53 protein-coding genes (2 of these 53 cut by a window edge) are annotated in these 57498 nt (G+C 63.5%); 12 read left to right on the forward strand and 41 right to left on the reverse strand.

The features are described from left to right. The 3 genes in view from DKB74_RS01245 to DKB74_RS01255 are tightly spaced (at most 52 nt apart) and all read left to right on the forward strand, a layout consistent with a single transcriptional unit that may run on beyond the window. Nucleotides 1-1597, forward strand: the 3' portion of a protein-coding gene (locus DKB74_RS01245; protein ID WP_205007829.1) for a DUF3604 domain-containing protein. Its footprint begins 323 nt before the window's first position; 1597 of the gene's 1920 nt are visible here — the last part of the coding sequence; its start codon lies beyond the left edge, outside the window; the stop codon is at nucleotides 1595-1597. 52 nt (nucleotides 1598-1649) lie between these two features. After that, complete coding sequence (locus DKB74_RS01250; protein WP_109806300.1) at nucleotides 1650-2591, forward strand: peptidyl-prolyl cis-trans isomerase; 942 nt, start codon at nucleotides 1650-1652, stop codon at nucleotides 2589-2591. A 2-nt stretch (nucleotides 2592-2593) separates the two neighbouring features. Then, nucleotides 2594-3592, forward strand: a complete 999-nt coding sequence (locus DKB74_RS01255; RefSeq protein WP_109806301.1) for a HupE/UreJ family protein — start codon at nucleotides 2594-2596, stop codon at nucleotides 3590-3592. A 46-nt stretch (nucleotides 3593-3638) separates the two neighbouring features. Here the strand turns inward: DKB74_RS01255 and DKB74_RS01260 are convergent, their stop codons facing one another. The 5 genes from DKB74_RS01260 to DKB74_RS01280 all read right to left on the reverse strand — a co-directional run bounded on the left by DKB74_RS01260 (nucleotide 3639) and on the right by DKB74_RS01280 (nucleotide 8648). Then, nucleotides 3639-4508, reverse strand: a complete 870-nt coding sequence (locus tag DKB74_RS01260; protein WP_109806302.1) for an SDR family NAD(P)-dependent oxidoreductase — start codon at nucleotides 4506-4508, stop codon at nucleotides 3639-3641. Further along, nucleotides 4508-5311, reverse strand: coding sequence for an acetoacetate decarboxylase family protein (locus DKB74_RS01265; RefSeq protein WP_109806303.1), 804 nt, complete (start codon nucleotides 5309-5311; stop codon nucleotides 4508-4510). The genes DKB74_RS01260 and DKB74_RS01265 overlap by 1 nt, the downstream gene beginning before the upstream one ends. Before the next feature lie 64 nt (nucleotides 5312-5375). Continuing rightward, nucleotides 5376-6383 carry a Rieske 2Fe-2S domain-containing protein gene (locus DKB74_RS01270; protein ID WP_161956765.1) on the reverse strand — a complete coding sequence of 336 codons (1008 nt, stop codon included), beginning with the start codon at nucleotides 6381-6383 and terminating at the stop codon, nucleotides 5376-5378. A gap of 103 nt (nucleotides 6384-6486) precedes the next feature. Beyond that, the gene (locus tag DKB74_RS01275) at nucleotides 6487-7392 is read right to left on the reverse strand and encodes a LysR family transcriptional regulator (RefSeq protein WP_109806304.1); all 906 of its coding nucleotides are present in this window, start codon (nucleotides 7390-7392) and stop codon (nucleotides 6487-6489) included. Nucleotides 7393-7454: 62 nt separating this feature from the next. Further along, nucleotides 7455-8648, reverse strand: a complete 1194-nt coding sequence (locus DKB74_RS01280) for an amidohydrolase family protein (protein WP_109806305.1) — start codon at nucleotides 8646-8648, stop codon at nucleotides 7455-7457. 516 nt (nucleotides 8649-9164) lie between these two features. Between DKB74_RS01280 and DKB74_RS01285 the strand changes: the two genes are divergently transcribed. Then, nucleotides 9165-9470, forward strand: coding sequence for a lipocalin/fatty acid-binding family protein (locus DKB74_RS01285; RefSeq protein ID WP_109806306.1), 306 nt, complete (start codon nucleotides 9165-9167; stop codon nucleotides 9468-9470). An 81-nt stretch (nucleotides 9471-9551) separates the two neighbouring features. On the opposite strand, the gene DKB74_RS01290 is transcribed toward DKB74_RS01285, so the two are convergent. From DKB74_RS01290 to DKB74_RS01405, 24 genes are all read right to left on the reverse strand, one after another. Beyond that, nucleotides 9552-10973, reverse strand: coding sequence for an aldehyde dehydrogenase family protein (locus DKB74_RS01290; protein WP_109806307.1), 1422 nt, complete (start codon nucleotides 10971-10973; stop codon nucleotides 9552-9554). Nucleotides 10974-11007: 34 nt separating this feature from the next. Beyond that, nucleotides 11008-12348, reverse strand: a complete 1341-nt coding sequence (locus DKB74_RS01295) for an MFS transporter (RefSeq protein WP_109806308.1) — start codon at nucleotides 12346-12348, stop codon at nucleotides 11008-11010. Then, a complete protein-coding gene (locus DKB74_RS01300; RefSeq protein ID WP_109806309.1) occupies nucleotides 12342-13211 on the reverse strand; it encodes an SDR family NAD(P)-dependent oxidoreductase in 870 nt (289 codons plus the stop codon). Before DKB74_RS01300 ends, DKB74_RS01295 begins: the two co-directional genes overlap by 7 nt. Then, nucleotides 13211-14014 (reverse strand): acetoacetate decarboxylase family protein, encoded by an 804-nt coding sequence (locus tag DKB74_RS01305; protein WP_109806310.1) that lies wholly within the window; start codon nucleotides 14012-14014, stop codon nucleotides 13211-13213. Before DKB74_RS01305 ends, DKB74_RS01300 begins: the two co-directional genes overlap by 1 nt. 77 nt (nucleotides 14015-14091) lie before the next feature. Then, on the reverse strand, nucleotides 14092-15078 hold the full coding sequence (locus DKB74_RS01310; RefSeq protein WP_109806311.1) for a Rieske 2Fe-2S domain-containing protein: 987 nt from the start codon (nucleotides 15076-15078) through the stop codon (nucleotides 14092-14094). A gap of 151 nt (nucleotides 15079-15229) precedes the next feature. Next, a complete protein-coding gene (locus tag DKB74_RS01315) occupies nucleotides 15230-16135 on the reverse strand; it encodes a LysR family transcriptional regulator (protein WP_109806312.1) in 906 nt (301 codons plus the stop codon). 66 nt (nucleotides 16136-16201) lie between these two features. Next, nucleotides 16202-17395, reverse strand: a complete 1194-nt coding sequence (locus DKB74_RS01320; protein ID WP_109806313.1) for an amidohydrolase family protein — start codon at nucleotides 17393-17395, stop codon at nucleotides 16202-16204. Nucleotides 17396-17520: 125 nt separating this feature from the next. Then, nucleotides 17521-18786 carry an MFS transporter gene (locus DKB74_RS01325; protein ID WP_161956767.1) on the reverse strand — a complete coding sequence of 422 codons (1266 nt, stop codon included), beginning with the start codon at nucleotides 18784-18786 and terminating at the stop codon, nucleotides 17521-17523. A gap of 19 nt (nucleotides 18787-18805) precedes the next feature. Continuing rightward, nucleotides 18806-21121 carry a TonB-dependent receptor gene (locus tag DKB74_RS01330; protein WP_239987324.1) on the reverse strand — a complete coding sequence of 772 codons (2316 nt, stop codon included), beginning with the start codon at nucleotides 21119-21121 and terminating at the stop codon, nucleotides 18806-18808. A gap of 257 nt (nucleotides 21122-21378) precedes the next feature. Further along, nucleotides 21379-22917 (reverse strand): FadD3 family acyl-CoA ligase, encoded by a 1539-nt coding sequence (locus tag DKB74_RS01335; protein ID WP_109806315.1) that lies wholly within the window; start codon nucleotides 22915-22917, stop codon nucleotides 21379-21381. Nucleotide 22918: 1 nt separating this feature from the next. Beyond that, nucleotides 22919-24121, reverse strand: a complete 1203-nt coding sequence (locus DKB74_RS01340; RefSeq protein WP_109806316.1) for a thiolase family protein — start codon at nucleotides 24119-24121, stop codon at nucleotides 22919-22921. Nucleotide 24122: 1 nt separating this feature from the next. Beyond that, the gene (locus DKB74_RS01345) at nucleotides 24123-24587 is read right to left on the reverse strand and encodes a MaoC family dehydratase (RefSeq protein ID WP_109806317.1); all 465 of its coding nucleotides are present in this window, start codon (nucleotides 24585-24587) and stop codon (nucleotides 24123-24125) included. Nucleotides 24588-24589: 2 nt separating this feature from the next. Further along, entirely contained in the window at nucleotides 24590-25366 is a 777-nt protein-coding gene (locus tag DKB74_RS01350) for an SDR family oxidoreductase (RefSeq protein WP_109806318.1), read from the reverse strand. Then, the gene (locus DKB74_RS01355; RefSeq protein ID WP_109806319.1) at nucleotides 25363-26541 is read right to left on the reverse strand and encodes an acyl-CoA dehydrogenase family protein; all 1179 of its coding nucleotides are present in this window, start codon (nucleotides 26539-26541) and stop codon (nucleotides 25363-25365) included. Before DKB74_RS01355 ends, DKB74_RS01350 begins: the two co-directional genes overlap by 4 nt. Beyond that, entirely contained in the window at nucleotides 26538-27587 is a 1050-nt protein-coding gene (locus DKB74_RS01360) for an acyl-CoA dehydrogenase family protein (protein ID WP_109806320.1), read from the reverse strand. Before DKB74_RS01360 ends, DKB74_RS01355 begins: the two co-directional genes overlap by 4 nt. Beyond that, nucleotides 27587-28492, reverse strand: coding sequence for an SDR family oxidoreductase (locus tag DKB74_RS01365; protein WP_109806321.1), 906 nt, complete (start codon nucleotides 28490-28492; stop codon nucleotides 27587-27589). Before DKB74_RS01365 ends, DKB74_RS01360 begins: the two co-directional genes overlap by 1 nt. Then, on the reverse strand, nucleotides 28492-29643 hold the full coding sequence (locus tag DKB74_RS01370) for an acetyl-CoA C-acetyltransferase (protein ID WP_109806322.1): 1152 nt from the start codon (nucleotides 29641-29643) through the stop codon (nucleotides 28492-28494). The genes DKB74_RS01365 and DKB74_RS01370 overlap by 1 nt, the downstream gene beginning before the upstream one ends. Nucleotides 29644-29652: 9 nt before the next feature. After that, nucleotides 29653-30585 (reverse strand): acyl-CoA dehydrogenase family protein, encoded by a 933-nt coding sequence (locus tag DKB74_RS01375; RefSeq protein ID WP_109806323.1) that lies wholly within the window; start codon nucleotides 30583-30585, stop codon nucleotides 29653-29655. After that, entirely contained in the window at nucleotides 30585-31748 is a 1164-nt protein-coding gene (locus DKB74_RS01380) for an acyl-CoA dehydrogenase family protein (RefSeq protein WP_109806324.1), read from the reverse strand. The genes DKB74_RS01375 and DKB74_RS01380 overlap by 1 nt, the downstream gene beginning before the upstream one ends. Continuing rightward, nucleotides 31748-32497 carry an enoyl-CoA hydratase family protein gene (locus tag DKB74_RS01385; RefSeq protein WP_109806325.1) on the reverse strand — a complete coding sequence of 250 codons (750 nt, stop codon included), beginning with the start codon at nucleotides 32495-32497 and terminating at the stop codon, nucleotides 31748-31750. The genes DKB74_RS01380 and DKB74_RS01385 overlap by 1 nt, the downstream gene beginning before the upstream one ends. 3 nt (nucleotides 32498-32500) lie before the next feature. Continuing rightward, a complete protein-coding gene (locus DKB74_RS01390) occupies nucleotides 32501-33568 on the reverse strand; it encodes an NAD(P)H-dependent flavin oxidoreductase (RefSeq protein WP_109806326.1) in 1068 nt (355 codons plus the stop codon). Nucleotides 33569-33572: 4 nt separating this feature from the next. Continuing rightward, nucleotides 33573-34472: an enoyl-CoA hydratase gene (locus DKB74_RS01395; RefSeq protein WP_109806327.1), complete on the reverse strand. Its 900-nt coding sequence runs from the start codon at nucleotides 34470-34472 to the stop codon at nucleotides 33573-33575. Then, entirely contained in the window at nucleotides 34469-35263 is a 795-nt protein-coding gene (locus DKB74_RS01400) for a CoA-transferase subunit beta (protein ID WP_109806328.1), read from the reverse strand. The genes DKB74_RS01395 and DKB74_RS01400 overlap by 4 nt, the downstream gene beginning before the upstream one ends. Beyond that, nucleotides 35263-36126, reverse strand: coding sequence for a CoA transferase subunit A (locus DKB74_RS01405; protein WP_193504334.1), 864 nt, complete (start codon nucleotides 36124-36126; stop codon nucleotides 35263-35265). Before DKB74_RS01405 ends, DKB74_RS01400 begins: the two co-directional genes overlap by 1 nt. Nucleotides 36127-36276: 150 nt before the next feature. Here DKB74_RS01405 and DKB74_RS01410 point away from each other — a divergent pair, with 150 nt between their 5' ends. Beyond that, nucleotides 36277-37029, forward strand: coding sequence for an SDR family oxidoreductase (locus DKB74_RS01410; RefSeq protein WP_239987325.1), 753 nt, complete (start codon nucleotides 36277-36279; stop codon nucleotides 37027-37029). Next, nucleotides 37026-38201 (forward strand): helix-turn-helix transcriptional regulator, encoded by a 1176-nt coding sequence (locus tag DKB74_RS01415; RefSeq protein ID WP_109806330.1) that lies wholly within the window; start codon nucleotides 37026-37028, stop codon nucleotides 38199-38201. Before DKB74_RS01410 ends, DKB74_RS01415 begins: the two co-directional genes overlap by 4 nt. Before the next feature lie 9 nt (nucleotides 38202-38210). On the opposite strand, the gene DKB74_RS01420 is transcribed toward DKB74_RS01415, so the two are convergent. The 5 genes from DKB74_RS01420 to DKB74_RS01440 all read right to left on the reverse strand — a co-directional run bounded on the left by DKB74_RS01420 (nucleotide 38211) and on the right by DKB74_RS01440 (nucleotide 41941). Next, on the reverse strand, nucleotides 38211-38723 hold the full coding sequence (locus DKB74_RS01420; RefSeq protein ID WP_109806331.1) for a flavin reductase family protein: 513 nt from the start codon (nucleotides 38721-38723) through the stop codon (nucleotides 38211-38213). 66 nt (nucleotides 38724-38789) lie between these two features. Further along, on the reverse strand, nucleotides 38790-39797 hold the full coding sequence (locus tag DKB74_RS01425) for an MBL fold metallo-hydrolase (RefSeq protein ID WP_161956768.1): 1008 nt from the start codon (nucleotides 39795-39797) through the stop codon (nucleotides 38790-38792). Between the two features lie 67 nt (nucleotides 39798-39864). Then, nucleotides 39865-40602, reverse strand: coding sequence for an SDR family NAD(P)-dependent oxidoreductase (locus DKB74_RS01430; RefSeq protein WP_161956769.1), 738 nt, complete (start codon nucleotides 40600-40602; stop codon nucleotides 39865-39867). A gap of 244 nt (nucleotides 40603-40846) precedes the next feature. Continuing rightward, nucleotides 40847-41170 carry a hypothetical protein gene (locus tag DKB74_RS01435; protein WP_109806334.1) on the reverse strand — a complete coding sequence of 108 codons (324 nt, stop codon included), beginning with the start codon at nucleotides 41168-41170 and terminating at the stop codon, nucleotides 40847-40849. Between the two features lie 129 nt (nucleotides 41171-41299). Next, complete coding sequence (locus DKB74_RS01440; RefSeq protein WP_109806335.1) at nucleotides 41300-41941, reverse strand: TetR/AcrR family transcriptional regulator; 642 nt, start codon at nucleotides 41939-41941, stop codon at nucleotides 41300-41302. Nucleotides 41942-42077: 136 nt separating this feature from the next. Here DKB74_RS01440 and DKB74_RS01445 point away from each other — a divergent pair, with 136 nt between their 5' ends. The 6 genes from DKB74_RS01445 (at nucleotide 42078) to DKB74_RS01470 (ending at nucleotide 49582) form a co-directional block, all read left to right on the forward strand. After that, a complete protein-coding gene (locus DKB74_RS01445) occupies nucleotides 42078-42761 on the forward strand; it encodes a response regulator transcription factor (RefSeq protein WP_109807044.1) in 684 nt (227 codons plus the stop codon). Nucleotides 42762-42766: 5 nt separating this feature from the next. Beyond that, nucleotides 42767-44125, forward strand: a complete 1359-nt coding sequence (locus DKB74_RS01450) for a sensor histidine kinase (RefSeq protein WP_239987384.1) — start codon at nucleotides 42767-42769, stop codon at nucleotides 44123-44125. 86 nt (nucleotides 44126-44211) lie between these two features. Further along, nucleotides 44212-44709 carry a hypothetical protein gene (locus DKB74_RS01455; RefSeq protein WP_145960871.1) on the forward strand — a complete coding sequence of 166 codons (498 nt, stop codon included), beginning with the start codon at nucleotides 44212-44214 and terminating at the stop codon, nucleotides 44707-44709. A 221-nt stretch (nucleotides 44710-44930) separates the two neighbouring features. Then, complete coding sequence (locus DKB74_RS01460) at nucleotides 44931-47870, forward strand: CHAT domain-containing tetratricopeptide repeat protein (RefSeq protein ID WP_161956770.1); 2940 nt, start codon at nucleotides 44931-44933, stop codon at nucleotides 47868-47870. 81 nt (nucleotides 47871-47951) lie between these two features. Next, nucleotides 47952-48791 carry a diacylglycerol/lipid kinase family protein gene (locus tag DKB74_RS01465; protein ID WP_109806338.1) on the forward strand — a complete coding sequence of 280 codons (840 nt, stop codon included), beginning with the start codon at nucleotides 47952-47954 and terminating at the stop codon, nucleotides 48789-48791. Further along, nucleotides 48788-49582 (forward strand): metallophosphoesterase family protein, encoded by a 795-nt coding sequence (locus DKB74_RS01470; protein WP_109806339.1) that lies wholly within the window; start codon nucleotides 48788-48790, stop codon nucleotides 49580-49582. The genes DKB74_RS01465 and DKB74_RS01470 overlap by 4 nt, the downstream gene beginning before the upstream one ends. Before the next feature lie 262 nt (nucleotides 49583-49844). On the opposite strand, the gene DKB74_RS01475 is transcribed toward DKB74_RS01470, so the two are convergent. The 7 genes from DKB74_RS01475 to DKB74_RS01505 form a co-directional block, all read right to left on the reverse strand. Beyond that, entirely contained in the window at nucleotides 49845-50594 is a 750-nt protein-coding gene (locus DKB74_RS01475) for a class I SAM-dependent methyltransferase (RefSeq protein ID WP_109806340.1), read from the reverse strand. A gap of 149 nt (nucleotides 50595-50743) precedes the next feature. Beyond that, nucleotides 50744-54391: an autotransporter domain-containing protein gene (locus DKB74_RS01480; protein ID WP_239987326.1), complete on the reverse strand. Its 3648-nt coding sequence runs from the start codon at nucleotides 54389-54391 to the stop codon at nucleotides 50744-50746. Between the two features lie 345 nt (nucleotides 54392-54736). Beyond that, nucleotides 54737-55246 carry a 30S ribosomal protein S9 gene (gene rpsI, locus DKB74_RS01485; RefSeq protein ID WP_109806341.1) on the reverse strand — a complete coding sequence of 170 codons (510 nt, stop codon included), beginning with the start codon at nucleotides 55244-55246 and terminating at the stop codon, nucleotides 54737-54739. Then, complete coding sequence (rplM, locus tag DKB74_RS01490) at nucleotides 55246-55725, reverse strand: 50S ribosomal protein L13 (RefSeq protein ID WP_109806342.1); 480 nt, start codon at nucleotides 55723-55725, stop codon at nucleotides 55246-55248. Before rplM ends, rpsI begins: the two co-directional genes overlap by 1 nt. Before the next feature lie 133 nt (nucleotides 55726-55858). Further along, nucleotides 55859-56674, reverse strand: a complete 816-nt coding sequence (locus tag DKB74_RS01495) for a hypothetical protein (protein ID WP_109806343.1) — start codon at nucleotides 56672-56674, stop codon at nucleotides 55859-55861. 8 nt (nucleotides 56675-56682) lie between these two features. Further along, nucleotides 56683-57000, reverse strand: coding sequence for a divalent-cation tolerance protein CutA (gene cutA / locus DKB74_RS01500; protein WP_109806344.1), 318 nt, complete (start codon nucleotides 56998-57000; stop codon nucleotides 56683-56685). Then, nucleotides 56997-57498 carry the end of a COX15/CtaA family protein gene (locus DKB74_RS01505; protein WP_109806345.1) on the reverse strand. Its footprint extends 530 nt past the window's final position, so the window shows 502 of its 1032 coding nt (coding positions 531-1032); the start codon falls outside the window, past its right edge; the stop codon is at nucleotides 56997-56999. Before DKB74_RS01505 ends, cutA begins: the two co-directional genes overlap by 4 nt.

The following is a 57498-nucleotide window of genomic DNA, read 5'->3' on the forward strand; positions in this document are numbered from 1 at the left end:
GGTCAAGCTGGGGCGACCGCTGGATTTCCTCGCGGTTACCGATCACTCCGAATATATGGGCATCCATGTCCGGCTGGCGGAACATGATTCCGCACTCGCCGACTGGCCGGTGGGCAAACGCTGGGCGGAGCTGCTCGCGCAGGGCAATCGCGTTCTCTACCTGCTCGACATGCTCAAGACGTTGCAGGACAATCGTCCCGAAGACGCCTTGCCCGATGGCGTGCGCGAAAGCGTGTGGCACGATGCGATGGCGTCCGCCGAACGCTATAACGATCCGGGACATTTCACTGCGCTGATCGGCTATGAATGGAGCGCGACGATTTCGGGCGACAATCTGCACCGCAACGTCATCTTTCGCGGCAATGCCGCCGATCTTGCGGGCACCCGGCCCTTTACGGGGCAGGACAGTCGTCAGCCCGAGGATCTGTGGAACGCGCTGCAACGTTATGAGAATGTCAGCGGAACCAAGGTTCTGGCGATCCCGCATAACGGCAATCTGAGCAACGGGCGGATGTTCGCACCGACCATGTCGGACGGAAATCCCTTTACCGCCGATTATGCGCGCCGCCGTGCGCGCTGGGAGCCGCTGGTCGAAGCGACACAGATCAAGGGAGATGGCGAAGCGCATCCCTATCTGTCGCCCGAGGACGAATTCGCCGATTTCGAAACCTGGGACGACAGCAACCTGATGGGCACGGTGCCCAAAAAGCCCGAGATGCTGCAATATGAATATGTCCGCTCGGCGCTCAAGCTCGGGCTGCAGCACGATAGCCAATTGGGGGTAAACCCGTTCAAATTCGGTCTTGTCGGCGGCACCGATTCGCACACATCGCTGTCGGCGATCGAGGAAGATAATTTCGTCGGCAAATTCTCGAACGGCGAGCCGTCGCCGACGCGGGCGATGGAGCATATGGCCGGGATGGGGCCGATCAACTGGGGGTTGGTCGCATCGGGCATCACCGCCGTCTGGGCGCCGGAAAATACGCGCGAGGCGATTTTCGACGCGTTCGAACGTCGCGAAGTTTATGCCACCACCGGCCCGCGCATGCAGGTGCGCTTCTTCGGCGGGTGGGACTTTACCTCCGACGATGCCGTGCGCCCGGATTATGCGCAGATCGGCTATGCCAAGGGCGTACCGATGGGCGGCGATCTGCTGCGTCAGCGACAGGGCGGGGCGCCGCGTTTCATGGTTGCGGCATCGAAGGACCCGATCGGCGCAAATCTCGATCGGGTTCAGGTCGTGAAGGGCTGGCTGGGCAAGGACGGCCAGTTGCACGAGCGTGTCTATGACGTCGCCTGGTCGGGCGATCGCAAGCCGGATGCAGAGACCGGCAAGCTGCCCGCCGTCGGCAATACCGTCGACGTCGCCAATGCGACCTATCGCAACACGATCGGTTCGGCCGAGTTCGCAACCACCTGGACCGACCCCGATTTCGATCCCGATTGCCGGGCATTTTATTATGTCCGCGTGCTCGAAATCCCGACGCCGCGCTGGACCGCATACGAAGCAGCCTATTTCCATATCACCCTGCCGGACGAAGTGCCGATGGTGATCCAGGAACGCGCCTATACCTCGCCGATCTGGTACACCCCCTGATCCGCGTGGCGGAACGCCGGCGGACAGGGGAAGAAGGGCGATCGGGGGCGGCATGACCAGTTCGGAAAAGGGCGGTCGTATCCATCGGATTTTGCGCGGGATGCAGCGGGAACCGCTGGTCCATTTTCTGGCCGTCGGATTGGTGCTGTTCCTCCTCTATGCGCTCGCCAATCCGGTCGGGGCCGATGCCGGCGAGCATATCGCGGTCGATCGGCAGCGATTGCTCGATTTCGTCCAGTCGCGACAGGCGACGGTCGACGATAGTGCGGGCAAGCGGCTGGAAAAGCTGACCCCGGCCGAGGTTCGCGCGCTGGTCGACGAATATGTCCGCGAACAGGCGATGTACCGCGAGGCCGAGCGGCTGGGGCTGGCGGATGAGGATTATCTGATCCGTCGCCGGCTAGCGCAGTCGCTCGACTTTCTCTATCGCAATATGGAGGGCGTGCCCAAGCCGACCGAACAGCAGCTGCGCGATTATTATGCGGCGCATATCGGTCGCTATGCGGCGGCGCCCGCCATCACTTTCTCGCATATCTATTTCAGCGGCGACCTGCACGGCTGGGACGGCGCGGAGCGGCTCGCGCGCCAGACGCTGCGCGCGATTCAGACGCGAGGAGAGGATGCCGTCCTGGCGCAACGCTGGCCGGGCGACCGCTTCGTTTATCAGCTCAACTATGCCGAGCGCGACAAGTCGCTGATCGCCAGCCATTTCGGGGTGCCGATGGCCGATAGGCTGTTTTCGATCGCGCCGCATATCGGCGAATGGCAGGGCCCGTTCCGGTCGACCAGCGGCTGGCATCTGGTGCGTATCGAGGAGCGCGACAGCGCCGGGCAGATGCCGTTCGAAGCCGTCGTCGTACAAGTGCAGCGCGATTGGGTGGAGGCGCAGAAACAGGCGCGGGCCGATGCGGGCTATGCGCGGCTGCGCGAGCGATATGATATCGGCGTTTCCCCGGAAATTCGCGGGATGATGACCGACAAGGCTGCGCAATAGTCATGTTGCGCGCGATGCTGGCGCTGTTGATGCTGCTATGCGCATGGCCTGCCGCTGCACATGAAAGCCTGCCGCTGGTCGTCGTGATCGAGGAACAGGCGCCCGACATTTTCGCGCTGCGCCTGCAATTGCCGCCTGCGATCGAGCGAGGGCAGGGGCCGCACTTCACGCTGCCCGAAAGCTGCACCTTGATGCGCGGTTCCGATCGCGGCGCGGGCACCGGCCTCTATCGGTGCGCAGACGGGCTGAGCGGCGAACAGGTCCGCTGGGCCTTTCCGGGCAAGACGCCCGCCATTCCCACGCTGGTGCGCGTCAAACGACTGACCGGCGAGGAGCGGACGATCCTCGCCGGGCCCGGCGAAACGCAGATATTGGTGCCCGATCGCGAAAGCTGGTCGGCGGTTGCGTGGCAATATCTGACGATGGGCGTCCATCATCTCCTGTCGGGATATGACCATCTGCTCTTCGTCTTCTGCCTGATCTGGATCGCCGGGTCGCCGAAGCGGGTGCTGAAGGCCGTGACCGGCTTCACGCTTGCCCATTCGGTGACGCTGATCCTGTCGGCGCTGGGACTAGTGCGCGTGCCGGTGCCGCCGGTCGAGGCGGCGATCGCGCTGTCGATCATGTTCCTGGCGCGGGAAATCGCCGTGGGGCGCCGGGAATCGCTGACCTGGCGGCACCCGATGCTGGTTTCGAGCCTGTTCGGGCTGCTGCACGGGCTGGGTTTCGCCGCTGCGCTGCGCGAAACGGGCATGCCGCAACTACATCTGCTCACCGGGCTGGCGGCGTTCAATATCGGCGTGGAGATCGGGCAGGTGGCGGTGGTGCTGCTGATCTTCGCGGCGATCGCTGCCGGGCGGCGGCTGTGGCCGATACTGGCCGAGCGGTTTCACTTGCCGCATCCCGCCAGTCTTCTCGCGCGCGGAGAGCAGGTCCTGCTGCTGCTGATTGGCGGATTGAGCGGCTTCTGGGTGATCGAGCGGACGATCGGTTTTCTTTAGCGCAAAGAAAAGGGCGACGTTTCCGCCGCCCTTCCTTGTCGTTTCCTCACCAGGCCGAGGGTGGGTTTTCGCGCGCGAGTATCTGTTCGGTCCGTGCGCCGACGGCGCGATCGGTGTCCTCGCTTTCCGGCACCATCCAGAAGCGCCCCTCGGCAACGCAGGCAAGTGCGAATTCCGACACTTCCTCCGGCTGGGTTAGCTTCATTTTCAGGCCCGTCGCTTCGAGCAGATCGTCCATCGATCGATAGGCGACCTTCTTTTGCGCTTCATTCTCGACATAATCGTCGGGCCGGACTTCGCCCGAAGCGAGAATGCCGGTGTTGACGGTATGCGGTCCGGGGAAGAGCAGCCCGGCCTTGAGCGTGCCGCCTTCGCGCAGCAATTGCTGGTGGAGCACTTCGGTGATGCTGGTCACGGCCGCCTTGGTCGCCGCATAGATCGGCGTGTTGGGCAGCGAATGCAGCCCGCCATTGGCCGAGGAGGTGTTGATCACCATCCCTTCCTCGCCGGCTTCCAGCATCTTCGGCACGAACGCCTTGATGCCGTGCACGACGCCCAGGACATTTACGTCCAGTCCCCAGCGCCAGTCGCTGAGCGGCAGATCCCAGATCTTGCGCTGCGATTCGCCCAGGCCCACCCCGGCATTGTTGAACAGCAGATGGACCGTCGGAAATTCGGCAAACACCGTTTCCGCCAATGCCTGGACCGAGGATTCCTTGGTCACGTCGCAGGTCAGGGCCAGCACGCGACCGCTGCCGAGCGCATCGATTTCGCTGCGTACTGCCTCAAGCCTGGCGGGATCGATATCGGCGATCACCACATGCGCTCCGGCACGGGCAAGGTCCGAACACAGACACTTGCCCACGCCGCTCGCGCCGCCGGTGACGACGGCAATTTTTCCGGAAAAATCCTGCATCAGGCGTCCTGCAGCTGCTTGAGTTCGAGCCCGACATTGGTCGGATTGTCGAACCGGCCGATCCAATGTTCGGCAATCCATTCGCCCGGTACGGTGCGCAATATCTGACCGCCGGTGCGCGTGCCGCCTTCGACATAGTTCATCGAAGTGATCGCGCGGACCGGAATATCGGCCAGCGGATCGAACGGCGATTCGCGCAGCGTGATCTTGCCGCCGGTCATGTCGCGCCGATCGCTGTAATTGCGTTCCCAGTTGAGCCGCGTGAGATAGACATCGCCGTCAAACTCGCCGGGCGTTTCGATCGCCATCAGCGCCTTGTAGCAGAACAGATGCTCGTCGAATTTGAGCGGCGCATCGACCTTGTCGCCGATCGTGCCTTCGATTTCGAAATAGGGGATGCCATGCCGGGTGCAGCTGGCGCGGAGCGTATCGCCGTTCCGTTCGAAATGGGTCTGCGCGATCTTCTTGGGCTCGCCGAAACGCTCGCGGCCGGACGTGACGATGCTTTCGCCCTCCATCGCCATATGGAAGCAATAGCCGCCCGGAGCGCCTTCATAGGTGCAGGTCGCGGCCATGGTCAGCGCGCCGATCTCGATCGCCTGGGTCTCGCTGACATGCATGGTGACGTGCATCATCTGCAGCCAGATTTCGGGGTCTTCGACCGGCTCGAGCGGCTTGGGCAGCAGCGCGGCGATCACTTCGCGATCGGTGTTATAGGTGGCGCGGATTCCATATACGGAATTGCGCAGCATTTCCGGGCCGCCCGAGGGGGTCGGGCCCTGGCGATAGCGAAGGCGTGACATGGCATTCTCCTGACGTCGTTATGATTGGTGCTGGCCGCCGCAGCGGGCGCGCGTAGCGGCGTTGCTATTCGGCAGCTTCCACCAGCCGCTGGCCGTGCGGCCCGTCGGCGTAGAATTGCTCGAAATATTTGCGGAAGCGCAGGATCGGCCCGTCGCCGTCGCACAGATAGGGGCGGTCGAGATGGATCTTGTTTTGCCAGATCGGAATATCGCCTTCGACACCGGTCTGGCCGCAGACATGCGCGATGGCGGACATCGTCGCGAATTCCTGCATCGTGCCGGGTTCGACCTTGGGATGCGTGAAATAGAAGCGCAGCTCGACATCATCGGCTTCGATCGGCGTAGCGATGACGAGCAGGCTGAGATCGACGATTCCGCTGATGCGCGTATATTTCTGGCCGGCGCCATTCTGTACGGTGACGACGTTGCTCGGCACCTGTTTTTCCTCGCCATCGACCGTGACGGTGCGGTGCCCGCGCGCAATGCTCTGGCGCTGGACGCCGCTATAGCTGGTTTCGCCTTCGGGCACGGCGTCCATCGAATGGACATAGGCGAAATGGGCGACGTCAACGCCGTTTTCGGCGATTTCCTGCGGGTTGCTGGCGAAACGCCATTCGCGCTTGGTCGGCTCGGCCCATTCGGGATCGGTGAATTCGGGATACTCGATCACGTCGAACATCGGCGCGATATTGTCGGGATGATACCAGGCCCAGATCACGCCCGATTTTTCCTCGACCGGATAGGCATGGGTCAGCGGCTCGCGCTTGGCGCGCGGCGGGAATGCCTTGGCATAGGGAATGGCGCTGCAGAAACCATCGGGGCGATAGGACCAGGCGTGGAAGGGGCAGCGGATGCTGTCGCCCTCGACCTTGCCGCCATGGCCCAGATGCGCGCCCAGATGCGGGCAATAGGCATCGAGCAGCCCCGCCTCGCCATTTTCGTTGCGGAACAGCACCAGTTCGCGTCCGAAATAATGGACGGGGCGAACATCGCCGACTGCGAGTTCGGCGCTGTAGCCTACCCCGAACCACCCGAAGGGAATGGGCATCGGGAAACGTTCGACCTGTGGCAAGCGTGGCTCTCCTATCGATATTTATCGGAGCCATACTATCTAAATTCTACGCAAACGTAAGATAATTCCGGTGCACGCTTTGTGTTTCAGCGTGAACAATGAGTCACAAGCGACGCGCAATCGTTCCTGCCATCGACGGGCGCACCTTCACGCGGGGGATGCTTTCGACCAGATAGTCGATGAACGCGCGCGTGGCGGCGGGCATGATGCCCGGCGAATAGACCACCCAGCATTCGCGGTCGTAATAGGACCATTCGGCATCGAGCGCGACCAGCGACCCGTCGTTCAGCGAATCGATCAATATGCTGACCGGCAGGCTGGCGATGCCCAGCCCGCGCCGTGCGGCGCTGCGCAAAGCGATGCCGCTGTTGCTGCGCCAGCGCGGATCGACTTTCACTTCGACTCCGTCGTTGAAGACGAAGGCGGAGGAAAGATCGGTCAGGCAATCGAATTTCTTGAGCGCATGGGGCGTGTCGGGCCAGCCATGGCGATCGACATAATCGGGCGCGGCGCACAGGCAGTGCGAGAGATAGCCGAACATCCGCGCCTTGCGATTGGAATCGGGCAGGATGCCATAGCGGATCACCAGATCGAACCGTTCCTGCGCGACATCGCCTTCGTCGAGATAGGCGATCGGTTCGATCTTGATACCGGGATTGGCACGGCTGAAATCGGCGAGCAATGTCGACATATAGTCGGAGCCGAAAATGTCGCTGAGCCCGATCCGCAGCCTGCCCACCGGATCGGTGCTATAGCGGCTGACGGCATATTCGGCGTTGCGCAGCCGTTCCTGCAGCGCCGCGCATTCGGCGTGAAACATCTTGCCGGCATCGGTGAGCGAGAAGCGCCGCGTCGTGCGGATCAGCAACTGTGCGCCCAGCCGGTCCTCAAGTTCCTGAACGGTCTTGCTGATAAAGGATTTGGACACGCCCAGTTTGCGTCCGGCCGCAGTGAAGCTGCCATATCGCACGACTGCCAGAAACTCTTCGATACCACGCCACTCGGACATAGGATTACCCCCGCCCGACGGATAGCGCCGGACGGGGGAATGCGAAACCTGACCGGAAATGGTTATTCGGCCGCTTGCTTGATGAAGCCATCCCGCTTGGGACCGATTTCCTTCGCGATTTTCCAGAGCGCATCTTCGTCCAGGTCATAGACTTCGAGTGCGTTGGTGCCGAGCATTGCCTGAATATCATCCTCCGGCAGCCCGCCCAGGCTTTCGACCATCTTGTCGAGCGTGTGCGGCCAGGTCCCTTCGGGATGCGGATAATCGGTGCCCCACAGGATCCGGTCGATGCCGATATCATAATAGGACTGCGTGGTTTCCTCGTCGGGCAGCGCCGAACAGCCGACCCACACCTGCCGCGCGAAATATTCCGACGGCTTCATGCTCATATTGGCATAATAATCGCCGAGCTTGCCGCTGGTGTGTTTGGCCGATGCGCGGATATCCATCAGCTGGAGGATCCAGGGGAACCAGAATTCGCCGCCCGCTTCGGTGAAGCAGACCTTGAGCTCGGGATATTCCTCGAACACGCCGCCGAAGGTCATGCCCCACAGAGGACGCGTCATCCAGAAGGCATATTCGCACAGATAGGTGCCGATCCAGCCGGGCTGGCTGATGTCGTAATTGGGCGCGGCGCCGGAGTGGAAATGGAGCGGAAGCCGCATTTCCTGAAGCATCGCCCAGATGCGGTGATATTTGGTGTGGTTATAGAGGTCGTAATCCCCCGAGAAGGACGGGAAGAAGACGCCCTTGAGGCCGTTCTGGGCAGCCCATTCGATCTCCTTCGCCGTCTCGTCGAGATCGTAGAGCGCGGGAATGACGGCCAGGCCGATGCGGCGATGCGGATCATCCTGGCAGAATTCGGCGAGCCAGCGATTGTGCGCGCGCGCCCCCGCCCATTGCAGCTCGGCGCGCTCCGGCGACGGCTTGAGGCCGATATCCGCGCCAAAGGGCGGCGCGTTGCGTTCGGTGATGCCGTCGGGAAACAGGACTTCGGCGGCGACGCCGTCGCCGTCGAGCACGCGGTTGCGCGTTGCGCCGTCCCATGCGCCGGCCAGGCCGTCGCCGACCTTGGCGCGCCATTTGGTATTGAAATCGTCGATCAGGAACTGCTTCTCATGTTCCTCGCGCGCCTTGATCTCCAGCGGCACGGTCTCGTCGAAAATCTTGTGATATTTCGATTCGAGATAGTCGCGATAGCGTTCGGGGGGGAGGCCGGCGTGGCCGTCCGACGAGATTACGAGATAGCGGTCCATGATCCTTCTCCGAAGATATGATTCGTTTGTCGGCCCCCCGGATGCGCGGCGTATCGCGTGCGTCCGTGCTGGGCCGGCGAAGCTCGTGCACCTTAGCTTGCGACCCATTCCGATAAAGCCGCAGCCTGAGAACGGTTTGGAGCCTCATGTGAACAATCGCATGCCGCTGGGCGCGCCGCTGCCAATAGGGGCCGCGCCGGTTTTCCGCAGAGATGCGTGGTTTTGGTGAGATGGAGAGATGGGTGTTTCGCGTAAAAAATACGAAAATATCGGTGAAATAGCGAATTAATACGACAGGCTTGATAAACATGCGGCCTGTAGCTACGCATTTGTTTGAAGACATCAGGGTCGTTCGCGGCACCACCGCGTTCGCGCCTGCCGATTTGGGGAAGCGGTAGCGACAGTTCCATTTTCGCGGATTTTGTCGCTGAACAGCTACAATAACAGCTTTGGCAGATGCCCGGCACTCCCCGCCGGACGCTGCCGGAAACGCAAATTTTGAGGAAGGAGCAGAGAATGTCTGTTGGCGGAGTTTATGATTGCATCACCAAGACCCCGATGGGCGACCAGAAGGGCACATTGACCGTCAATCCCAGCGATGACGGCACCAGCTTCACCGGGACGATGATCAGCTCGATGGGCAGCACCGATGTCGAGGACGGCAAGATCGACGGCAACACGATCAGCTGGAAGAACAAGATCACGCTGCCGATGCCGATGACGCTCGATTGCGTTGCGACGATCGAAGGCGACAAGCTCGATGGTCATGTGAAGGCGGGCGGCTTCGGCACGATGCCGTTCTCGGGCCAGCGTCAGGGCTGAAACGCCTGACACGCCAAAAGCAAAGGCCGCCGGGTAGCGATACCCGGCGGCCTTTTCGTATCGGCGTATCGCTCGCCGCGCTCAGCCTCCGCCGAAAATCGATTTGACCTCGAGAAATTCCTCCAGGCCATAAACGCCCCATTCGCGGCCATTGCCCGACATCTTGTACCCGCCAAAGGGGGCGGCGACATCGGGGCCGGCATTGTTGACGTGCACCATCCCGGTGCGCAGCCGCCGCGCGATGTCGGTGGCGCTGCCCTGACTCCCCGCCCAGACATAGCCCGACAGGCCATAGTCGCTGTCATTGGCGATCGCGATCGCTTCGTCGATATCGTCATAGGCGATGATCGCCAGTACCGGGCCGAACACTTCCTCGCGCGCGATGGTCATGTCGGGAGTAACGTCGCAAAAGATTGTCGGCGCGACGAAATAGCCGTCGCCCGCTGCGGGCTGTTGCGCATCCGTGATCAGCGTGGCGCCTTCCGCCTGTCCCTTTTCGATCATCGAAAGCACGCGCCGATACTGGGTTTCGTTGGCGATCGGGCCAAGGTCGGGATCGCTTTCGGGCGCGCCGACGCGCAGCGCGGCGGCTGCGCTGCGTGCCAGCGCACTGACTTCGTCCAGCCGGTCGCGCGGTACCAGCAAGCGGGTCGGCGCGTTGCAGCTTTGCCCGCTGTTGCGCATGCATGCCGCGACGCTTTGCGGTATCGCAGTGGCCAGATCGGCGTCCGGCGCGATGATGTTGGCCGATTTGCCGCCCAGTTCGAGCGAGACGCGCTTGACCCGGTCGGCGCCGTTATGCCCGATCGCAATGCCCGCACGCGTCGATCCGGTAAAGGACACCATGTCGACATCGGGATGCGCGGTCAGCGCGTCGCCAATATCCGGCCCGCGACCGTGAACCATGTTGAACACGCCCGGCGGAACCCCTGCTTCGTCGAGGATTTCGGCCAGGATCACGGCGCTGAGCGGCGCCAACTCGCTGGGCTTGAGCACCATCGTACATCCGGCGGCGAGGGCAGGGGCGACCTTGGCCGCAACCTGGTTCATCGGCCAGTTCCACGGCGTGATCAGCACGCATACGCCGATCCCCTCCCGCTGGACGAGTGTCGTGCCGACCTGTTTTTCGAACGCGAAATCGCGCGCGACGCGGATCGTTTCGCCGAAATGCGCCGGCCCCATCGCGGCCTGCAATTGATGCGCGAGCGATTTGGGCGCGCCCATTTCGGTCATGATCGCGTCGCCGATATCGGCCTGACGCTGCATCAGGCCGGCAAGGATGCGCTCCAGCACCGCAATCCGCTCTTCGACCGGCGTGGCCGACCATGCCGGGAACGCCTTCCTTGCCGCAGCGATGGCCCGTTCAGCATCGGACGCCGATCCCAGCGCAATTTTCCCGATCGCCTTGCCGGTCGCGGGATTGACGATGTCCGCCTGGTCGCTGCCATGTGGCTCGCTCCAGCGCCCGTCGATGTAGAAGCGGGTTGCATCGGGATATGTCATGTCCTTCTCCTGAGCCCTGATGAACCGAGCGGGTTCAGTCGGCCAACTGGGCCACTGCCCGTCGATAATGGGGAAGCGCGGCAAGGATCATCAGCGCGATGATCGGCAGCGTCGCCGCGCCGGTGATCGCAATTGAATAGCGCAGCGCCGATTGATCGCCGAAGCCGAAATCGGTGATCGCGGCAATCACGCTGGCGCCAAGACCGGTGCCGACCAGATTGACGATCAGCAGCGCGACGGCAGTCACCTGCCCGCGCAACTGATTGGGCGTCACATCCTGAATTGCGGCGAGCATCACGCCCTGCGAAGCCTGGCCGATCAGCGTGCCGATCGCCATCAGCGTCAGTGCCAGCGTCGCATTGGGCATCAGCGGCGCGGCGACCAGCGGTATGCCCTTGAGCAGCGTTGCAAACAGCACGATCCGCATATTGGCGTCCGCGCTGCCCGCCTGCATCAGCTTGCCCGACAGCCAGCCGCCGGTGAGCGTGCCGACGGTGCCGCAGACCAGCATCACCATGCCATAGCTCAGCCCCACCTGACCCGGCGTCATGCCATAGGTGCGGATCAGGAAGGTGGGAAACCACAATGCCGTACCGATCGCGAGCAGCGCGAGCAGCCCGAGCGATCCGATCAGCGAACCGAACAATACCCAGCGTTCGGCGATATAGGCAAAGGCTTCGCGCAGGCTGACCTGCCGGGCCATGTTCGCGGCGACTTCGCGACGTTCGGGTTCGCGGATCGCCAGCATCAGCGCCGCGATCAGCACGCCCGGCGCGGCGACGCACAGGAACACCATTTGCCATGGCTGGAAATGTCCGAGCCCCGGCAGTGTGACGCCGCCGATCGCGCCGAAATAAGTGAGCAGGCCGCCGCCGATCAGCAGCGCCAGCCCGCCGCCGATCGGATAGCCGATGGCATAGAGGCTGATCGCTAGCGCGCGCCGCCGCCGTTCGAAATAATCGCTGATCAGCGAATAGGCGGTCGGACTGAGCGTCGCTTCACCCACGCCCACGCCGACGCGCGCCAGGAACAGGCCGATGAAGCTGCTGGTGAAGCCGCAGGCTGCGGTCATCACCGACCAGAACAGGATGCCCCAGACGATCAGCACCGAGCGCCTTTTGGTCCGATCGACGAAGCGACCGATCGGAATCGCGGCGATGCTGTAGAAGATCGAGAAGGCAAAGCCCTGAAGCAGGCTCATTTCGAAATCGGAAAGGCCCAGGTCGCGCTGGATCGGCTCGACCATCAGCGTCAATACGCGTGCGTCGATGGCGCTGAACGAATAGCCGACGAACAGGATGATGACGACCAGCCAGCGATAGCCGGTCCATTTGCCGCCCATCGTCGGGGCGGCGTCCACCGAAGGCGTCACCATGCCGATGGCGGGTTCTGGCGGGCCAGGATCTGCTCGGTACGCGCGGCGATCAGCGCATCATTGTCCGCACTTTCGGGAAGCAGCCAGAATTTGCCGGCGCGGATACCCGCGAGCGCGAAAGCGGATACTTCCTCGGGTTCGGTGAGCTTCATCTTGAGGCCGGTGGTCTTCAGCAGATCCTCCATGGTGCGATAGGCGACCTTGGTCTGGCCCTCATGCTCGACATAGTCGGTCGGGCGCACTTCGCCCGAGGCAAGAATGCCGGTGTTTACGGTGTGCGGCCCGGGAAAGAGTATCGCCGCGCGCAGCATGTCGCCTTCGCGCAGCAATTGCTGCTGCAACACTTCGGTGATGCTCGTCACGGCAGCCTTGGTCGCGGCATAGATCGGCGTGTTGGGCAACGAACGCAGACCGCCATTGGTCGAGGAAGTGTTGATCACCACGCCTTGCTCGCCGCCCGCGATCATGCGCGGCACGAATGCCTTGATACCGTGGACGACGCCGAGGATGTTGACGTCTATTCCCCAGCGCCAGTCGCTTGCCGGCAGGTCCCATATCTTGCGCTGCGCTTCGCCCAGACCGACGCCGGCATTGTTGAACAACAGGTGCACCGCACCGAATTCGGCGAAGACGGTATCGGCGCACGCGGTTACCGACGCTTCCTTGGTGACGTCGCAGGTCACTGCGATTACCCGGCCGGTGCCGATCGCGTCGACTTCGCGGCGTACCGATTCAAGCCGCTCGGGGTTGATGTCGACGATCGCGACATGCGCACCCGCAGCGGCGAGATCGGCGCAGAGACATTTCCCCACGCCGCTCGCGCCGCCGGTGACGACTGCGACCTTGCCCGCAAAATCCTGCATCAGGCGGCCACCCGCTCGCCGATGTCGACGCCGACGTTGCGCGGTTCATCGTGCCGGCCGACCCAATGCGGTGCGATCCATTCGCCGGGCACTTTCTGCAGGATGGTGCCGCCGGTGGCGGTGCCGCCTTCGACATATTGCATATCGGTGATCCGGCGGACGGGAATGTCGGCCAGCGGGTCATAGGGCGAATCCGCCAGCGTGATCTTGCCGCCGGTCATTGCGCGGCGCTCGCTATATTTGCGCTGCCAGTTGAGGCGGGTGAGGAACACGTCGCCATCGAATTCGCCCGGCCGGTCGATCGCGGGCATCCCCTTGTAGCAGAACAGATGTTCTTCGAATGTCAGCGGCGCGTCGACTTTGTCGCCGATCGTGCCTTCGATTTCGAAATAGGTGATGCCGTGCCGCGTGCAGGTTGCACGCAAATGATCGCCGTTCCGTTCGAAATGCGTCTCTGCGATCTTCTTGGGTTCCCCGAAGCGTTCGCGACCCGAGGTTACCACTGTTTCGCCTTCCATCGCCATATGGAAGCAATAGGCGCCCGGTGCGCCTTCATAGGTGCAGTTCACGCCCGCCGTCAGCGCACCGATCTCTACTGTATCGGTTTCGGTGACGTGCATCGCAACATGCACCATCTGCAGCCAGATTTCCGGCCGTTCGACCGCGACGAGCGGCCTGGGCAGCAGCGCGTCGATCACTTCGCGGTCGGTCTCATAGGTCGCGCGAATGCCATAGACCGAGTTGCGCAACATGCCCGGTGCACGCGTTTCGACCGGACCCTGGACATAGCGAAGTTTCGACATCGTGACTCTCCCTCAAGCGCAAATGCTGCGCTTCATTCTGTTCTGATTGATGCGCTGCGCCGCGTGCGGCGCGGTAATTATTCGGCGGCTTCCACCAGACGCGTGCCGTCCGGCCCGTCGGCATAGAATTGCTCGAAATATTTGCGGAAGCGCAGGATCGGACCGTCGCCGTCGCACAGATAGGGGCGGGCGAGGTGGATCTTGTTTTGCCAGATCGGAATATCGCCTTCGACGCCCTTCTGGCCGCAGGTATTGGCGATCGCTTCCTGGATGGCGCGCTCCTGCGGCGAGCCGGGTTCGACTTTGGGATGGGTGAAGCAGAAGCGAAGCTCTACGTCATCGGCCTCGACCGGCGTGGCGATGACGAGCAGCGACAATTCGACCACGCCCTTCAGGCGCGTGAATTTCTGTCCCGCGCCATTCTGCACCGTCTGGACCGAATAGGGGAATTGCTTTTCCTCGCCCGACGGCAGTTTGATCGTCCGGTGCCCGCGCGCCGCGCTGTGCCGCTGGACGCCGTCATAGCTGGTTTCGCCTTCGGGCACGGCGTCCATCATATGGACATAGGCGAAATGAGCGACGTCAACGCCGTTTTCGGCGATTTCCTGCGGGTTGCTGGCGAAACGCCATTCATGCTTGGTCGGCTCGGCCCATTCGGGATCGGTGAATTCGGGATACTCGATCACGTCGAACATCGGCGCGATATTGTCGGGATGATACCAGGCCCAGATCACGCCCGATTTTTCCTCGACCGGATAGGCATGGGTCAGCGGCTCGCGCTTGGCGCGCGGCGGGAATGCCTTGGCATAGGGAATGGCGCTGCAGAAACCATCGGGGCGATAGGACCAGGCGTGGAAGGGGCAGCGGATGCTGTCGCCCTCGACCTTGCCGCCATGGCCCAGATGCGCGCCCAGATGCGGGCAATAGGCATCGAGCAGCCCCGCCTCGCCATTTTCGTTGCGGAACAGCACCAGTTCGCGTCCGAAATAATGGACGGGGCGAACATCGCCGACTGCGAGTTCGGCGCTGTAGCCTACCCCGAACCACCCGAAGGGAATCGACATTGGAAAGCGCTCGACCTGGGGCACTGTCTCTCTCCTCGATTATATTTCGCGAACTTCCGCCGCGTTGTGGGAGGAGTGTATCGCCGCGATCCCCCCGCGTAAGTGCCGAATCGTGCACGCTTTGTGCGCAGGCGCGAACAATGCGCCGCGATCAGAAACGCTTGAGCAACTGGGGCGCCATCGCGGGCCTGATCTTGGTCCGGGTGGTCCTGCGGATCAGATAGTCGATAAAGGCACGCGTCGCCGCCGACATGATGCCGGGCGAATATACGACCCAGCACGGCTTGTCGTAAAAGGACCATTCCTCCTCAAGCGCGAGGATGGTTCCATCGACCAGATCCTGGCGGATGACGCTGACCGGCAGGCTGGCGATACCCAGCCCCTTGCGCACCGCACTGCGCAACGCGATCCCGCTGTTGCTGATCCAGCGCGGCGTCACTTTTACCGTAACGTTTTCGTTGAACGTCATCGTTCCGCTGCGATCGGTAAGGCACTCGCGTCCCGTCAGCGCGGCACTGTCCGCCGGCCAGCCATGTTTGGCGACATAAGCAGGCGAGGCGCACAGGCAGTAGGACAGATAGCCGAACATGCGCGCGCGCAGATTGGAATCGGTGAGCGTGCCATAGCGGATGACGATGTCGAACTGTTCCTGAGCGACATCGCTTTCATCGAGATAGGCGATGGGCTCGACGACGATCGCGGGGTGTTCGTCGCTGAATTCGGCGAGAAGCCGCGACATGAAATCCGAACCGAACGTGTCGCTGAGGCCGATCCGCAACCGGCCGACCGGATCGGTACGATAGCGCCCGATCCGTTTTTCGAGATCGCCCAGCCGCTTGTGCAACTCGGCGCATTCCTTGTGAAAACTCTGCCCTGCGCTGGTCAGCGAAAGCCGCCGCGTGGTGCGGGTGAGCAATTGCACGCCGAGCCGCTCTTCCAGCTCCTGAACGGTTTTGCTCACATAGGATTTGGAAACACTCAGTTCCTCGCCCGCGGCCGTAAAGCTTCCATGCTCCACGACCGCGAGGAATTCTTCGATTCCGCGCCAGCTTGACATTCAGACCACCTCTCCGGCGGCGATGCTAGCAACGGTCCGCGCGAATGCAAAAAGGTTCGACGCGTGTTATTCGGCTGCCTGTTTCAGAAACAGGTCGCGCTTGGGGCCGATCTTGTTCGCGATCTTCCACAGCGCGTCCTGATCGACGTCATAGACGTCGAGCGCATTGGTGCCGAGCATCTTCTGGATATCGTCGTCGGGCAGCCCGCCCAGGCTGACGGTCATTTTCTCGAGCGTGCTCGGCCAGGTGCCCTCCGGATGCGGATAATCGGTCCCCCACAGGATGCGGTCGATCCCGATTTCATAATAGGACTGGGTGGTTTCCTCATCGGGCAGCGCCGAGCATCCGACCCAGACATTGCGTGCGAAATATTCCGACGGCTTCATGCTCATATTGGCATAATAATCGCCGAGCTTGCCGCTGGTGTGCTTGGCCGATGCGCGGATATCCATCAGCTGAAGGATCCAGGGGAACCAGAATTCGCCGCCCGCTTCGGTGAAGCAGACCTTGAGCTCGGGATATTCCTCGAACACACCGCCAAAGGTCATGCCCCATAGCGGGCGCGTCATCCAGAAGGCGAATTCGCACAGATAGGTGCCGATCCAGCCCGGCTGGGTCGTGTCATATCCTGGCGATGCGCCCGAATGGAAATGCAGCGGAAGCCGCATTTCCTGAAGCATCGCCCAGATGCGGTGATATTTGGTGTGGTTATAGAGGTCGTAATCCCCCGAAAAGGCCGGGAAAAATACGCCCTTCAGCCCGTTCTCGGCTGCCCAGAGAATTTCCTTCTCGGTCTCGTCGAGATCATAGAGGGCGGGAATGACGGCCAGGCCGATGCGGCGATGCGGATCATCCTGACAGAATTCGGCGAGCCAGCGATTATGCGCGCGCGCACCCGCCCATTGCAGCTCGGCGCGCTCCGGCGACGGCTTGAGGCCGATGTCTGCGCCAAAGGGCGGCGCGTTGCGTTCGGTGATGCCGTCGGGAAACAGCACTTCGGCAGCGACGCCGTCGCCATCGAGCACGCGGTTGCGGATCGTGCCGTCCCATGCGCCTTCCAGGCCGTCGCCGACCTTGGCGCGCCATTTGGTATTGAAATCGTCGATCAGGAAACGCTTCTCATGTTCCTCGCGCGCCTTGATCTCCAGATGCACCACTTCGTCGAAACGCGCGTGATAGCGGGATTCGAGATAGCTGCGATATCGTTCGGGCGGCAGTCCGACATGCCCGTCCGAAGAGATGACGAGATAGCGGTCCATGATCCTTCTCCGTAGCTTGAACGCTTGTTCCGGCATTGCCTGCACCGGGGTGCGCGGCTGCCGGTATTTCGCCGACCGGAATGCGACTCCTGCGCCATGCGAAAAAGCAGCCTTCCGGCAACGCTCTATCGCTTCATGTGAACAATGCGGGTGCGCGAACCGGCGCGCATCGCTTCGCGCAGCAGCAGATATGCGCCGAGAAGTGCGGCGATCGCGAAGGGGGCAGGGGCCCAGAGCTGATATGCCGCGGCGGCGATGATCGGCGGCAGGGTGATCGATGCTCCGGCGATCAGCGTGACGGCGGATGCGATCGCGACCTGATGCTCGCTTTCGCCGCCCAGCGACGCCGCGGCGCTGAAGCCGGGACGCGAAAGGCCATAGCCGAAGCTGGCGATGACGAAGCCGATGACGGCGGCGATCTGCGCATCGCTGGCGATCGGTGTCAGATTGCCGATCAGCGCGCATGCCACGCCGGCGGTCATCATCGTCGCGGGCGTCAGCGCCAGCCAGCGCACCAGTCCCCATTGCGCGATCAGCGCCGCCACCGCGCCGCCGGTCATCGTAACGCCGACCATCGCCTGCGCCGCCATCGGGTCGCCGGGCGTGCGATCGATCACGACGAAGCCGATCGTATAGAGATTGATTGCCTGGGCCGAACAGAGCAGCAGCCCGAAGGTAAGGTGCCGCCCGATCGCCGCTTCGCGCCAGACCTCGATCATCGAATAGCTGCGCCGGTTCGGATCTGTCGATGCTGCAAATCCGCCCTCCTTCGCTTCACGCGGCAGGAAGACGAAGCTGGCGGCAAAGGTCACGAGTCCGATCAGCGCAAAGCCGAGCATCGGCCCGATGGGGCCGACCGGGTCGAAGATCAGCAGCGGCGCGATTGCCGGGCCGATGATCGTCCCCAGGCTGAGCGCGCCGGCAAGCGTCGTCAGCGTGCGGGTACGCTCTGCGCCTTCGGTCCGCAGCGCGATGAGCGCCTGCGTCGCCGTCGCCGCAGCAGATCCGAGCAGGCCATAGACCGAGCGCAGTACGAAAAAGAGAAGGAAGGTCGCGAAAGGCGCGAGCCAGCCGATCAGCCCCAGTTCGACCGAAAGCGCGCAGCCGCCCATCGACAGGATGAAACCGATCAGCCCGGCGCGGACGAATCGATTGGCACCGTGCCGATGGACATGCGCGACCCAGAAGGGGGAACTGACCGCCCAGGTGAGTGCCGAAAGCGAAAAGATGCTCGCGACCAGATAGTCGGGAATGTGCAGCGTCCGCCCGATCGCCGGCATGATCGAGACGAGCCCGACATTGCCGATCGCAGTCAGGAACGTAACCGCTCCCAGAAAGGGGACGACCCATTGCGACAACCGATCGTGCCGCGCCGGGCCGTCCTGTGTCATGCGTTCTGCCCTATTTCGATCAGAAACGAATACGTACTTCGCCGCCCATGCTGCGCGGATCGCCATATTGGCTCAGCGTCAGCACGGTCAGGTTGATGGCGTTGGCGAGATAGGATTCGTCGGTAAGGTTCTTGCCCCACACCGCCACTTCCAGCGACGTGCCGTTGCCGAGCGCGATGTCGGTCAGCGCGATCCGCGCATCGAGCAGACCATAGGCTTTGAGCTTCGAAGCCGGGTCGGCGGTGATCCGCGTGAACTGGCTGTCGCGCCAGCTATAGTTGACGCTGGTGTTGAGCATCGCGAAGCCGATATCCAGCCGATGCACTGCTCCGACCTGGAAATTCCACTTGGGAACCAGCGGAACGACATAGCTGTCGGTCACGTCGGTGCCGTCGGGCAGGAAGAAATCGGTGTAGCGCGCATCGACATAGCCGCCGCCGAAATTGATCGTGAAATTGTCGACCGGGCGGACCGCGCCTTCGATTTCAAAGCCGGTGAACTGCGCTTCGCCTGCGTTGATGATGTTGGTCGTCACCAGCGAAGGCACGAAGACGCCTGCCTGAAAATCCTTGTAGATCGAATGATAGACTGCGGCGTTGATACGGACTGCCTGATCGAAACCGGCGAATTTCATGCCGAGTTCGAACGAGGTCAGCTTTTCGGGATCATAGGGCGTCAGGAACGCGGCATTGGTCGATGCGGTATCGTTGATGCCGCCGCTCTTGAAGCCGGTTGCGACGCGTCCATAGACCGAAAAATCGCGGTCGAATTTATAGAGGATGTTGAATTCGGGATTGAAGCTCGTCCAGACGCCCGAATTGCCCAGCGGGATAAGGTCGGACGGACCGATCCCGCCCGCGCCCGGACGTGCGCCGGCCGGCGGCTGGCCGCTGCGGGTGACGGGCGTGCCGTCCGCCTCGCGGACGAAGACGCCGGAAGTATCCGAAGCCGGATCGGTGGCATAGGCCGAGTTGGCGAGCAGCAATTCGACCGCATGCTTTTCCTCGCGGGTGTAGCGGCCGCCGACCGACACCGTCAGACGTTCGTCGAGTGCGGACGGTGTCCAGGAAAGCTGGCCATATCCGGCATAGCTGTTGGAATCGCCGGAACGGTTGCTGACGTCGTAACTGGCGTTGCCGCCGAACTGAAAGTTCCAGCGCGGATTATAGACGTCGTAATTATCGTCCAGATAAAAGGCGCCGACGGTGAATTTGAAATCGCCGACCGTGCCGATCGCCTGCAATTCCTGCGTGAACTGCTCATAATCGTTGCGCAGCATGAACCGCAGCAGATCGAGCGGCGTGCCGTCGAAGTCGCTCGCTGAATCCGTGAACGCGGTGCGGCGTGCGGTGATCGATTTGAGCACCAGATCGCCCAGACCCGGCTCCCATTCGAGGGTGAGCGAATGTCCCGTGGTGCGGAAATTGCTGCGCAGCGCGCTTTGCGCACCGATGCCGCGCGGCCGTTCGGTGACGATATAGGGCCCGATCAGCCCGTTGACGAACGCCAGCGAACCGGTCGAGGACGCCACCAGCATCGACGGCGTGCCCTTGCTGTCGGTAATGTCATAGGCATAGCGCGCGCTGAAGCTGTTCGAGGGACGCCACAGGATATCGGCGCGAGCGGCCCACATGTCCTGCTGGCCGAAATTCTCGCCGGTCGCGCTGTTGTGATAATAGCCGCCATTCTGTTTGGTGACGACGCCGAAGCTGGTGCTGAACCCGGCGACTTCGGGCAGATCGACTGCCAGTCGGCCGGTAAACTGATCGAAGCTGCCGCCGCTCAGCATCATCTTGCCGCGGAACGTGCCGCTCGGCTCGCGCGTGATGAGATTGACCGCGCCGCCGATCGTGTTCTTGCCGTACAGCGTGCCCTGCGGCCCGCGCAGCACTTCGACTCGTTCCAGATCGACCAGATCGAACGCCGCGCCGGTCGATTTTCCGATCGGAACGCCATCGACATACAGGCCCACCGGCTGGTCGCGCGCGAGGCTGGTATCGGCGGACGGCGAAAGGCCGCGAATGGTAATCAGCGGGGCATAGGTGTTGCCGATCGTCTGATTGATCTGGAGGTTCGGCACGACCGTCGCGATGTCCGAAACATTGCCGACACCCGCGCGCTCGAGCGCAGCTTCGCCGACGGCGGAAACCGACACCGGCACATCGACCAGCCTCTGTTCGCGGCGCTGCGCGGTGACGACGATTTCGTTGCCGTTTTCGATCGCATGATCCTGAGATTCCTCGTTTTCCGAGGCAGTCTGAGCCATTGCGCCGATCGGGCACAGCGCGGAACCCAACAGGGCCGCGACCACGAGAGACTTTGAAAAGTCCTTCATATTCCCCTCCTCAATTTATGGGCATTTTTGCCTGCGGCGAACTCTTGTCGGTTCGCTCGTTCGTGCCACGATAGCGGCCAGACCCTTGCGATTAAGCCTGCGGCGGTGGCCACACTGTTCGCTGGTGTGGCGAATAGGCGCGCTGGGCCGAAAATGGCGCAAAACCGCCGTTTCGCGACCCGCGCAGGGCGCCAGCTGGACCGAATATGGGAAATAGGGCGGCAACATGCCGCGCTGGGGCTCGCGCATCGGCCCGCTCAGGCTTTGGTCAGCAGGTTCTTCATCACCTTGCCCGATGCGTTGACGGGCAGGGATTCGACGAATTCGACGAAACGCGGAACCTTGTAATTCGCCATGTTGTCGCGCGCCCAGGCAAGGATGTCGCCATCGTTCGCATCGCTTCCGGCACGACGAACGACAAAGGCCTTGCCGACTTCGCCCATGCGCGCGTCGGGCACGCCGATCACCGCGGCCTGCGCGATGGCCGGGCAGGGCGAAAGCAACCGCTCGACTTCGGCGGGATAGACATTGAATCCGCCAGAGATGAACATGTCCTTCTTGCGATCGGTGATGCGCAGATAGCCTGCGGAATCGAGCGTGCCGACATCGCCGGTGTGCAGCCAGCCATCGGCGTCGATCGCTTCGGCGGTGGCTTCGGGATCGTCGAGATATTCGCGCATGACGCCATAGCCGCGAACCAGGATTTCGCCCGCTTCGCCGGTGGGCAGCATGCTGCCGCTATCGTCGACGACGCGCACTTCGAGGCCCGGCAATGCCTTGCCGCAGCTTTCGGCGATCAGTTCGGCATCGTCGCCGCGGCGACAGGACGTGATCGTCCCGCATTCGGTCATGCCATAGGCAGTGACGGTATCGACCAGCCCGAGCTCGCTGCGCATGCGGCGGATCAGATCGGGCGGAACGGTCGCGGCACCGGTCGCTGCGCCGCGCAGCGAACTTGTGTCGAAATCCCGCTGCGCCTTTGCTTCGAGCAATGCATGATAGATGGTCGGCGGACCGGGCAGGAAGTTGATGCGGTCGCGCTCGATCATCTCAGCGATGCGGGGGACGTCGAACGTCGCGACCGGCAGGATCGTCGCTCCGGCGATCAGCGCCGCGACCCAACCCGCCTTGTACCCGAAGCTGTGGAAGAAGGGATTGACGATCAGATAGCGCTCGCCTTCCTCCAGCCCCATGGTTTCCGACCATGCGGCGAACAGTCGAACCACGCGGTCATGCGTGGAAACGACGCCCTTGGGCGCGCCGGTCGTGCCGCTGGTGAACAGGATGTCGCTGACGGTGTCGGGCGTGACCAGAGCCATCGCGGCGTCGATCGCCGGGTCGTTGCTGCCATTGCCTTCGGCGAGAAATCCGTCCCAGTCGCGATCGAACGTCACGATGCGACGCAGATCAGGCAGGTCTTCCTCGGCAAGCATCGCGGGGTAATCGGTGCCCAGAAAATCGCCGACGGTCAGCAGCATTGCCGCGCCCGTGCGGCGCAGAAGCTCGCCTGTCTCACGCCCCTTGAGCCGCGTATTCAGCGGGACGATAGCCGCGCCGCAGGTCATGGCGCCGACGGCTCCGGCAATCCATTCGCGCCGGTTGGGCGCCCAGATCGCCACCCGATCGCCCGCACCGATTCCCGCGCGCAGCATTGCCGAGGCCGCCGCGCGGCATGCGTCGCGCAGCTGCGCAAAGCTCCACTGCTCGCCGCCCTCGATCACTGCGGGAGCATCGCCCCGCGCGGCAGCGGCGGCCTCCACCAGATGCGGAATGGTCAGCGGGAGCGGATCGAGCATATCAGACGATTTCGAACAGGCCGGCCGCACCCATGCCGCCGGCGATGCACATCGATACCACGACATGGCGCACACCGCGCCGCTTTCCTTCGATCAGCGCATGGCCGACGAGACGGCTGCCCGTCATGCCGAAGGGGTGGCCGAGCGCGATGGCGCCGCCATTGACGTTGAGCTTTTCGGGATCGATGCCGAGCTTGCGCTGGCAATAGAGTGCCTGGCTGGCAAAGGCTTCGTTGATTTCGAACAGGCCGATATCGCCGATCGTCAGCCCCGCTCGGGCAAGCAGCTTGGGGATGGCGAAGACCGGGCCGATGCCCATTTCGTCGGGTTCGCAACCCGCAACCTGAAACCCGCGATAAATGCCCAGGATCGGCAGCCCTTCGGCGCGGGCGGTCGCGGCATCCATCACGATCTGCGCAGAGGCGCCATCGGACAATTGCGAGGCGTTGCCGGCGGTGATGTGCCTGCCTTCCTTCACCACCATCCCGTCGCGAAACACCGGCTTGAGCGCGCCCAGTTTTTCGGCAGTCGTGCCTGCGCGGATGCCTTCGTCGGCGGTCAGCGTCACTGTTTCGGAGCCGAGATCATTGCCTTCCTTGTCGAACAATTTCTTGTCGACCGTGATCGGCGCAATCTCTTGCTCGAAACGTCCTGCGGCAAGCGCATCGGCGGCGCGCTGCTGGCTCAATGCCGAAAACGCGTCCTGATCCTCGCGCGAAATGTCATAGCGATCGGCGACGATTTCGGCGGTCTCGATCATCGCCATATAGGCATAGGGATCGTTCGCGATCACTGCCTGCGACCGGTTGCGATAGGTCGGCTGGTGCTTGCCGATCGTAAGCGAGATCGATTCGACGCCGCCCGCCACCGCGACATCGACCTCGTCGACCATGATCGATCGCGCCGCCAGCGCGATGGCGTTGAGGCCCGAGGAGCATTTGCGATCGAGCGTGAAGCCGGCGACGCTGTTGGGCAGCTTCGACGCATGCACCGTCAACCGGCCGAGATTATAGCTTTGCGTGTTCCAGTGATTGCCGCAGCCGAGATACACATCGTCGACGCGCGCGGGATCGATCCCGCTGCGATCGAGCACGGCATCGACGACATGCGCCGACAGGGCGGGGGCCTCGGTATCGTTGAACGCCCCGCGATAGGCCTTGCCGATGGCGGTGCGGGCAGTGGCGACGATGGCTGCTTCGCGCATCTTATTGCTCCGGAAAATAGCGACTGATGGTGTCGACGATGCAGGCGGGCTTTTCGCCGCCCTCGATTTCGATGGTGACGCGGACGGTCGACTGGATCGCGCCGCGAATATCCTCGACCGCGACGATTTCGCCCGTGGCGCGAATGCGCGACCCGACCGGGACCGGGGCAAGGAAGCGCAGCCGGTCCGCGCCGACATTCACGGCATGGGCAAAGCCGCGAACCTCGATCAGCTGCGGCAGGAAGTGATTGACCAGGCTGAGGGTCAGATAGCCATGGACGATGGTGCCGCCGAACGGACTGTCCTTGGCGCGTGCGACATCGACATGGATCCACTGGTGATCGCCGGTGACATCGGCAAAGCCGTTCACCCGGTTCTGATCGACCAGCATCCAGTCCGACGGTCCCAGGCTGGTGCCTTCGCTGCCGATCAGCGCGGCAGGCGTTTCGAAGAGGCGCGGTTCCATATTCAGGCTCGCTGGCTCGAAACCGACAGGACTTCGCCGGTCATGTAACTGGACAGATCGGAGGCGAGGAAGAGCATCACATTGGCGACTTCCCATACCTCGGCAGGGCGGCCGAACGCTTCGCGTTGCGACAATTCGGCGAGCAGTTCGTCGGTCGTCACCTTGGCGAGAAAGGCATGCATCGCGATCGACGGCGCGACGGCGTTGATCCGCACGCCATGTTCGGCGGCCTCGACTGCGCTGCATCGGGTAAAGGCCATGACGCCCGCCTTCGCCGCAGCATAATGCGCCTGCCCCTTTTGTGCGCGCCAGCCGAGCACCGAGGCATTGTTGACGATCGCACCCGATTTGCGCGCATACATGGCGGGCAGGAAAGCGCGGGTCATGCGGAACACGCTGTTCAGCGTGACGTCGAGCACGCGGCTCCACTGATCGTCGGTCATGTCGACCACCGGCACCTCGCCGCCAAGGCCGGCATTGTTGATCAGCACATCGACATGGCCGAGCTTTTCGATTGCCGCAGCGTGGAGCGCATCGACCTGATCCTGCTGCGTGACATCGCAGATACAGGTTTCCGGGCGGGTTCCGGTTTCGGTGGCGATCCGGTCGGCGGCTTCGCCAAGGCGGCGTTCGTGGAAATCGCTGATCAGCACGCGTGCGCCTTCCTCGGCGGCGCGTTTGGCGACGGCGAAGCCGATGCCGGTTCCGGCTGCCGCCGTCACGACGACGGTGCGATCCTTCAAAAGATTGCGCGGTTCGGGATAGACGGGCGGGCTCATGCGGCTCCTCTCGGTTCGCGGGGCAGCCCAAGGCCGCGCTCGGCGATGATGTTGCGCTGAATCTGGTTGGTGCCGCCGTAGATCGTGTCGGCGCGGGAATAGAGAAACAGATTGGCGAGCATCGGGAAATGATAGCCCTCGGCATCACTCACTTCGCCGGCCTGACCAAGTACGTCCATCGCCAGTTCGCCAAGGTCCCGGCGCCAGGTCGCCCACTGGATCTTGTAGGTGAGCGCCGCGCCGTCGATCGCCGACCGGTCGGCATTGGACAGCATCCGCAGCGCGCCATAGCGCATCAGCCGCAACCCGATTTCGGCGCGGGCAATGCGCTGACGCAGTATGGGGTCGCGCGACGCTCCGTTCGCCCGCGCCGCAGCGATCACGGCGTCGAGTTCGTTGCGAAACTGCATCTGTTGCGCGAGCGTCGAAACGCCGCGTTCGAACGACAGCAACGCCATCGCCACGCGCCACCCGTCGCCGGGCGCACCCAGGATATCGCTCGCGTCGCAGACCGCATCGTCGAAAAAGGTCTCGTTGAACTCGGCCTCGCCATTGATCTGTTCGATCGGGCGGATCGAAACGCCCGGCTGATCGATCGGGACCATCAGGAAGCTTAGGCCGTTACGCCCCACCGATCCCGGCTCGGTGCGCGCGATGACGAAGATCCAGTCGGAAAATTGCGCCAGGCTGGTCCAGATCTTCTGGCCGTTCATCACCCATTGATCGTCGCGCAGTTCGGCGCGCATCTGGACCGCGGCGAGATCGGATCCGGCACCGGGCTCGGAAAAGCCCTGGCACCAGATCGCATCGCCCGAAGCGATGCCCGGCAGATAGCGCGCCTTTTGTTCGTCGCTGCCAAAGGCGAGGATGGTCGGCCCGGCCAGTTCCACTCCGACATGGTTGAGGCGATTGGGTGCCCCGGCACGGGCATATTCCTCGGCAAAGATCACTTGCTGGACGATGCTGGCATCGCGGCCACCCCAACGCTCCGGCCAGCCGATGCACGACCAGCGATGTGCGGCGAGCTGGCGCTCCCAATCGCGGCGGCGTTCGGGCTTTTCGGTCAGGCCGGTCAGGCCGCGGATATCGGCGAACGCGCCTTGCATCTGGCCGTTCAGCCAGTCGGCACATTCGGCGCGAAACGCCTCTTCCTCGGGCGAAAAACCCAGCTTCATGCCGCCCGGTCCAATATCCGCGTGGCGATCGCTTCGCGGTGGAAATCGCCAGTGCCGAGCAGGGTCTGGATCGATCGCGCCCGCTTGAAGAAGAGATGCGCGTCATGCTCCCAGGTGAAGCCGATCCCGCCATGCAGCTGGATCATGTCGGCGGCGGTGCGGAAGAACGCGTCGGCGCAAAAGCTCTTGGCGGCGGGGAGGGCGATCTCCGCCTCGGCGCTGCCGGAATCGATCGCGCATGCGGCCCAATAGACTGCCGATCGCGCCTGCTCGATTTCTACCGTCCGGTCGGCCAGCCGATGCTTATAGGCCTGAAACGAACCGATCGGGCGCCCGAACTGCTTACGCTCGAGTGCGAAATCGACTGTGCGGTCGCGTGCCGCCTGGGCGCCGCCCAGCGCCTCGGCGGCGAGACAGAGCAGGCCCGTCGCCATGGCGGCGCGCGCGGCCTGCGCCCCGAGCGGAACTGCCTGCGCATTGTCGAAGCCGACTTCCGCCAGCGGACGGGTCTGGTCCATCGTGGTGCGGCGCGTCACGCGCACGCCCGGCGCATCGGCGGGCACCAGCCACGCTTCGCCGCGACACAGGAGCAGCAGGGAGTCCGCAATCGCGCCATGCGCCACCAGGATAGCATCGCCCGACAGCCGCCCGTCGCCGCTGATCGTGATGGTCTCGTCCGCTGCGGCAGCGGCGATTGCTTCGCCCGAAATCAGCGCGGCCAATCGTTCGTCGCCGTAGGCTGTATCGCTTTCCACAAGCGCGGCGATGGTCATTGCCCCACCGAGCAGCGGCAGTGCCGCGACCTGGCTGCCCGCGGCTTCGGCAACGCAGGCGAACTCGATCATGCCCAGGCCCACGCCACCGCGCTCTTCCGGTACGAAAACGCCCGCGAAACCAAGCTCCTGGCAGAAGGCGGTCCAGAGCGCGCGATCGATTCCCGCATCCGCCATCGCAGCGCGCGTGCGCGCACTCGTCGCCTGTTCCGCGAAAAATGCCTGCGCGGTATCGGCGATCATCCGCTGTTCGTCGGAAAGCGCGAAGTCCATCAGGCGGTGCCCCACACCTTACGCGGCGGCACGCGTTCGGCGAGCAGCTTCGCGACGGCATCGCCGACATCGGCGGGGTCCCAGCGCGCGCCCTTGTCGACCGTCGGGCCTTCGCGCCAGCCATCCTCGATCATGATCTTGCCGCCTTCCAGTTCGAAGACGCAGCCAGTGACATGCGCGCTTTGGGCGCTGCCCAGCCAGACGACTGCAGGCGCGATATTCGCCGGGTCCATCGCGTCGAACGCCTGATCGGACGTCGCCATTTTGTCGGCAAATGCCTGTTCGGTCATTCGCGTGCGGGCCGACGGGGCGAGCGCATTGGCGGTGATGCCATAGCGGCCAAGCTCCGCCGCCTGCACCAGCGTGAGCGCGGCGATACCGCCCTTTGCCGTCGAATAGGCGGCCTGCGCGATCGATCCCTGCAGCCCGGCGCCCGATGTGGTATTGATGATCCGCGCATCGACCGGTTTTCCAGCCTTTTGCTGGGAACGCCAATAGTCGACTGCGTGGCGCGACACGCAGAAATGGCCGCGCAAATGGACATGCATCGTCGCGTCCCATTCGTCGAGCGTCGCCGATACGAACATCCGGTCGCGCACGATCCCGGCATTGTTGACCACGACATGCAGATCGCCGAACGCCGCGATGGCTGCATCGACGATGCGCTTTGCCGCGTCCCAGTCGGTGATGTCCTCATAATTGGCGATCGCCTGTCCGCCCGCCGCGCGGATTTCCTCGACCACGCCGTCGGCCGCGCTGGTATCGCGCCCTTCGCCGCCCAGCGACGTGCCGATATCATTGACCACCACATTGGCACCTTCGGCGGCGAAGGCGAGCGCATAGGCCCGGCCAAGACCGCGCGCCGCGCCGGTGATGATGACGGTGCGATTGTCGCAGATACCCATTACAGCCTCTCGATGATGGTGACGTTGGCCTGACCGCCGCCTTCGCACATCGTCTGCAGGCCATAGCGTCCACCGGTGCGTTCGAGCGCACCGAGCAAGGTGGTCATCAACCGCGCCCCGGTGCCGCCCAGCGGATGACCGAGCGCGATCGCGCCACCCTGAACATTGACCTTTTCATGTGGGATGCCGAGTTCCTGCATCCAGGCGAGCGGGACCGACGCAAAGGCTTCGTTGCATTCGAACAGGTCGATATCGTCGATCGTCATCCCCGCCTTTTCGAGCGCGTGGCGCGTCGCGGGGATCGGCGCGGTCAGCATCCAGACCGGATCGTCGGCGCGAACCGAAAGATGGTGGACCCGTGCGCGCGGCGTCAGGCCATGTTCCTTGAGCGCGCGTTCGGAAACGACGAGCATCGCGGCGGCACCGTCGCAATTCTGGCTGGCGACGCCGGCGGTGATGCGTCCGCCTTCCTCGACCGGTTTCAGCGTGGCAAGCGCTTCCAGCGTCGTGCCCGGACGGATGGTTTCGTCGCGCTCCAGTCCGGCAAGGGGAGCGACTTCGCGATCGAACCAGCCATTATCCCATGCCGTCTGTGCGCGCCGGTGGCTTTCCAGCGAAAAGGCTTCCATCGCCTCGCGCGAAATGCCCCATTTTTCGGCGATCATTTCCGCCGACCGGATCTGATTGACCGCGCCGTTGCCATAGCGATCGATCCAGCCGGTCGAACCGGTGAACGGATCGGCAAAGCCATAAGGCTGACCCGCCATCATCGCCGCCATGATCGGAATCGCGTTCATCGCCTGGCTGCCGCCGGCGACAACAATGTCCTGCGTGCCGCTCATCACGCCCTGCGCCGCGAAATGCAGCGCCTGTTGCGAAGAACCGCATTGGCGATCGATGGTGGTGCCGGGGACATGTTCGGCAAGTCCGGCGACCAGCCATGCGGTGCGGCCGATGTCGCCCGCTTGCGGCCCGATGGTATCGCAGCAACCCCAGACGACGTCGTCCACGGCGCCGCTGTCGATGCCGGTGCGTTCGATCAGCGCGCGGATCGGGTGCGCGGCGAGATCGGCGGGATGCACGCCCGCCAGCGACCCCTTTTTGCGGCCGATGGGCGACCGTAGTGCGTCAACGATATAGGCTTCCGGCATATTGCCCCCTCAAGCGAAACTATGTTCGGGCCCGATCGGGAGCGTGCCGCCGACAACGGCGTCCTCGATCCGGCGATAATGGAATGCGCGATCGCCCCATGCGCCGGAGAGCGCCCAGACGCGCTTCATCCAGAAATGGAGATCGACTTCATAGGTATAGCCCATCGCGCCATGGACCTGGATCGCGGTTTCGGCAGTGGCGATGGCGGCGTCGGTCGCGGCTAGCTTGGCATGGCTGACATGCACCGATGCGCTTGCGCGCCGGTTGTGCAGCGCTTCGGCAGCGCGCCAGACCACCGGCATGGCGAATTCGATTGCGACGGCGCAATCGGCAAGCTGGTGCTTTACCGCCTGAAACCCGCCGATCGGCTGGCCGAACTGGCGGCGGACCTTGGCATATTCGGTCGCCTGATCGAGCATCGCTTCGGCCAGACCGATCATCTGCGCCGCGCTCATCAATGCGGCGAGGTCGAGCAGCAACGGGTCGTCGGTCGCATCCGCAGGCGCGGTGACCAGTCGCCGCAACGGATCGACGCTTTCCAGCGCTTCGCCATCGCCGTCGGCGACCCATGGATTGATGCTGTGCGGCAGCGAAACGCGCCGTTCCCCGGCGGCGATCCGGGCCAGTTCGTCGGTCTCGCCCTTTGCGGCGAGCCACGGCACCGCGACAAAGGCGGTGTCGACCAAGGGTTCGGCAAGGCATATGCGGCCGCATTCGCGTGCGATCGCAGCCGCTTCGACCAGCCCCATGCCGAGCCCGCCCTGTTCTTCGGGCACCAGAAGCCCGGTCAGGCCCATGCCGACAAGCCCGTCCCAGATGGCGGGATCGCGGGCATCGCCGGCGTCCAGCTTGCGCAGCATTTCGGGCCCGTGCGTATCGACGAGGAAGTCGCGCACGCTTTCGGCCAGCAGCTGTTGATCGACGGAAAGATTGCAGTCCATCAGCCGGCTCCCTGTCGCGGCAGGCCGAGCAGGCGTTCGGCAGTGATGTTGCGCTGAATCTCGTTCGATCCGGCATAGATCGGTCCGGACAGAGAGAAGATATAGCCTTCGAGCCAGTCGTTCGGCTGGCCGTTCAGCAAGGTCCGCAACTCGGCCTGCGCGCCCAGCAATTGCATCGCGGTGCGGTGCATCGACCGGTCGAGCTGCGACCAGAAAATCTTGTTGAGGCTCGCTTCGGCGCCGATGCGCCCGCCCGCCATGATCTTCGCCGCTACCGAATAGGTATTATAGGCATAGGCCTGAGCCGCGCCCCATGCCTGCACCACCGCTTCGCGTGCGGCGGGGGAGGCGCGATCGCCGAGCTGGCGATAGAGTTCGACCAGCCGGCGCGCCGTCGCCTGAAACCGGCCCGGCGAACGCAGCATCAGCCCGCGTTCGAATCCGGCGGTGGCCATTGCGATCTTCCACCCTTCGCCTTCGCCGCCCAGCCGGTTTTCGACCGGCACGCGCACTTCGTCGAAGAACAGCTCGGCAAAGCCCGGATGGCCGTGCAGCTGGCGGATCGGCCGCCGCGTAATGCCCGGACTGTTGAGATCGAACAGGATGAAGGTCAGGCCGTTGTGGCGCGAGGATTCGGGGTCGGTGCGGAAAATGCCGAAGCCCCAATCGGCAAAGGCCGCGCGGCTCGACCAGGTTTTCTGCCCCTCGAGCACATAATGATCGCCTTCGCGCCGGGCCTTGCTGGCGATCGCGGCAAGGTCGCTGCCGGCATTGGGCTCCGACCATGCCTGTGCCCAGATGACTTCGCCCTGCGCCATCGGCGTCAGAAAACGCGCCTTCTGCTCCTCGGTGCCATATTCCATGATGGTGGGGCCGAGCAGGAAGATCCCGTTCTGATTGGCGCGAAGCGGCGCGCCCGCACCCCAATATTCCTCTTCGAAAATCAGCCATTCGATCAGATCGAGCCCGCGTCCGCCGAACCGTTCGGGCCAGGTCACCATGCCCCAATTGCCGCTCGCCAGCGTGCGCTCCCAGCCGACATGCTGGTCATAGCCTTCGCGGCATTCGAGCGTGATCAGCGGATCGGCGGGGACATGCGCCGCGAGCCATTCGCGAACTTCCGCGCGGAAGGCCTGTTGCCGTTCGGTATATTCGAGCTGCATCAGAATTTGGCCGCCTTGCCGCTTTCGACGAAGGCATCGCGGCTCTTTTGCGAATCCTCGTGCATGTACATTTCGAGCGTGAAGCCTTGTTCCCAGCGATAGCCGCGATCGACATCGCGCGGTTCGAGGCCGTTCAGCGCCTCCTTGGCGATGGTCAGCGCCTTGCGGCTCTTCGATGCGATCACGCCGCAAAAGGCGCGGGCTTCGCTTTCCAGATCGGCGCGCGGAACGACTTTCTCGATCGCGCCCAGCCGCCAGGCTTCCTCGGCAGGGATGTTGCCGCCAGTGAAAAAGGCCGCGCGCACCTTATGCAGCGGCAGCATGCGCGACAGGTGGCTGGCGCCGCCCATTGCGCCGCGATCGACCTCGGGCAGCGAGAAATAGGCGTCGTCTGCGGCGATGATCGTGTCGCTGGCGCCGCAAATGCCGATGCCGCCGCCGATCACGAATTTGTGCACGGCGGTGACCACCGGCACTTCGGCATCGCGGACTGCCTTGAACGTCAGATAGTTGCCGCGATTGAGCATTGTGATCCGCTCGGGATGCGCCTGCATCTCCTTGATATCGACGCCGCCGCAAAAGCCGCGTCCCTCCGCCCGGATCAGCACGCAATGGACGTCGGGATTGCGTGCCGCGTCGGTGATGATCGCGGGCAGCGACAGCCATGTCTTGCTGTCGAATGCATTGACCGGTGGCACGTCGAACACGATTTCGGCGATGCGATCGGCGATGGTGCAAGTGATCGGCATGGGTCAGTTCCCTCGCGTCAGTGCGGCGATCCGCGCGCGCGCTTCGGTTTCGATCGAGGCGATCAGCGCGGCACAACCCGGCAGGTCATCGAGCCGCCCGGCGACAAGGCCCGTCGCCATCAGCCCATTTTCCGCGTCGCCCGAAACAACCGCACGCTGGATCATCATCGGAGCGGCGGCCGCCAGCATCGCCTGTGCAAGCGGCATGTCGCCATGCGCGGTCATGTTGCGCGCGGCGGCAAGCGTTTCGCCCCAGCTCATGCCGGTCTGGCGCTTCATTTCCAGCCCCGCTTCGATGGCGCGGCGCCACATGGCGAGCTTGCCCGATTTCTCGATCCGACCGAGCAGCGGGTTGCGGATCATGCGTTGCGGCAGGCCATCGACCTTGGTCGAAACGATGATGTCGCCGGTACCTGCCCTGGCATAGGCGGCCTTGGGCGCGGCGGGGACGGGGCTCTCCGCCGTCATCAGGAAACGCGTGCCCATCGCGATACCGACTGCACCATAGGCAAGCGCCGCCGCCAGCCCGCGACCATCGGCGAAACCGCCCGCAGCCACCACCGGCACATCGACGGCGTCGAGCACCTGCGGCAGGAGTATGGTGGTCGCGACGCTGCCGGTATGGCCGCCGCCTTCGCCGCCCTGAACCGTCACCATTTCGCAGCCGAGCTGGACCATCTTTTGCGCATGCTTCACGGCGCCGACCGTGGGGATGCACAGGATGCCCGCATCGTTGAAACGTCCAATCATTCCGGCGTCGGGACCGCGCCCGAAACTGACCGCCCCGACGCGGTCGGCATGTTCGAGGATGATCTCGACAATCTGTGCCGCGCCCGGCTGAAAACTGTGGAAATTGACGCCGAACCGATAGGGGGTGAGGTCGCGCAGCCGCGCAATTGCTTCGCGCAGCTCGCCGGGCTGCATCACTGCACCGGCCAGAAAACCGAATGCGCCGGCATTGCTGGTCGCAGCGACGAGTTCGGGCGTGGCGATCCAGCCCATCGCCGTCTGGATGATGGGCAGGCGACAGCCAAGCCGCTCGGTCAGTCTGGTCGAAAGCGGATCGGACACGGGCTCAGTCCTCGCCCGATTGTTTCTTGTTCGCTTCGGCCATTTTCTTGCCGTCGAACCCGGCGATGTAATCGCCCTTCACCAGCGTGTTGTTGGCGTGCGCGAAATGGTGATAGCCGAACGCCGCATCGATCCCGGCATTCTTGCCCGCCAGCGTTTCCATGTGATTGCACGCCTGTTTGGCGAGCTGCAGCGCGAGCCGGGGCTGTTGCGAAATCCGCGTCGCGATCTTCAGAACTTCGTCGGCAAGTTGCGCGCGCGGCACCACGCGGTTGACCATGCCCATCTCATAGGCGCGCGCAGCCGGCATCCGTTCGCCCAGGAACAGGAATTCCTTGGCGATGCGGACGTTGAGCTCATGGCAATGCGCGAAATATTCTAGGCCCGGAAAGCCCATTTGCAGCACCGGGTCCTGAAAGAAGGCATCGTCCGAAGCCACGATCAGGTCGCACACCCAGGCGAGCATCAGTCCGCCCGCGATACATCCGCCATGAACCTGGGCGATGGTCGGCTTGGGAATGTCCCGCCACCGTTTGCACATGCCCAGATATTGTTCCTGCTCGCGGATATAGGCCTTTTCCGCGCCCGCTTTGTTGGCATGGTCGTACCACATCAGGCGGCGATCGACGCTGGAATGAAAGTCGCGGCCCGGCGTGCCGATATCGTGACCGGCGCTGAAATGCTTTGCGTCGGATTTCAGCACGATGCAGCCGACATCATCATCATCGACGGCGCGCCGGAACGCGTCGTCGAGCGCATAGGTCATCTGGCTGTTCTGGACATTGTGGAATTTGGGCCGGTTGAGCGTCACCCATGCGATCCGGTCGGTCACCGAATAAAGGACCGGCGTGTCGGTTTCATATTCCGGCGGCTGATCGACCGGATCGACGATGCCATCGCTCATGCAGCGCTCCTGCCGGCAGGCGGATTGTCCTTCAGCACCCGGGCGCGCGCGCCCTTGGGATCGAGCCGGTCGATGATTGCCAGCGTTTCCGCGTCGGGCAGCGGCGTTTCGGTAAGGTCACCCTTCTGAAGCTCGAAGCCGGTCGCGGCCTGCACTGCGTCGAACGTTACGCCGGGATGGAGCGAGACGACGCGGATCGCATGATCGGTGCCGCCGAAATCCATCACGCATAAATTGGTGATGATCTGGCGCAGATCGACGCCCGAATAATTGCCGTTCGGACGGCGGCGCGCGGGATTATACCCCGCGCTCGACACCATATCGACTTCGCCTTCGACAAAGACGCGGGTCGAATGGACCGGTACGAACATCGAATTGGGGTGGTAGATCGAATTGCCCGGAAATCCGCGCACGCCCAGCATCTGGATCTTGGGCTGGCGATGCGTGCCGCCCAGCGCGGACAAATTGGTCTGGCCGAACCGGTCGATCTGTGTCGGCGTCACCATGGCGTGCCTGCGCCCCGACCAGACCGCGGCATCGAAAAATTGCGAGAAGGGCAGATAGCCGGCCGGTTGCGGCCGATCCGCGCCCGTCGCACCGATCGGCACCGGCTGTTCGACCAGAAAGGCTTCGCCGTCGGTCATCATCAAACCCGGCGAATGGGTGAGCTTGGCAAGCCCCGCGGCGATGCGCGGCACCGGGCCGATGCCGGTCGCGACGATCTCGCGATCGGTGCGGAATGCTTCGGAACAGGCGAGGATGCAGAGTTCTGCAAGGCTGGGCTGAGTCATCAGAACACCGTCTGCGGCAGCGCGGTGACTGCCTCTGTGCCGCCGAATCCGGCGAGATAAGTGGCTTCGTCCTTGCCGACGAAGCGCGACGCGACGGCGGACCAGTCGCCCGGATCCTTGGCCGCGGCGGCATATTCGCCCAGCGCCTTCATGTCCCAGCCATAGGCGGGCGGCATCGAGCTGGGATGCGCGCCGCCGGGCAGTTCGGTGACGCCGGTTACGAATGCGCGCTGGAGGATGCTGCGCTGCGCATCGTCCGGGAAATGATCCTCCATCCGGTCGACCAGCTGCTCGCACGATACGAAGCAGCGATCGGCGGCGCGGGCGAACCATTCGTCATAATAGGGATCGGGGCCGAGCAGCTGGACATTGCCGCGCCAGTCGCTGCGATTGACGTGGAGCAGTGCCGCATCGAGTTTGAGCGCGGGAACCGCGATCAGTTCCTCGCCATCGTCATAGGGCGATGTGACATAGCGCAACCCGCCAAGCTCGGCGAGATCGGTGCCGAGCCCGACCCGCGTCGGCAGGAAGGGGACGCCGAATGCTGCGGCCTTCAGTCCCCATTGGAACATCCCTTCATCGAGTTCGAGCACTTCGATCTCGCCTGCCTCGCGCGCCTTGCGGAACCAGGGTTCGAGCGGAATCGCGTCGAGCGAGACAAAGGCGAAGACCAGCTTCTTCACCTTGCCCGCCGCGCACAACATGCCGACATCGGCGCCGCCATAAGCGACGATCGTCAGATCGCTGAGATCGGAGCGCAATATTTCGCGGACCAGCGCCATCGGCTTGCGCCGGGGACCCCAGCCGCCGATTCCCAGCGTCATGCCGTTTTGAAGCTGTCCGACGATTGCTGCCGCGGACATGCGTTTATCGATCACTTTGGCTCACCGCTCCTGAACTTCTGTTCTTGGCGTTCAGGGTGCGGCGGGGCATCAAGGGCGGCAATCACCATATGGGGACAGTCGAACCGCGCGGTGCGCGATACCGGGAAGGATCGACAAAGGAGAGACGTGGTGGAACGGCAGGTAGCACTTGTGACCGGCGGAACCCGGGGGCTGGGCCGGGCAATCGCCGAGCGATTGCTGGAAGACGGCTATGACGTCGCGGTATGCGGCCGTCGCTTGCCCGAAACGCCGGTGTCGGTGGGTGGGCGCGAGGCCGTGGCATTCGCTGCCGATGTGCGGGACGCCGCCGCTGCGCAGGCGCTGATCGCTCAGGTGGTCGATCGTTTCGGCGGGCTGTCGCTGCTCGTCAACAATGCCGGCGGGTCGCCCGAAGCCGATCTTGCGACAAGTTCGGCTTCGCTGATCGAAAAGGTGATCGCGCTCAATCTGCTCGCGCCGCTCTATCTCTGCCGCGCTGCGCATGCCGCGCTGGTTTCTGCCGGGGGCAGCGTGGTCAATATCGCCAGCATCTCCGGTCGCCGCGCCGCGCCGGGGACGGTTGCCTATGGCGCGGCCAAGGCCGGGCTGCTCAATGCGACGCAGGGGCTGGCGATGGAATGGGCGCCCGATGTGCGCGTCAACGTCGTCGTCGTCGGGCTGGTCGAAAATCCGGAGCAGGCCGAACATTATGGCGGCGCGGCGGGGATCGCCCGGATCAGCGCGATGGTGCCGATGCAGCGCATGGCGCGCGGCAGCGATGTCGCAGGCGCGGTCGCTTGGCTGGCCTCGCCACAGGCGGCCTATATCACCGGCGCGGCGATCGAAGTACATGGCGGGGGCGAGGTGCCCGCCTTTCTGGCACTTTCCCGAAGCGAGGCATGACGATGGCGGCAGGCAGGGAAACGGATGCGGCACAGATTGTGCCACAGCTTTCCGAGGACCTGTTGATGAAGCTGTATCGCGGCCCGCTGGAGGAAGTGCCCTGGCGCGGCTTTCTCCAGGCGCTGATCGCCGAAATCGGTTGCGACAATGCCGCGATCTCGCTGCAGCTTAGCCGCAAGGGGCTGGCATCGGTCACCATCTGGGGCGAAACGCCGCCGGTCGCGCGTGAAATGGCGCGCGATATCGGCACCATCCACGCCGAAATGGGCGATATGGACCCGATGAGCAACGCGCTGAAACGTACCGGCGAAGTCATGTTGCTCGAGGAAGTCGCAACGCCCGAGGGACTGGAACAGGATGAATTCTTCCTCGCGGTGATGAAGCCCTATGGCATTCATCAGGCGCTGGGCATGTATGTCAGCGAACCGGGCGGGCTCGAATGCAATCTGGGCCTCACTCAGCGCGGCGAGGGGTTTCAGTTCACGGCCGAGCACAAGGTGTTCATGACGCGGCTGCGCCCGCATGTGGCACAGGCGCTGCAGCTTTTCTCACGCATCCAGCGCGACGAAAGCGAGATCGAGATACTGACCGACACGCTCGACCGGCTGACCATCGCCACCTTCATCCTCGACGGGCGCGGCAAGCTGTTGCGCGCCAACAACGCCGCGACCACGATGATCGACCGGAACGAGACGTTCCGACTGGCCCAGGACCGACTCAAGATCGACGGACGCGTCGATGCGCGGCGCTTTGCCGAAGTGATCGATCAGGCGATCGCCGCGCGGCTCGACGAACCGGGCGAGACGTTCGTGCGCGCCTTTCGCTGCGCCGAGCCGGCCAATGAAGGGCGCGGCGTGCTGATCCGTTCGATCCGCCGCGAGCGGCATGTGTCGGTCGATGCCAGTCCGGCAGTGGTGGTCTATGCCACCGATCCGGCACCGGCGACGTCGTTCGAACAGCTGATTGCCACGCTGTTCGACCTGACCCCGTCCGAAGCAGGGCTGGCGGCGCTGCTGACGCAAGGATTCAGCCTGTCCGAAGCCGCTGCCGAAGCGGGGCTCACCGAAAGCACGGTGCGCAGCTATTCGAAGCGGATTTTCGCCAAGATGGGCGTCAGCCGACAGGCAGAGCTGATCCGCCTGATCCTGCGCAGTGTCGCGATTCTCGGCTGATCGAGGCGTTCAGGCGGGCAGGGCCGGATCCTCGGGAGTCAGCCGGCGGAAATTGCGGCTGAAATAATAAAGGCCGTCCTCTTCGTCATGGATGACGACGCGCTGGATCGCGCAATAAAGGACGCTGTGGCTGCCGACGGCGACGCTGCGCACGATACGGCAATCGAAGCTGACCAGCGCGTCGGAAAGGACCGGCGCACCGGTGGCGTGGGTTTCCCACTCGGCCAGTGCAAAACGTTCGTCCTGCGACAGGCTGGAGCTGCTGAACCGTCCCGCGAGCGTTTCGTGGCAGGAACGCAGTACGTTGACCGCCAGATTGCCGTTGCGCTGCATCACGTCGAACGAGCGCGAGGTGCGGTTGACGCAGACGAGCAGCATCGGCGGGTCGGCGGTCACGCTGCATACGGCAGTGACCGTCAGCCCCGATCGCCCTGCCGGGCCGTCGGTAGTGACGATGCTGACCGCCGCGCCGAGGCGCGCCATGCCTTGTCGGAAGCTTTCGGGATCGAGCGGCTGGTGCATCTGATTAACGCCGTTAGGGGAGCCCGCGAACCCGCACCCAGGGCGCGTTCGCGGGCAATCCCGTTCTTATCGACTGCAGCCCACGTCATAGCTCGACAGGTCGCGCGACAGATCGACTTCGCCGCTGAAATTCTGGCGTACCTGCGAATAGAGCGACGGCGCCGATTCCCCGAGCGGGCCGGGGATCACATAATGGGTGAGGACGACGCGACCGACACCCGCTGCCGCTGCCATCTTGCCCACCTGCTCGGGCGTGACGTGATGCGTCGTGAAATGTTCGCGCGCGGCGTTGAGCATGAAATCGGCAAGTTCGGGCCGTTGCTTGGCGATCATCGCGATCATCTGATCGACTTCGATCACTTCGCTGACCAGCATATCGCTGCCGGTGGCGAGCTCGGTAACGCGGTCGTCCGGACCGGTGTCGCCGGTATAGGTGATCGAACGATCGCCAAGCTCGAACCGATAGCTGAATGCCAGCGCACCGGCCTTTTTGGCGAAATCGCCGGGGCCATCGAGGTGATTGTTCGCAACAACCTTCACGCGCAGGTCGCCCATTTCGACCACCTGGCCATCGGTCAGCTCGACTGCCTTGATCCGATCGGAGGGTTTGGATGGCAGGCCCAGCCCGAATCCCATCTGGGCCGGCATTGCCATCGAAGCGATAATCCCGTCGACCAGCGCCTGGGTTCCCGGAGGACCATAGACGGTGATCACACCGGGATATTCGTTCATCCAGCGCAGCCCGACAACGGCGGCAAGGCCGCCGGTGTGATCGAGATGCAGATGGCTGAGAAAGACCGTGTGGACATCACCGACCGCGCGACCTGCCTTGGCAAGTTGGCTGGCGGCGGCATCGCCCGCATCGACCAGGATCACCTGATCACCCGCTTCGATCAGATTGGCGGGTTCGGTGCGCTCGGGGGTGGGGATGGGCCCGCCGGCGGTGCCCAGCGTAGTCCAGCGGAACATCGGGCACGGGTCAGTCTGGGGCGTCGCAGATGCAGCGGTAGCGCCGAGTTGTGGCGTGAAAACCATGCTGGCTGCGATACAGGCGGTAAGAGTCCGTCGGGCCATTGCCAGTTCCTTTCTTGTCATGGGAATTCGATGTGCGGGCGCCGTCGCTGGCGCGCGCATGTCCGCTTCAGCAGATCAGGAAGCCACCATCGGCTGCGATCGACCGGCCCGTGACATAGGCCGACTGGTCGGAAAGCAGGAACGCGGCGACATTCGCGATGTCCGATGCCTTGGCGATATCGCCGGTGATCGAACGCGACCGGATCATGTCGAGCAGCGGGTTATTCTCGCGATCCATGCCGGGGATATGCGTCATCGGCGTGTCGACCGCGCCGGGACACACCGCGTTGCAGCGGATGCGGTTCTTTGTGTAAATGCCCTGGGTCGCGACCGCTTCGGTAAGGTTGAGCACCGCCGCCTTGGACATGCCATAGGCGATGGCGAGCGGGCCGGGCTTGATGCCGGCGGCAGAGGCGACATTGACGATCGCGCCGCCCGATTTCATCGTCCGCAGCGCCATCTGGCAACCCAGCAGCGGCCCTTCGGCATTGACGCGCATCAGCTTGCGATAGGATTCGATCGTCGTGTCGAAGATCGAATCGTGCATGTAGATGCCGGCATTGTTCACCAGCCCGTCGAGCCGCCCGAACGTATCATTCACGAATGTTTCGAGTGCCTGCCAGTCGGCCGGTTCGCCGACATCCTGTTTGAAGAATATGGCGCCTTCGACGGGGTCGCCGATCACTTCATCGTTAAGGTCGGTCCAGATGACCTGCGCGCCTTCCTCGGTCAGCTTGCGGGTGGTGGCAAGACCGATACCGCCGCGACCGCCGGTGACGACAATGACCTTGTCATTCAGCTGCACCCTCATTCCCCTCAATTCGTCTTATTATTGCGTCGGCCTGCGTGGGCCGATCTTGCTATGGGTTTTTCGTAATGCGTAGAAACTTTACCGTCAATATGCGCTATCATCAAATGTATTGAGATGAGTCAGCATATTTGCGTTAATCAGGCGCCGATTTTCGGCAAAACAGGCTCGTGCCGTGCGCATCATAAAGAAACGCCCCACCACTTGCGTGGCAGGGCGTAAGGCTTCGGGTCGATACCGATCAGGCGGGCGATGCGGCTTTCAGTGCCGCATCGATCTTGCCCAGGACATCGTCGTTGAGGATGTCGCCCGCAAAGCGCTGCAGCTGACTGAGCGTGAGCGGACGTGCCATCGACACTTGGGGATGATCGATGATCGTCGGGGCGTAGCGCCGGACGATTTCCCGCGAAACCGGATCGTCAAGCAACGTGCCGAGTGTCGTTTCCTGCACCGAATAGGCGGCCTGGGTTTTGGCCGGGGCAGGAGTCGATTGCTGATCGACGGGGGCGGCCATCGGCGCGCTCAGCGCCAGAGCCGCGGCGAAAACCGGAACGAAACTGAACATGCCTCTCCTCCAACATTGTTCGAGAGCATTTTTAACTCAGGTGTATGAAAAGTCAATCGCGATACGAAATGCCGCGCTGGCGGTCCCGAAATGCTGCGAAGGTGGCGGAATGGTGCGGCTTTGCCCGTCTCAGGCAGTGGGAGCCTGAAACGCGGCAAGCGTCATCGCGATGGTGTCTTCGAAGATTCGTTCGGCGGAAAAACCGGAAAATTGCTGCCCGCGAACATTGTCCATCAGGCGAAAGGCATCGAGCAGCATCGCGATCACGATGTGTAATCGCATCAGCAGCATGGGCCCATTGACCGGCAATTGCTCCTGAATGCGGCTCCATATCGTCAGCGTTGCGGGCGTTGGCGTGGTGAGCACCATCGGCGTGGGACCGCGATCGCGCAGCATCATGGTGCAGAGAAAACGGCCATAGCTATGCTGTCCATCGGCATCGGTCTGTTCGAACAGGGGCTGGCTGATGATCCGCGACAATGTTGCCAGATCCTGCCCGCGTCCCGCCGCATCGGCCTCTGCCAGCAATTCGCGGCGGCGCTCCTCCATCGCCGGGACCCGATGGCGATAGATCGCGTCGATGAAATCGTCCTTGGTACCGAAATGATAGGCGACGACACGGGTGTTGCCCGATCCGATCGCGGCGCCGATCTGGCGCAGCGAAACCGCATCGAACCCATGTCGCGCAAAGAGCGATTCCGCGGCTTCGATCAGCGCGACACGCGTCGCTTCGGAACGGGGATCGGTGCGCGTCCTGACTGTTGTCGCCATGACATAGTTTCGCGAGCGGCCGCCGGAACGTCAATCCCGCGGGCAAATGGCGTCGATCCGACTAACCGGCTTTTTCATTCCTGATACGGCTTCGAATGTCCTAGACCGGTCGCCGCAAGAACAGGTGTCGGGAACGATGACGGGATTGAAGCTGCTCTATGTCGAGGATGATGCGCGGCTGGCGGGCGAGGTTTGCGAAACGCTGAGGGCGCAGGGGGACAGCGTCGAATGGGTCGGGACCGGCGGCGAGGGGCTGGCGCGCGCGGCGGGCGAGCCGTTCGATGTCGTGATCCTCGACCGCATGCTGCCCGATCTCAATGGCATCGAACTGGTTTCGCGGTTGCGCGATGCCGGTGTCGCGGCACCGGTGCTGATGCTGTCGGCGCTGGGCCGTGTGGAAAATCGAGTCGACGGGCTGGAAGCGGGCGTCGACGATTATATGGCCAAGCCGTTCGAACCGGCCGAGCTGGTCGCCCGCATCCGTGCGCTGCATCGCCGCGCCGCGGGGCAGGCGCATAGCGCCGTGATCCTGTTCGGCGATCTGGAATGTCAGGTAAAGGCGCGCACCGCGCATCGGCGGGGCAAGCACATCCCGCTGAGCCCCAAGGAATTCAAGCTCTTCAAATATCTGATCGAGAATGCAGGCGAGGTGGTGACGCGCGAAATGTTGTTGCGGCACGTCTGGAACCTGTCGTTCGACCCCCAGACCAATGTCATCGACGTAAGCGTTGGCCGGTTGCGCAAGAAGCTGGAGGAAGGGTTCGATACGCCCGTGCTCGAAACGATCTGGGGCACGGGATATCGGCTCGTGGCAGGTTGACCGACGTGCGCAAACCGATCTTCGCTGCGCGGTTCAGATCATCGCTGGTTCCCGGCATCGTCGCGCCGATCGCGGCGCTTGCGGCACTGACGATGCTGGCAATGTATCTGATCACTGCGGGGGTGGTGCGCAGCGGCACCAATGCCGAATTGCGGCGCAGCGTCGATACGGAAATCGCGGCGCTGGCGGACGTCTATGCTACCGGTGGCCGGGACGAGCTGATCGCCCGCATCGGCGATCGCCTGAAACTCCAGCCGACCGAACCCGATCCCGCCCGATATATGGTGGCCACTGCCGATGGTGTGCGTGTGACGGGCGATATCGCGCACTGGCCGCTATTGTCGGCGGAGAATAGCGAAGCCGGATTCGTCACGCTGAACGACGGCAGCGATGTATTCGCGCGCGCAACGCAGCTGGGGCCCGATCTCAAGCTGGTGGCCGCGCGCGAGCATCGGTCCGGCGATGCCCTGATCGCGCGCCTGCGGATCGCATTCCTGATCGCGGGCCTGTTCGTGGTGGTCGGGGCGACCGGGCTGGGCTGGATCGCGGCGCTGCGACTGCGGGGACGGGTGCGGCGGATCAATGCGGCGTTTCGCTCGGTCGATACCGGCGGCGCTCGGCCGTCGCCACTTGCCGACGATCGCCAGGACGAACTGGGTGAACTGGCGGGGCATGCCGAGCGGCTGATCGCGCGGCTGGGCAGTTTGCTCCAGGCGCAGCGCGACATCACCGATCAGATCGCGCATGAGATTCGCACGCCGCTGACGCATCTGGAAAACCGGGTCCTGAAACTGATCGATCGCAGCATCGACCCCGAACTCGTCGCCGGTCTGGGACAGGTTCGCATCGAATCGCGCCGGGTCAGCGACTTGCTCGATTCGCTGCTCGATATCGCGGCCAGCCGGGCGCGGCGCGGCGACCGGCGCGGGTTCGCAACCGTCGACCTGTCCGAACTGGCGGTCTCGCTGGTCGATCTCTACGCCGACAGTGCCGAGGAAGCGGGGCTTGCGTTGCACGCCGATATCGAACCCGGCGTCACGCTGTCGGGCGATGCGATGCAACTGACCCGGCTGATGACCAATCTGCTCGACAATGCGTTCAAATATGTGCCGCGGGGTGGCGCGGTGACGCTGCGTGTCGCGGCGGGTCCGCGAATCGAAGTGCGCGACAACGGCCCGGGCGTGCCCGAGGAATTGCGCGAACGGATCTTCAACCGGTTTCAGCGCGGCAGCAGCGAAATCGCCGGTGTGGGGCTCGGTTTGGCACTTGCGCGCGCGATCGCGGAGCGGCACGGTCTTGCCATCTCTTGCAGGGATGCGGCGCCCGGCGCAGCATTCGTGCTGGAGCCGGAGACAGAACAATGAAGCCGGAGAGGATCGGATCAATCGCGGCGTTCGCGCTCGCCGCGTGTCAAAGCAGCGCAACCGCGCCACCCGCGGCTGCAATTTCCGTGGCAAACAGTCCCGTCGCGGAGGTCGCGGATGCGATCGCGCGGGGCGAAGCCGCCGAGCAGTCGCGCTCGCCGGAGGGTTTCGCGGCGGCGGCGCTCGCGCTCGAAAGACTGGGTGCGCGTGCCGAAGCAGACGGTCCCGACCTGGCGACGCGATGGCGCGCGGCGGCGCTGGCTGCCGGAGCGACGCTGCCACCCCCGTTTCGTGGCCGTGCGCTGGGCCCGGCCTATAGCCGCGGTGCAATTGATCCGCGTGGCGTATTCGTTACCGAACAGGTGTTTCTTGCCGGGCAGCCCGCAGAGGTCGCCATCGTGCCGCAGGCTGAACGGCAACTGCGCATCGTCGTGACCGACCAGGATGACAATATACTGTGCGAACGTGTCGCCGCCGCGCCGCGAGCAATGTGTCGCTGGTTGCCGCTATTCACGCGACGCGTGACGATACGGGTACACAATCCCCGCACATATGCGGTGAATTATTACCTGGTGACGAATTAGCTGCCCCTTTAGGCTGAAATAACTTCAATCGAACGGTTTGTGGAGAGTTCAAGGCCGAAGATCAACGCGAATATATCGAACATCGGAATCGGTTCCTTTGCTGGGTTCGATCTGTTTTTCACGCGTCGTAGGAATTTTCTATTAGAAATATGGTAGTGATCCCTGCATCGGGTTGAAGAAAGATGCGCGTTTGGGGCGAGCCATTGCATGAGGGAGTGGGGATGCAGGGTTTTCTTGTAAGGGGCGCGTCGGGCGCGTTTTTGATCGCCGCTTTGCTGTCGGGAACGGTGGCGCGCGCAGTGCCGTTGCAGGATGCGACGCGTTACGCCGATTGCGACGCGCCTTCGGAGGAAGACGGCGCATCGGTCGAGGCCCGGCTGCTTGCTCTCTATGACAAGGACGCGACGGCCGATCCGGCAGCATCAATCGCGGCGGCGCAGGCCTTGCTCGACGCGATCCCCGAAACCGCCTGTGCCGAAGCGAAGGCCGCAGGGCCGGCCGTTCGCGGGACGGGCTATTTCTATCTGGAACGGCTCGACGAGGCGCAGGCCGATTTCGCTTCCGCGCAGGAGATTCTGGTCGCTGCCGGGCAGGGCGATAGCCAGATGGCGATGGACATAACCAATTTCCTCGCCTCAACCTATGCGGCACGGGGCGAGCTTGACCGGGCGCTTGCTGCTAAGAACGCGCTACTGGCGCGGGTCGAGGCAATGCACGGTACCAACAGCCCGGAATATGCCGACGTTCTGTACGGCACGGGCTTCGTTTATTATCGCATGGGGCGCGTGGAAGAAGCGCTCGATCGCATCCACCGCGCCGCCGACATCATGCGCGAACAGCGCGGGGACAGCGCCGATCCCAACATTGCCATCTACCTGATGAGCGAATCCGCGATCCTGTTGCAGGTCGGACGGCTCACCGAAGGTCTGGATCGCGGGCGCGAAGCGGCAAGCTGGGCCGAGGATCATCTGGGGGCCGACCATCTGGTGACGGCGGCGGCGCTGCACAGTTACGGTTCCGCACTCAACAATGTCGGTCGCTATGCCGAAGCAGGCCCGATCCTGCGGCGTACGCTGGCCATCCGCGAGCGGCTGGTCGGTGCTGACCACCCCGATATCGCCCTGACGCTGAACAATCTGGCATTTACCGAAGAGCATCTGGGCGATGGTGAGAACGCGCGCCGGCTATATCTTGCCGCCGCGGATATTTTCGAAGCAAATCCGGATGCCAGTGCGCCACAGAGCGCGGGCATGATGGTGATGAACGCTGCGAATATCGCGCTTAGCTCCGGCGACTGGGAAGCGGTCGATACGCTGGGCGCGCGTGCGCTGGCGCTGGTGGAAACGCGCGTGGGCACCGACAATCGCCTGTTCCTGCGCACATCGACGCTCTTGGCATCCGCCCGTATCCACGCCGGTGATTATGCCGGCGCACAGACGGTGCTCGATCAGGCGGTCGCGGCCATCCGGGATGAGCTTGAGCCCTATGAGGCCAATCTGGTGCGCGCCGAGGTGCTGGCCGGACTGGCGCAGCTGCGGGGCGGCGATACTGCTGGCGGCCTCGAAAAAGGCATGGACGCCTATCGCAGGATCACGGCGCATATGCGCGATCAGACGGTGGCCGATTTTGCCCGCATCCGGATCGAGGAAAATTACAGCGATACGCTGCTCCTGTTCGCGCAACTCGCGCTGGAGGCGGGAGACCGCGAAACCGCGTTTGAAGCGATGCAGATGGCGCGCTTAGGCGATCTCGAGCGTTCCGGCCGCCAGGTAGCGGCAAGGCAGGCGGCGACCAGCGAGACGACAGCAGGAGTGGTGCGCGAGCTTCAGGAACTGATTGCCGAAGTCGGGCAATGGCAGACCAAGCTGACTGCGGCCGTCGGCAGTTCCGACGTGGCGGCGCGCCATGAAGCCGAGGCAAGGATAGCGGCGCTGGAACAGCGGATCGAAATCCTGCGCGCGCAAGTGACTGCCGCCTTCCCGGCATATGCTGAACTCAATCGTCCTTCGACGGCAACGATCGAGATGGTTCAGGCACGGCTCGACGACGATACCGTGGTGGTCATCACACAGCCGGGTCTTGAAGGTATCTTGACGGTGGCGATCACTCGCGACGCGATCGCATGGCATTTCGCGCCGAAACTGCGCAATGAGTTCATGGATGCAGTGACGGCGATCCGCGCGGGCGTGGAGGACAGCTCACGTCCCTTCCCGGTGGATCAGGCGCATTTGCTCTATTCCGCCGTTTTCGGGGGCGACATCGCCCCACTGCTGCAAGGAAAGACGCATCTCGATGTGCTGTCCGGCGGCTATCTGTCGGTCATTCCCTTTTCGCTGCTGGTCGAACAGGCGCCCGAGCCCGGGGCCGCGCTGTCGGACACGGCATGGCTGATCCGCAGGCTCGCAATTTCGACGCCGGTCGATCTTGCGGGGATCGGCGAAACATCTGCGAATACGACACGGCCCGTGCGGTTCGCCGGGTTCGGCGATCCGGCGCTGGCACCGGCAAAGCCCGCCGAAGCGGAGCTGGTAACGCTGGTGCGCGGCAGCGACGTGACGCTGGAGGAACTGCGCGAGTTGCCTTCGCTGCCCGGCGCGGGTGAGGAACTGGCGGCGATGGCCCAGACGCTCGACAATCCCGACAACATGTTGCTCACCGGGATGCAGGCGACGGAAACGGCAGTGCGTTCGACCGATCTTACGCCGTTCACTGTCATTGCCTTTGCCACGCACGGTCTGGTGGGCGGACAATTGGGCGGGCTCGATGAACCCGCGCTGGTGATGACGCCACCGAACAGCGTGATGGAGGAGGATGACGGGCTGCTCACGGCATCGGAAATCGCGCGACTGCGGCTCAATGCCGACTGGGTGATTCTATCTGCCTGCAACACCGCCGCCGGATCCAATGTGGGAACGCCCACCTATTCGGGGTTGGCGCAGGCGTTCGTGTTCGCCGGTGCCCGCTCGCTGTTGCTGTCGCACTGGCGCGTGCGCGACGATGCTGCGGCGCGACTTTCGGTCGGCACGGTTCGGGGGGCTGCACAGGGACTCGACAAGGCAGAGGCGCTGCGTCAGGCTCAGCTTGAGCTGATGGCCGACCCGGACGTGCCCGATGCCGCGCATCCCGCTGTCTGGGCGCCGTTCATCCTGATCGAAAGCTGAGCGGGGAGCGGCGCGCGGGCGGGATTATAGGTATCGTAACGCCTCTGGCGTCTTTTCCGCATTTCGCGCGTTGCTGATGCGATGAAACGCCTCTGGTTTGTAACCAATCCGAATTCCGGGTCCGCAACGCGCGAGAAATGCGAAGCGATCGAAGCCGTGTTCGCGGAACATGGCCTGACGCTTGCGGGGCGCAGCGGCTTTCCGGACGATCCGATTCCGGATGCCGAAACGCTCGATCGCGAACATGTCGATACGCTGGTGCTGTTCGCCGGGGATGGAACGATCAACGCCGCGCTGTGCAAGCTCGCTTCGTGGAAAGGGGCGTTCCTGATCCTGCCCGGCGGGACGATGAACCTGCTCGCCAAGACGCTGCACAGCGAAACCGACCCGCACCGGATCATCCATGCCGCGCATGGATCCGACCGGCGCGTGGCGCTGCCCTATGTCGAGGCAGGGCCGCACCGCGCCTTTGTCGGGCTGATCCTGGGGCCGGCGGCGCATTGGTTCCGCGCGCGTGAGGAAGCGCGCAAACATCGTTTCGCGAAGATCTGGCGTGCGGTCGGCTTTGCCTGGCGCAAGACGTTCGGCGGGCGCGGACTGCGCATCTCGGGCATTCCCGATGCGCCGCGCGGCTATCAGGCGGTGTTCGTTCAGCCGATGGCCGACGGTCTGGGCGTCCAGGGCGTGGATGCACGCGACTGGCGCGCGATCGTCGAACTGGGCTGGGACTGGATGACCGGCGACTGGTTGGCGGCGCGTGCCGTCACCGAAGCGCGCGCGCAGCAGATCGGCATTCGCGGAACCGGGACGGTGCTCGCATTGTTCGATGGAGAGCCGGTGCGGCTCGACGCCGATGCCTCGATCACGAGTGGAACGAGCCTGCCGGCCTTTATCGCCACCCGCGAAAAGGAAGGCTCGTGATCCGTCTGTTCCATGTCAGCGATATTCATTTCGGCGCCGAGGACCGCGAGGCGCTCGACTGGTTCGCGCGGCTGGTGCGCGAGGAAATGCCCGACGCCGTGGTGGTGACAGGCGATCTGACGATGCGCGCACGGCATCGCGAATTCGCAGCGGCGGCGGCGTGGCTCGAAAGCCTGGATCGCCCGATCACGGTGGAGGTCGGGAATCACGATCTGCCCTATTTCAATCTATGGGCCCGGTTCGTCACGCCCTATAAACGCTATCGCGCGCTGGAGCGGATGATCGAGCGGCCGCTCGATATTCGCGGCGTCAGCATCGTGCCGCTCAAGACCACTGCGCGCTTTCAGTTCCGGTTGAACTGGGCGAAGGGGCGCGTCGGATCGCGCGCGCTTCGGGAAACGCTCGCCATGGTCGAGGAGGTGCCGAAGGACGATCTGCTGTTCGTCGCCTGTCACCATCCGTTGATCGAAGGCGGCACGCGCATGACGTCGCAGACGCGCGGCGGGCGCAGGGCGTTGCGGGCATTGGCCGCAGCCGGTGCCGATGCCGTGCTGACCGGTCACGTCCACGATCCGTTCGATATCGAACATCAGGTCGCCGAACAGCCGGTACGCCTGATCGGCGCAGGCACGCTGTCGGAGCGGCTGCGCGAATCGCCGCCGTCGTTCAACGAAATCCGCATCGTCGACACGGGATTCGAAACGCTGGCTCGCGTGATGGACGAGGCACGGCCACAGGCGCCCGGGCGCATCGAACCCGTGCCGGAACAAGTCGGCGCCGAATTGCCCTAGGTCGTGAACCCATAAACGACACCGTCGAGGCGCCGAAATGGCGAACATATCGGGCCAAAGTGGCCGCCGGGAGGGCTGGGCGCCCTTCCAAGGCCGCTTTGGACCGAGATGGAAGCCATTCCGGCGTCCCGAAGGGATTTGACCAAAATGGCCCAGCGCTGCGTCGGCAGACCTTGAAATATCGCCATATTCCTGCGCCCTGCCTCCTTGCGCTGAGCCATTTTGCCTCAAACCTCGACGGTGTCGTTTATGGGTTCACGACCTAACGCAGCCGCGTGCCGATCAACGTGCCCTTGGTACCGGCATGGACCAGCCGGAACTGGAAATTCGGCCATCGCTTGCGCCACCGCCGCGCCACCACGCGCTCGCCCGGACGCGCACCGTCGTCGAGCAGGATCGTTCCGCCGACCGGTATCCGGTCGAACAGGCTTTCGGCGGCGCCGCGGACATAGGGGTGGATGGTCCAGGGCGGCCCGTCGATCACCAGCAGGTCGATCTGGGCGGGCAGGGGGCCGTGATCATACCATATGCCCGGCCAGTCCCCGGGAGGGCGGCGCAGCGGCGTTGCCTTCAGATCGGCCTCGACACCGTTTTCCAGCAACCATTCGCGCGTGGCATCGACGAAATCGGCATGCTGATCGCAACTGGTCAGCAGGCCGTTTCCGGCTTTTTGCAGCGCGCGGGCGATGATCAGGCTCGATGCGCCCGCTCCCAGTTCCACGACATTTTCGGGCCGGTGTTCGAAGATGTGATCGACGATCAGGTGAAGAAAGCCGGTATCCGCCTTCCAGCTTCCAAGATTGGGGAGCGCACCGGCGGGCAGGTCGAGCCGTTCCAGCAACCGTGCCTTGGCCTGTTTCGATCCTCCGCTCAGACTGCGCAGCAGCCAGGGCCAGCCGATCGCGCCGAACGCGATCAGATGCGCGATATCGGCGGGCGAGCGGCGGACATCTTCCGGCCAGCTCTCGGCATCGCTGCGCGGCAGATATTGCGTGGCTTCACGCGATGTCATTCAGGCCATTCCTCCGTTCCGGCGTCCGTTCGCCTGGCATGGATTGCTGGGTGCAGGCGCTGCGGCTTCGACGCAAGACCCTCGAATGCGGTTCCCAAGAAAAAGGGCGACCCGTTGCCGGGCCGCCCGTTTTCAGTTTGGTGTTTCTATCAGAAGCGGAACGTTACCGAACCCTGATAGGAGCGGTTTTCGATGTCGTTCCGCTCGATCGTGGTGTTGGCCGAGAGCGCAACCCGGACCTTCGGCGTGTCATAGGCGATACCGCCGGAGACTTCGGCCCAATCCTGATCGGTGCCGTTGAGCGCGAAGCCGACCGGCGCGCCCACGCCGCCCACGAAGTTCGCCGAGAACGCCATCGGACGCTCGTCGAAATCATGGACATAATTGGCCGAGATGAACGGACGGAACGTCCCGTTGCCCGACAGCGTCGCGCCGACGCGACCCTGGAAGCTCTTGAACTTGCCCATGTCATACTGGAGCGCCATCGGGCCGCCGGTTTCCGCCGTCGGAGAGTAACCGACGGTCATGTAGCGGATCGAGGCACGCGGCGTGAGCGTGACCGAACCCATGTCCATCGGCGCACTCAGACCCAGCTGGCCGGTGATGGTCAGCGGATTGTCGCTGGCATGCAGCGTATAGGTCGTCCCGCCGAGTGCGGCCGTGCGGCTTGCTTCGGTATCGAGCAGACCTGCGCTGAACAGAGCGTCGAACGTGACGCCGCCCAGGTTGCTGACGCCATAGAGCGTGCCCTGATAGAGCGTCGCCTTGCTCGACTGGCCACCGACCGTGGTCGAACCATCGAGCTGGGCATAGCTGACCGCAAAGCCGATCATGCTGCCCGGGCCCACCGCCGCCTCGACGCCGGCGGTTGCATACCAGCCGTCGAAATCGTCGGTGACGCCAGCCGCCGTGCTCGGAATGCCGGCAGTGCTGTCGCCGTCGATATAGCCGCCCGCCAGATAGACCGAAGCCTTGCCCGACACGGCATGGTCTTCCATCTGCATGCCGTTGTCGGCGACGTTCGTGGCATAGCCCGAGGTCATCGTCATGACGGTGCCCAGCGGGTTGCCGGCGAAGGGCAGGAACGCCGTCGTGTCGTCACCCGGCGTGGCCGCGCCCGAAGCGAAGGCCGACGTACGCTGCGTGATCGTGCCGGCCAGCGTATCGAGCGCCACCATCGACATCGATCCGGTCAGCGCCTGCGAACGCGGGGCCCAGCTTTCCAGAGCAGCCTGGATCGAAGGACCATCGTACATGTCGAGCGGACCGTAGAGATCGGCAAGCATGTCGTAATTGCCCCGATTCTGATCGAGCAGCTTAGCGTAGGCCGACTGCACCGGCGAGCTGCCGTCGATGACATCGCTGTAATCGCCGGCTTCGACTTCGACAGTAACGGCATTGTTCGAATAGCTGACCACCGGCGTCAGGATCGCGCTGATGGCAGTCGTTTCGTCGAATGTTCCGCTGATGCCGCCTTCGGCAGTCAGCACCGTATAGGTGTCGCCGTCACGGACCGTCACACCTTGAACGGCGCTGAAATACAGCGTGCCACCCAGAATGGCGGTGCCGCTGGTCGGTGCCTCCTCCTCATCATAGCTGATGGCGTGGACCGCGATCAGATCCGAAGCACCCGCGGCGCCCAGATCGGCCATATAAACGGTGCCCGAAGCCAGTCCGACATCGCCGTAGAAGTCGAGCGTGCCGATCGTGCCGACGCCGCCCGGAGCGATCACGCCGGCCATGCTGGTGAAGTTCGGGGTGTAGATAGTGCCCGAACCCTGCAGGCCGCCCGACATCAGGAAATAATCGCCGTCGGTGGCGAGCAGGCCATCGACGCGGACCATGCCCGAATATTGCGTGACGCTCATCAGGCTGACGAGTTGGCCATCTTCGGTGATGTCGAGAGCGGTGCTGCCGCCGTCGATGGTCAGGCGATCGATTTCGACGCTGCTCGACAGCGTGGTCGTGCCGGCTGCCGAAAGCGTGACGTCGAAATAGCGCGGCTTGTAATAAACCCCGGTGGGATCGAAAACGGGGCCGCTGTTGTTCGGAACGAAATCGGTCGCGCCGGGCAGGCCATTGTCGATCGTCGGATCGGGCAGTGTCGCCACTTCCTCGTCCGCCGCGGTTCCAGCAGAAGCGGTAGCATCGGCCGATCCGGTTCCGCCGGCGAGCGCGCCGACCTGGGCATAGCCCTTGTCATTCGTTGCTCCGTCACCATCGGTGCCGATCGGGCGAAATTCGCCGGTATATTCGTCGGTCGCCAAGTCATAGCATTCGGCATAGCCGCCGTTCACCGGGCCTTCTAAGCACATTTGCCCGAATTTGCCATCGGTGCCGTTGACTCCCTCGCCCGGAGTGGTGGGAACGCCGTTCACCAGCGTGCCGTCCGGACCGATAATCATATAGGCAGGGTCGACTTTGCTGACCCAATGGCTGCCATCTTCCCAGTCACCGTCGCCTGCCTTGGCCGAAACATAGTGATAGGGATTGTTAGCTGCCACCCAGTCCCAATAGAGATAGAGCGGCTGATAGAAGCTGACCGCACCATAGCTGTAACTGGGACGATTGCTGAAGAAGCTCGAATAACCGCCAGACAAAACGCCAATCACGACCGGAATGTCGAACGTATCGTCCAGTACGAGGGGGCCGCCGGAATCGCCAGGAGCGGTGATGCCTTCATGGGCCGTCGCATTGTCGCGGAAAGCATTGAAATCATACGGTGTTTCGTCGCCGGTGCCGCGACGGGGATCGTCGAAATCCATGAAATAGAGATTCTGGTAGAGGCCGTTCGGCCGGCCGCCGAGCCACGTCTCGAAATCGTCGAGCGACGCGAGCGCGCCCAGCATGTTCTCGGCGATACGACGACGAAAATCGCCGCCAGTCGTGCCTTGTTCCCCCGTGCCATTATTGCCGTAACCCTGAATGACGACGTGATAGCCGGTGCCGTCGGCGGTTACTTCGTCGGGGGCGGTAAGCGCCGAAAAAAGCAGCGCCCAGGTCGGGATGTCTTCAGCCGGCGTGTCGAACGATGCGACTGCAACGTCGGAATAGAGAAAGCCTGCCGATTCGGGTTCCAGCGAGCCGGGGTGATAGGAAACATATTCGACATTGTAGATCGCGAGATCTTTGTTCGTCTGGTGTCCAGCGACGAGCCACTGATATAGTGCGCTCTGGCTATAATCGGGTTCTCCTTCGCCATCTAGCGTGACGATATGATTATTGGCGTTGAAACCGAATGCGATCGGCTTCCCGCCCTGGTTCGAACCATAATCCGTGGCAGCCTCTTCATTGACGCAATGGGCGGCGAAAATCATGGTGCGCGGGTTGATCAGCGTACCGGTGCAAAGGCCGACATATCCCTCGCCCTCGTCGATGATCATCTGGCCAACGCCGGTAATATTGTTCGGGTCGACGGCCGTGGCCGGCGTGCCGGGATTGGCGACAACGATGTTCGGCAATGGGGTCACGCGGGGCCCGGTATAGTTGCTCGTCTGTGCAGTCGGATCGCTCAATGCCAACGGGTTGGAGACCGTGGCGCCTAAAGCTTCGGGTGCGGTTGCGGCGATCGTCTTGAGAATGGACGACCCCGTCGTTGCTTCGGGCGCCGTAATTGCAATCGGGTTGCGAACAGAAGCGCCGATCGTCCCGGACGAGACGCCCGGCAGACGCGGATCGGCGATATCCTGCGCCTGCGCTGCAGTTGCGCCTACGAGCACCGCAAGTCCGGCTGCCGATCCCAGCAGCAATTTCTTGCGCGAGCGAGCCTGGGCAATGGAGTTCGAAGCAAATGCCATGTGATGATCCCCCGTTTTTACCGGGCGTGCAATCGTGGTGCCGCCACAGAATGCCCTAGGGCTAAGCCGGAGGGTCATTGGAAACAAGAGGTTATGTGACAGAATCAAGGCGCATTGTTACCGACTGCGGCATGTTGGCAACGCTGAAGGCCGGCTAACAGTCCTTGGCTGGCGAATTCTTACAATCGCGCGTTGCGTGGCGATCTCACGCTTGCCCAAAAAGAAAAAGGGCGCCCCCGAAGGGGCGCCCCGATCCTTGGCCGATCCTTGGCCGATCCTTGGCCGATCCTTGGCCGATCCTTGGCCGATCCTTGCAGTCGGCTCGCTGCCGGGGCAGCGAAGCGATCAGCGCTTCGAGAACTGGAAGCTGCGGCGGGCCTTGGCCTTGCCGTACTTCTTACGCTCGACCGCGCGGCTGTCGCGGGTCAGGAAGCCGGCGCGCTTCACCGTGGTGCGCAGCGCCGGTTCGTACCGCGTCAGTGCCTGAGCGATGCCATGCTTGACTGCGCCTGCCTGGCCCGAAAGGCCGCCGCCCTTGACGGTGCAGACGATGTCATACTGACCTTCGCGTGCCGCAATCGCGAACGGCTGGTTGATCACCAGGCGCAGCGTCGGACGTGCGAAATAGATTTCCTGATCGCGACCGTTGATCGTGATCTTGCCCGTGCCCGGCTTGAGCCAGACGCGTGCAACCGCGTCCTTGCGACGACCGGTCGCATAAGCGCGGCCATAGGCGTCGAGTTCCTGCTCGCGCAGCGGCGCGGTTTCAACCGGAGTGGTTTCGACGCCTGCTTCGGCGCCTTCGGTCTGGACGACGTCGCCCAGATCGGAAAGGGACTGGCGATTGTCGGTCATTATGCGCCCACCTTGTTCTTGCGGCTCAGCGCCGCGACATCGAGAACCTCGGGGTTCTGGCCATCATGCGGATGTTCCGAACCGGCATAGATGCGCAGGTTGCGCATCTGCTGACGGCCGAGCGGGCCGCGCGGGATCATGCGCTCGACGGCCTTTTCGAGCACGCGCTCGGGGAAACGGCCTTCCAGCACCTTGGCGGGCGTGATGCTCTTGATGCCGCCGGCATAGCCGGTGTGCTTGTAATAGACCTTGTCGGTCAGCTTCTTGCCGGTGAACCGCACCTTGTCGGCGTTGATCACGATGACATTGTCGCCGCAATCGACGTGCGGCGTGAAGCTCGTCTTGTGCTTGCCGCGCAGCAGGTTGGCGATGATGACGGCGGCGCGGCCGACAACCAGGCCTTCGGCATCAATCAGATGCCACTTCTTTTCCACCTCGGCCGGCTTTACCGACTTGGTGGTCTTCATGAGCGCTTTCATGGCTCTGGACCTCTTGGGTTTGAAATGCAGCACGCCGCCCGATCAGGAGCGGCGTGTTTCGCGGGCCATTTGTCCCAGTATGTGCCGGAAGTCAAGCAATCATGCGGCTTTGCTGACGGGTATTATAATACCTTCAGCTTTCGGGGGCGACCGTGAGTGCCGTTTCCGCGGTCACGATGTGGCGTTCCGCACCGGCGCCGGTTTCGGTCTGCGACCAGGCTTCGCTGCGCCGGATCAGTCCGGTCGCCGGATCGATCACACGCGCCTCGCGCTGGCTGACTCGCGTCGCCTGCGTGGCGGGAACGCTGCCGCTCGCGCTGGTGACCACATAGAGCAGCGGCCCTTGCTCGCGCGTTTCCACCGTGCCGGACAGAGTGACGCTTTCGCCAGAAGGGCCGCGGCCGGGAATGGTGACGGGCTCGGTCGTTCCCGGCACCGCGAAAGGGCCGGGCGCGGCGATGGCGGTGACCATCGATCCGAATGTGTGGATTCGCCGCTCCTCGGGCCAGCCCATCAGAGTCGCTGCGACCTGCGCGATGAAACGGTCGCGCGCCTCGCTTTCGACGACCCCCCTGGTCGTCGCATAGCGTTCGGCGATGCCACGGCAGAACGCGTCCCACAGGCTGTCGAGATCGTCGACTGCGACCGCCTCTCCCCCGGCATTGAGGTGGATGACGATCGTACGACCGATCAGAAAGCGATAACCGGCTTCATAGAGCGCGCCTTCCATGCCGGTGGATTCGCCGGTTGCCGCAAGCACCGTCACATCGGCGCGATAGCCCGACTCTTCCCGGGCGAAGCGGATCCGGCGTTCGGCAGTATATATCCTCCGATCCTCGCCATCGGTTTCGACGCGGCGAATGGTGACGTGCAGCGCGGCATCGGTGGGCGGCGCAAAGACCGGCGCGGCCGCGGGGACCGCCTGCAACAGCACAAGAGCGGCAAGCATAAGCGCGCTCAGTCTCCGGTTTCCCTGGCGACCCAGTCGAACACTGCATCGCCCACGCCCGCCGGCCAGGCTTCGGCAACGGCGAGATCATAGGGGTGCAGCGCTTCGATCCGCTCGCGCAGCGGCGTCGCCAGCGCAATTGCGGTCTTGAACAACACCGGGGTTTCGCTGTCGCGCGCGATGTCGCCCTGCCAGCGATAGACCGACATACAGTCGCCCATCACATTGGCGCAGGCCGCCAGCCGTTCGGCGACGATCGTTTCCGCCACCTGCTGCGCCACCTGCCGATCGGGGAAAGTCGCATAGACGATGGCGACGTCGCTCACCGCGCGCGGCCCAGGACATGCGCGCCCCAGACGGTAGCGACGACCAGCATCACGCCAGTGAATTGATGCAGCGCGGCAAGGGCGATCGGCATGCCCGTCATCACCGTCGCGATGCCGAGGATTATCTGAGTCCCGAACGCGACATGGATCGCGATCGAGGCCTGGCGGCTGCCCGCCGCGCGAACCTGTCGTGCGAAGAGGATCAGCGCGGCGACAGTGACCCAGGCCCACCAGCGATGGATGAAATGCACCGTCGCGGGATCGTTGACGATCGCGGAAAGGCCATAGGTCGCAACGCCTTCATAGGGGACGAGCCGCCCGTTCATCAGCGGCCAGTCATTCGCGATCAGCCCGGCGTTCAGACCGGCGACGAATGCGCCATAGAGCAGCTGGATGAACAGGACGATGCCGACGATAACCGCCGGGCGCGTCAGCTTTGCCGGGCGCGATGCCGGGTTGCGATGGAGTGCCATCAGGTCCTGCGCTTCCCACAGGATC

This window comes from Stakelama portus (assembly GCF_003171655.1).
GTDB classification, from domain to species: domain Bacteria; phylum Pseudomonadota; class Alphaproteobacteria; order Sphingomonadales; family Sphingomonadaceae; genus Sphingomonas; species Sphingomonas portus.

Bases quoted from the DNA above. Each gene is read 5' to 3' on its own strand.
- DKB74_RS01285 (WP_109806306.1), top strand. From the start codon at position 9,165: ATGTCTGTTGGCGGAGTTTATGATTGCATCACCAAGACCCCGATGGGC.
- DKB74_RS01340 (WP_109806316.1), bottom strand. From the start codon at position 24,121: ATGCGCGAAGCAGCCATCGTCGCCACTGCCCGCACCGCCATCGGCAAG.
- DKB74_RS01265 (WP_109806303.1), bottom strand. From the start codon at position 5,311: ATGTCACGCCTTCGCTATCGCCAGGGCCCGACCCCCTCGGGCGGCCCG.
- DKB74_RS01330 (WP_239987324.1), bottom strand. From the start codon at position 21,121: ATGAAGGACTTTTCAAAGTCTCTCGTGGTCGCGGCCCTGTTGGGTTCC.
- DKB74_RS01475 (WP_109806340.1), bottom strand. From the start codon at position 50,594: ATGACATCGCGTGAAGCCACGCAATATCTGCCGCGCAGCGATGCCGAG.
- DKB74_RS01415 (WP_109806330.1), top strand. From the start codon at position 37,026: ATGACGATGGCGGCAGGCAGGGAAACGGATGCGGCACAGATTGTGCCA.
- DKB74_RS01480 (WP_239987326.1), bottom strand. From the start codon at position 54,391: ATGGCATTTGCTTCGAACTCCATTGCCCAGGCTCGCTCGCGCAAGAAA.
- DKB74_RS01310 (WP_109806311.1), bottom strand. From the start codon at position 15,078: ATGTCGATTCCCTTCGGGTGGTTCGGGGTAGGCTACAGCGCCGAACTC.
- DKB74_RS01260 (WP_109806302.1), bottom strand. From the start codon at position 4,508: ATGCAGGATTTTTCCGGAAAAATTGCCGTCGTCACCGGCGGCGCGAGC.
- DKB74_RS01250 (WP_109806300.1), top strand. From the start codon at position 1,650: ATGACCAGTTCGGAAAAGGGCGGTCGTATCCATCGGATTTTGCGCGGG.
- DKB74_RS01355 (WP_109806319.1), bottom strand. From the start codon at position 26,541: ATGAAGCTGGGTTTTTCGCCCGAGGAAGAGGCGTTTCGCGCCGAATGT.
- DKB74_RS01370 (WP_109806322.1), bottom strand. From the start codon at position 29,643: ATGCCGGAAGCCTATATCGTTGACGCACTACGGTCGCCCATCGGCCGC.
- DKB74_RS01335 (WP_109806315.1), bottom strand. From the start codon at position 22,917: ATGCTCGATCCGCTCCCGCTGACCATTCCGCATCTGGTGGAGGCCGCC.
- rplM (WP_109806342.1), bottom strand. From the start codon at position 55,725: ATGAAAGCGCTCATGAAGACCACCAAGTCGGTAAAGCCGGCCGAGGTG.
- DKB74_RS01290 (WP_109806307.1), bottom strand. From the start codon at position 10,973: ATGACATATCCCGATGCAACCCGCTTCTACATCGACGGGCGCTGGAGC.
- DKB74_RS01315 (WP_109806312.1), bottom strand. From the start codon at position 16,135: ATGTCAAGCTGGCGCGGAATCGAAGAATTCCTCGCGGTCGTGGAGCAT.
- DKB74_RS01275 (WP_109806304.1), bottom strand. From the start codon at position 7,392: ATGTCCGAGTGGCGTGGTATCGAAGAGTTTCTGGCAGTCGTGCGATAT.
- DKB74_RS01345 (WP_109806317.1), bottom strand. From the start codon at position 24,587: ATGGAACCGCGCCTCTTCGAAACGCCTGCCGCGCTGATCGGCAGCGAA.
- DKB74_RS01360 (WP_109806320.1), bottom strand. From the start codon at position 27,587: ATGGACTTCGCGCTTTCCGACGAACAGCGGATGATCGCCGATACCGCG.
- DKB74_RS01465 (WP_109806338.1), top strand. From the start codon at position 47,952: ATGAAACGCCTCTGGTTTGTAACCAATCCGAATTCCGGGTCCGCAACG.
- DKB74_RS01405 (WP_193504334.1), bottom strand. From the start codon at position 36,126: ATGTCCGCGGCAGCAATCGTCGGACAGCTTCAAAACGGCATGACGCTG.
- DKB74_RS01385 (WP_109806325.1), bottom strand. From the start codon at position 32,497: ATGCCGATCACTTGCACCATCGCCGATCGCATCGCCGAAATCGTGTTC.
- DKB74_RS01495 (WP_109806343.1), bottom strand. From the start codon at position 56,674: ATGCTTGCCGCTCTTGTGCTGTTGCAGGCGGTCCCCGCGGCCGCGCCG.
- DKB74_RS01325 (WP_161956767.1), bottom strand. From the start codon at position 18,786: ATGACACAGGACGGCCCGGCGCGGCACGATCGGTTGTCGCAATGGGTC.
- DKB74_RS01305 (WP_109806310.1), bottom strand. From the start codon at position 14,014: ATGTCGAAACTTCGCTATGTCCAGGGTCCGGTCGAAACGCGTGCACCG.
- DKB74_RS01300 (WP_109806309.1), bottom strand. From the start codon at position 13,211: ATGCAGGATTTTGCGGGCAAGGTCGCAGTCGTCACCGGCGGCGCGAGC.
- DKB74_RS01255 (WP_109806301.1), top strand. From the start codon at position 2,594: ATGTTGCGCGCGATGCTGGCGCTGTTGATGCTGCTATGCGCATGGCCT.
- DKB74_RS01350 (WP_109806318.1), bottom strand. From the start codon at position 25,366: ATGAGCCCGCCCGTCTATCCCGAACCGCGCAATCTTTTGAAGGATCGC.
- DKB74_RS01425 (WP_161956768.1), bottom strand. From the start codon at position 39,797: ATGGCCCGACGGACTCTTACCGCCTGTATCGCAGCCAGCATGGTTTTC.
- DKB74_RS01445 (WP_109807044.1), top strand. From the start codon at position 42,078: ATGACGGGATTGAAGCTGCTCTATGTCGAGGATGATGCGCGGCTGGCG.
- DKB74_RS01375 (WP_109806323.1), bottom strand. From the start codon at position 30,585: ATGGACTGCAATCTTTCCGTCGATCAACAGCTGCTGGCCGAAAGCGTG.
- DKB74_RS01280 (WP_109806305.1), bottom strand. From the start codon at position 8,648: ATGGACCGCTATCTCGTAATCTCGTCGGACGGCCACGCCGGCCTCCCC.
- DKB74_RS01380 (WP_109806324.1), bottom strand. From the start codon at position 31,748: ATGCAGCTCGAATATACCGAACGGCAACAGGCCTTCCGCGCGGAAGTT.
- DKB74_RS01395 (WP_109806327.1), bottom strand. From the start codon at position 34,472: ATGAGCGATGGCATCGTCGATCCGGTCGATCAGCCGCCGGAATATGAA.
- DKB74_RS01400 (WP_109806328.1), bottom strand. From the start codon at position 35,263: ATGACTCAGCCCAGCCTTGCAGAACTCTGCATCCTCGCCTGTTCCGAA.
- DKB74_RS01435 (WP_109806334.1), bottom strand. From the start codon at position 41,170: ATGTTCAGTTTCGTTCCGGTTTTCGCCGCGGCTCTGGCGCTGAGCGCG.
- DKB74_RS01440 (WP_109806335.1), bottom strand. From the start codon at position 41,941: ATGGCGACAACAGTCAGGACGCGCACCGATCCCCGTTCCGAAGCGACG.
- DKB74_RS01365 (WP_109806321.1), bottom strand. From the start codon at position 28,492: ATGGGTATCTGCGACAATCGCACCGTCATCATCACCGGCGCGGCGCGC.
- DKB74_RS01295 (WP_109806308.1), bottom strand. From the start codon at position 12,348: ATGGTGACGCCTTCGGTGGACGCCGCCCCGACGATGGGCGGCAAATGG.
- rpsI (WP_109806341.1), bottom strand. From the start codon at position 55,246: ATGACCGACAATCGCCAGTCCCTTTCCGATCTGGGCGACGTCGTCCAG.
- DKB74_RS01320 (WP_109806313.1), bottom strand. From the start codon at position 17,395: ATGGACCGCTATCTCGTCATCTCTTCGGACGGGCATGTCGGACTGCCG.
- DKB74_RS01420 (WP_109806331.1), bottom strand. From the start codon at position 38,723: ATGCACCAGCCGCTCGATCCCGAAAGCTTCCGACAAGGCATGGCGCGC.
- DKB74_RS01460 (WP_161956770.1), top strand. From the start codon at position 44,931: ATGCAGGGTTTTCTTGTAAGGGGCGCGTCGGGCGCGTTTTTGATCGCC.